This is a genomic window from Methylobacterium sp. WL1, from assembly GCF_008000895.1.
Taxonomy (GTDB): Bacteria; Pseudomonadota; Alphaproteobacteria; order Rhizobiales; family Beijerinckiaceae; genus Methylobacterium.
This window is the reverse complement of sequence record NZ_CP042823.1, coordinates 3940611-3998281: the sequence shown is the minus strand read 5'-3', so window position 1 is coordinate 3998281 and position 57671 is coordinate 3940611. Positions and strand designations below refer to the sequence as shown.

48 protein-coding genes and 5 pseudogenes (2 of these 53 cut by a window edge) are annotated in these 57671 nt (G+C 70.5%); 31 read left to right on the top strand and 22 right to left on the bottom strand.

All coding sequences use genetic code 11. The annotated features are described in order from the left end of the window. The 13 genes from FVA80_RS19375 to FVA80_RS19315 all read left to right on the top strand — a co-directional run. Positions 1-1301 carry the 3' portion of a sensor histidine kinase gene (locus tag FVA80_RS19375; protein ID WP_147908027.1) on the top strand. 118 nt of this gene lie to the left of the window's left edge, so the window shows 1301 of its 1419 coding nt (coding positions 119-1419); its start codon lies off the left edge, out of view; it ends in the stop codon at positions 1299-1301. A gap of 10 nt (positions 1302-1311) precedes the next feature. After that, complete coding sequence (locus FVA80_RS19370; protein ID WP_147908026.1) at positions 1312-1923, top strand: hypothetical protein; 612 nt, start codon at positions 1312-1314, stop codon at positions 1921-1923. Positions 1924-2325: 402 nt separating this feature from the next. Continuing rightward, the gene (gene ccmI / locus FVA80_RS19365; RefSeq protein ID WP_147908025.1) at positions 2326-3825 is read left to right on the top strand and encodes a c-type cytochrome biogenesis protein CcmI; all 1500 of its coding nucleotides are present in this window, start codon (positions 2326-2328) and stop codon (positions 3823-3825) included. A gap of 157 nt (positions 3826-3982) precedes the next feature. After that, on the top strand, positions 3983-4498 hold the full coding sequence (ccmE, locus tag FVA80_RS19360; protein ID WP_147908024.1) for a cytochrome c maturation protein CcmE: 516 nt from the start codon (positions 3983-3985) through the stop codon (positions 4496-4498). Positions 4499-4507: 9 nt separating this feature from the next. Then, positions 4508-6514 (top strand): heme lyase CcmF/NrfE family subunit, encoded by a 2007-nt coding sequence (locus tag FVA80_RS19355; protein ID WP_147908023.1) that lies wholly within the window; start codon positions 4508-4510, stop codon positions 6512-6514. A gap of 242 nt (positions 6515-6756) precedes the next feature. Then, positions 6757-7137, top strand: a complete 381-nt coding sequence (locus tag FVA80_RS19350; RefSeq protein ID WP_246692436.1) for a cytochrome c-type biogenesis protein — start codon at positions 6757-6759, stop codon at positions 7135-7137. Between the two features lie 115 nt (positions 7138-7252). Then, the gene (locus FVA80_RS19345) at positions 7253-7909 is read left to right on the top strand and encodes a glutathione S-transferase family protein (protein ID WP_147908046.1); all 657 of its coding nucleotides are present in this window, start codon (positions 7253-7255) and stop codon (positions 7907-7909) included. A 257-nt stretch (positions 7910-8166) separates the two neighbouring features. After that, on the top strand, positions 8167-8652 hold the full coding sequence (locus FVA80_RS19340; RefSeq protein ID WP_147908021.1) for a formate dehydrogenase subunit gamma: 486 nt from the start codon (positions 8167-8169) through the stop codon (positions 8650-8652). Then, positions 8649-10208 (top strand): formate dehydrogenase beta subunit, encoded by a 1560-nt coding sequence (locus FVA80_RS19335; protein WP_147908020.1) that lies wholly within the window; start codon positions 8649-8651, stop codon positions 10206-10208. Before FVA80_RS19340 ends, FVA80_RS19335 begins: the two co-directional genes overlap by 4 nt. An 11-nt stretch (positions 10209-10219) precedes the next feature. Next, the gene (fdhF, locus tag FVA80_RS19330) at positions 10220-13093 is read left to right on the top strand and encodes a formate dehydrogenase subunit alpha (RefSeq protein WP_147908019.1); all 2874 of its coding nucleotides are present in this window, start codon (positions 10220-10222) and stop codon (positions 13091-13093) included. A 4-nt stretch (positions 13094-13097) separates the two neighbouring features. Then, positions 13098-13391 carry a formate dehydrogenase subunit delta gene (locus FVA80_RS19325; protein ID WP_147908018.1) on the top strand — a complete coding sequence of 98 codons (294 nt, stop codon included), beginning with the start codon at positions 13098-13100 and terminating at the stop codon, positions 13389-13391. A gap of 298 nt (positions 13392-13689) precedes the next feature. After that, positions 13690-15351 (top strand): OFA family MFS transporter, encoded by a 1662-nt coding sequence (locus FVA80_RS19320; protein WP_147908017.1) that lies wholly within the window; start codon positions 13690-13692, stop codon positions 15349-15351. A 91-nt stretch (positions 15352-15442) separates the two neighbouring features. Beyond that, complete coding sequence (locus FVA80_RS19315) at positions 15443-16372, top strand: LysR family transcriptional regulator (protein ID WP_147908016.1); 930 nt, start codon at positions 15443-15445, stop codon at positions 16370-16372. A gap of 12 nt (positions 16373-16384) precedes the next feature. Here the strand turns inward: FVA80_RS19315 and FVA80_RS32010 are convergent, their stop codons facing one another. The 7 genes from FVA80_RS32010 to FVA80_RS19285 all read right to left on the bottom strand — a co-directional run bounded on the left by FVA80_RS32010 (position 16385) and on the right by FVA80_RS19285 (position 22194). Then, positions 16385-16513 (bottom strand): hypothetical protein, encoded by a 129-nt coding sequence (locus FVA80_RS32010; protein WP_281408660.1) that lies wholly within the window; start codon positions 16511-16513, stop codon positions 16385-16387. Positions 16514-16741: 228 nt separating this feature from the next. Next, the gene (gene rpmG / locus FVA80_RS19310; RefSeq protein WP_020092568.1) at positions 16742-16909 is read right to left on the bottom strand and encodes a 50S ribosomal protein L33; all 168 of its coding nucleotides are present in this window, start codon (positions 16907-16909) and stop codon (positions 16742-16744) included. Positions 16910-17015: 106 nt separating this feature from the next. Further along, the gene (locus FVA80_RS19305; protein ID WP_147908045.1) at positions 17016-18146 is read right to left on the bottom strand and encodes an MFS transporter; all 1131 of its coding nucleotides are present in this window, start codon (positions 18144-18146) and stop codon (positions 17016-17018) included. A gap of 56 nt (positions 18147-18202) precedes the next feature. After that, positions 18203-18952 (bottom strand): NUDIX domain-containing protein, encoded by a 750-nt coding sequence (locus FVA80_RS19300; protein WP_187193422.1) that lies wholly within the window; start codon positions 18950-18952, stop codon positions 18203-18205. Next, positions 18903-19373, bottom strand: coding sequence for a DUF983 domain-containing protein (locus FVA80_RS19295; RefSeq protein ID WP_147908015.1), 471 nt, complete (start codon positions 19371-19373; stop codon positions 18903-18905). The genes FVA80_RS19300 and FVA80_RS19295 overlap by 50 nt, the downstream gene beginning before the upstream one ends. A gap of 23 nt (positions 19374-19396) precedes the next feature. Beyond that, positions 19397-21637, bottom strand: coding sequence for a ribonuclease R (gene rnr / locus FVA80_RS19290; protein WP_348644582.1), 2241 nt, complete (start codon positions 21635-21637; stop codon positions 19397-19399). A gap of 218 nt (positions 21638-21855) precedes the next feature. Then, complete coding sequence (locus FVA80_RS19285) at positions 21856-22194, bottom strand: hypothetical protein (protein ID WP_147908013.1); 339 nt, start codon at positions 22192-22194, stop codon at positions 21856-21858. A gap of 114 nt (positions 22195-22308) precedes the next feature. Between FVA80_RS19285 and FVA80_RS19280 the strand changes: the two genes are divergently transcribed. The 3 genes and pseudogenes from FVA80_RS19280 to FVA80_RS19270 all read left to right on the top strand — a co-directional run bounded on the left by FVA80_RS19280 (position 22309) and on the right by FVA80_RS19270 (position 27568). Continuing rightward, a complete protein-coding gene (locus tag FVA80_RS19280) occupies positions 22309-25392 on the top strand; it encodes an FAD-binding and (Fe-S)-binding domain-containing protein (protein WP_147908012.1) in 3084 nt (1027 codons plus the stop codon). Then, positions 25389-26279, top strand: coding sequence for a ketopantoate reductase family protein (locus FVA80_RS19275; protein WP_147908011.1), 891 nt, complete (start codon positions 25389-25391; stop codon positions 26277-26279). Before FVA80_RS19280 ends, FVA80_RS19275 begins: the two co-directional genes overlap by 4 nt. A gap of 216 nt (positions 26280-26495) precedes the next feature. Further along, positions 26496-27568, top strand: a pseudogene (locus FVA80_RS19270) (alpha/beta fold hydrolase). 143 nt (positions 27569-27711) lie between these two features. On the opposite strand, the gene FVA80_RS19265 reads toward FVA80_RS19270, so the two are convergent. From FVA80_RS19265 to FVA80_RS19250, 4 genes and pseudogenes are all read right to left on the bottom strand, one after another. Continuing rightward, complete coding sequence (locus FVA80_RS19265) at positions 27712-28026, bottom strand: plasmid stabilization protein (protein ID WP_147908010.1); 315 nt, start codon at positions 28024-28026, stop codon at positions 27712-27714. A gap of 17 nt (positions 28027-28043) precedes the next feature. Then, complete coding sequence (locus FVA80_RS19260; RefSeq protein ID WP_147908009.1) at positions 28044-29660, bottom strand: hybrid sensor histidine kinase/response regulator; 1617 nt, start codon at positions 29658-29660, stop codon at positions 28044-28046. A gap of 136 nt (positions 29661-29796) precedes the next feature. Next, positions 29797-31769 (bottom strand): annotated as a pseudogene (locus FVA80_RS19255) (AI-2E family transporter). A 92-nt stretch (positions 31770-31861) separates the two neighbouring features. Beyond that, positions 31862-32242, bottom strand: coding sequence for a response regulator (locus FVA80_RS19250; RefSeq protein WP_058192055.1), 381 nt, complete (start codon positions 32240-32242; stop codon positions 31862-31864). 275 nt (positions 32243-32517) lie between these two features. Between FVA80_RS19250 and FVA80_RS19245 the strand changes: the two genes are divergently transcribed. Continuing rightward, entirely contained in the window at positions 32518-33168 is a 651-nt protein-coding gene (locus FVA80_RS19245) for a glutathione S-transferase family protein (protein ID WP_147908007.1), read from the top strand. A 7-nt stretch (positions 33169-33175) separates the two neighbouring features. On the opposite strand, the gene FVA80_RS19240 is transcribed toward FVA80_RS19245, so the two are convergent. Together FVA80_RS19240 and FVA80_RS19235 are read right to left on the bottom strand one after the other, a co-directional pair. Further along, positions 33176-34099 carry a pyridoxamine 5'-phosphate oxidase family protein gene (locus FVA80_RS19240; protein WP_147908006.1) on the bottom strand — a complete coding sequence of 308 codons (924 nt, stop codon included), beginning with the start codon at positions 34097-34099 and terminating at the stop codon, positions 33176-33178. Between the two features lie 8 nt (positions 34100-34107). Continuing rightward, positions 34108-34734: a glutathione S-transferase gene (locus FVA80_RS19235; RefSeq protein WP_147908005.1), complete on the bottom strand. Its 627-nt coding sequence runs from the start codon at positions 34732-34734 to the stop codon at positions 34108-34110. 98 nt (positions 34735-34832) lie between these two features. Here FVA80_RS19235 and FVA80_RS19230 point away from each other — a divergent pair, with 98 nt between their 5' ends. The 3 genes from FVA80_RS19230 to FVA80_RS19220 all read left to right on the top strand — a co-directional run bounded on the left by FVA80_RS19230 (position 34833) and on the right by FVA80_RS19220 (position 38138). Then, positions 34833-35732 carry a LysR family transcriptional regulator gene (locus FVA80_RS19230; RefSeq protein WP_147908004.1) on the top strand — a complete coding sequence of 300 codons (900 nt, stop codon included), beginning with the start codon at positions 34833-34835 and terminating at the stop codon, positions 35730-35732. 176 nt (positions 35733-35908) lie between these two features. Continuing rightward, on the top strand, positions 35909-36820 hold the full coding sequence (locus FVA80_RS19225) for an amino acid ABC transporter substrate-binding protein (RefSeq protein WP_147908003.1): 912 nt from the start codon (positions 35909-35911) through the stop codon (positions 36818-36820). A 73-nt stretch (positions 36821-36893) separates the two neighbouring features. Beyond that, entirely contained in the window at positions 36894-38138 is a 1245-nt protein-coding gene (locus FVA80_RS19220; RefSeq protein WP_246692028.1) for an MFS transporter, read from the top strand. Positions 38139-38147: 9 nt separating this feature from the next. Here FVA80_RS19220 and FVA80_RS19215 read toward each other — a convergent pair whose 3' ends face one another. Both FVA80_RS19215 and FVA80_RS19210 read right to left on the bottom strand, forming a co-directional pair. Further along, entirely contained in the window at positions 38148-39389 is a 1242-nt protein-coding gene (locus FVA80_RS19215) for an FAD-dependent oxidoreductase (protein ID WP_147908002.1), read from the bottom strand. After that, on the bottom strand, positions 39386-40327 hold the full coding sequence (locus FVA80_RS19210) for a LysR family transcriptional regulator (protein ID WP_147908001.1): 942 nt from the start codon (positions 40325-40327) through the stop codon (positions 39386-39388). The genes FVA80_RS19215 and FVA80_RS19210 overlap by 4 nt, the downstream gene beginning before the upstream one ends. A gap of 181 nt (positions 40328-40508) precedes the next feature. Here FVA80_RS19210 and FVA80_RS19205 point away from each other — a divergent pair, with 181 nt between their 5' ends. The 5 genes and pseudogenes from FVA80_RS19205 to FVA80_RS32005 all read left to right on the top strand — a co-directional run. After that, a complete protein-coding gene (locus tag FVA80_RS19205; RefSeq protein ID WP_147908000.1) occupies positions 40509-41564 on the top strand; it encodes a class 1 fructose-bisphosphatase in 1056 nt (351 codons plus the stop codon). A gap of 22 nt (positions 41565-41586) precedes the next feature. After that, positions 41587-42447 carry a phosphoribulokinase gene (locus tag FVA80_RS19200; RefSeq protein ID WP_147854414.1) on the top strand — a complete coding sequence of 287 codons (861 nt, stop codon included), beginning with the start codon at positions 41587-41589 and terminating at the stop codon, positions 42445-42447. A 234-nt stretch (positions 42448-42681) separates the two neighbouring features. Then, positions 42682-43368 (top strand): ribulose-phosphate 3-epimerase, encoded by a 687-nt coding sequence (gene rpe / locus FVA80_RS19190; RefSeq protein WP_147908042.1) that lies wholly within the window; start codon positions 42682-42684, stop codon positions 43366-43368. Then, positions 43362-44111 carry an HAD-IA family hydrolase gene (locus FVA80_RS19185; protein WP_147907999.1) on the top strand — a complete coding sequence of 250 codons (750 nt, stop codon included), beginning with the start codon at positions 43362-43364 and terminating at the stop codon, positions 44109-44111. The genes rpe and FVA80_RS19185 overlap by 7 nt, the downstream gene beginning before the upstream one ends. Positions 44112-44151: 40 nt before the next feature. Further along, positions 44152-45036 (top strand): annotated as a pseudogene (locus tag FVA80_RS32005) (methyl-accepting chemotaxis protein); the annotation flags it as partial. Positions 45037-45118: 82 nt separating this feature from the next. Here the strand turns inward: FVA80_RS32005 and FVA80_RS19175 are convergent. After that, positions 45119-45277, bottom strand: coding sequence for a hypothetical protein (locus FVA80_RS19175; RefSeq protein ID WP_187193420.1), 159 nt, complete (start codon positions 45275-45277; stop codon positions 45119-45121). Positions 45278-45457: 180 nt separating this feature from the next. Here FVA80_RS19175 and FVA80_RS19170 point away from each other — a divergent pair, with 180 nt between their 5' ends. Next, positions 45458-46204, top strand: a complete 747-nt coding sequence (locus tag FVA80_RS19170) for a YebC/PmpR family DNA-binding transcriptional regulator (RefSeq protein ID WP_147907998.1) — start codon at positions 45458-45460, stop codon at positions 46202-46204. Positions 46205-46238: 34 nt separating this feature from the next. Here FVA80_RS19170 and FVA80_RS19165 read toward each other — a convergent pair whose 3' ends face one another. After that, entirely contained in the window at positions 46239-47228 is a 990-nt protein-coding gene (locus tag FVA80_RS19165) for a hypothetical protein (RefSeq protein ID WP_147907997.1), read from the bottom strand. Positions 47229-47435: 207 nt separating this feature from the next. Between FVA80_RS19165 and ada the strand changes: the two are divergent. Further along, positions 47436-48468 (top strand): annotated as a pseudogene (gene ada, locus FVA80_RS19160) (bifunctional DNA-binding transcriptional regulator/O6-methylguanine-DNA methyltransferase Ada); the annotation flags it as partial. 45 nt (positions 48469-48513) lie between these two features. On the opposite strand, the gene FVA80_RS19155 reads toward ada, so the two are convergent. Together FVA80_RS19155 and FVA80_RS19150 are read right to left on the bottom strand one after the other, a co-directional pair. Further along, positions 48514-49791: a DUF5666 domain-containing protein gene (locus tag FVA80_RS19155; protein WP_147957854.1), complete on the bottom strand. Its 1278-nt coding sequence runs from the start codon at positions 49789-49791 to the stop codon at positions 48514-48516. A gap of 11 nt (positions 49792-49802) precedes the next feature. Continuing rightward, positions 49803-50648: a DUF6502 family protein gene (locus FVA80_RS19150; protein ID WP_147909331.1), complete on the bottom strand. Its 846-nt coding sequence runs from the start codon at positions 50646-50648 to the stop codon at positions 49803-49805. A gap of 163 nt (positions 50649-50811) precedes the next feature. Between FVA80_RS19150 and FVA80_RS19145 the strand changes: the two genes are divergently transcribed. The 3 genes from FVA80_RS19145 (at position 50812) to FVA80_RS19140 (ending at position 52071) form a co-directional block, all read left to right on the top strand. Continuing rightward, on the top strand, positions 50812-51114 hold the full coding sequence (locus tag FVA80_RS19145; protein WP_147909332.1) for a hypothetical protein: 303 nt from the start codon (positions 50812-50814) through the stop codon (positions 51112-51114). Next, the gene (locus FVA80_RS32000; RefSeq protein WP_281407092.1) at positions 51111-51245 is read left to right on the top strand and encodes a hypothetical protein; all 135 of its coding nucleotides are present in this window, start codon (positions 51111-51113) and stop codon (positions 51243-51245) included. The genes FVA80_RS19145 and FVA80_RS32000 overlap by 4 nt, the downstream gene beginning before the upstream one ends. Positions 51246-51678: 433 nt before the next feature. Then, a complete protein-coding gene (locus tag FVA80_RS19140) occupies positions 51679-52071 on the top strand; it encodes a hypothetical protein (protein WP_147909333.1) in 393 nt (130 codons plus the stop codon). On the opposite strand, the gene grpE is transcribed toward FVA80_RS19140, so the two are convergent. From grpE to FVA80_RS19125, 3 genes are all read right to left on the bottom strand, one after another. Then, on the bottom strand, positions 52072-52686 hold the full coding sequence (gene grpE / locus FVA80_RS19135) for a nucleotide exchange factor GrpE (RefSeq protein WP_147909334.1): 615 nt from the start codon (positions 52684-52686) through the stop codon (positions 52072-52074). It abuts the gene before it with no gap. 103 nt (positions 52687-52789) lie between these two features. Continuing rightward, complete coding sequence (locus tag FVA80_RS19130; RefSeq protein WP_147909335.1) at positions 52790-55582, bottom strand: [protein-PII] uridylyltransferase; 2793 nt, start codon at positions 55580-55582, stop codon at positions 52790-52792. Between the two features lie 121 nt (positions 55583-55703). Next, complete coding sequence (locus FVA80_RS19125) at positions 55704-57122, bottom strand: TAXI family TRAP transporter solute-binding subunit (RefSeq protein ID WP_147909348.1); 1419 nt, start codon at positions 57120-57122, stop codon at positions 55704-55706. Between the two features lie 257 nt (positions 57123-57379). On the opposite strand from FVA80_RS19125, the pseudogene FVA80_RS19120 reads away from it, so the two are divergent. Beyond that, positions 57380-57671 (top strand): annotated as a pseudogene (locus FVA80_RS19120) (RecX family transcriptional regulator) (it continues 222 nt past the right edge of the window).

The following is a 57671-nucleotide window of genomic DNA, read 5'->3' as shown; positions in this document are numbered from 1 at the left end:
CCCTCTACCGGGAGACCACCGAGCGTGCCTTCGACAGCCGGCTCCTGGTCTTCACCAACAACCTCGCCACCGACTTGGTCTCGCCCAACGATCCCGAGAGCCGGACCTTCTCGCTCGGCGATCCGCGCTTCGATCTGCCCCTGTCCGGCTGGTACTGGCAGGTTGGCAAGCCGGACGCGAAGCCCCGGGACCTGCGCACCTCGCGCTCGCTCGTCGGCGTGCCGCTGGGGCCCGCCACCGATGCCGACGGCAAGGTCGGGGTCGGGCAGATCCGCCAGGGCTACGGCAAGGGCCAGGACGGCCGCCTGCTGCGGATCATGGAGCGCGACGTCGATCTCGGCGAGGAGGGTCGCTACACGGTGCGTGTCGCCGGCCCGGCGGACGAGATCGTCAACGACGTCGACCGATTCCGCAATTCGCTGACGATCACGTTCGGGCTGCTCGGCCTGTCGCTGGCGATCACCACGCTGCTTCAGATCCGGTTCGGCCTGGCGCCCCTGAAGAAGATGCGTGCCGCGCTCGGCGCCGTCCGCCGCGGCGAGGCCGACCGCATCACCGGTACCTACCCGCGCGACATCGCCCCGCTCACCGGCGAGGTGAACCTCCTGATCGAGACCAACCGCGAGATCCTGGAGCGCGCCCGCACCCAGGTCGGCAACCTCGCCCACGCGCTGAAGACGCCGCTCTCGATCATCGTCAACGAGGTCGGCGCCTCGGACGCCCCCGAGGAGCTGTCGCAGAAGATCCGCGAGCAGGCCGCCGTGATGCGCGACCAGGTGAACTATCACCTCGACCGGGCCCGTGCCGCCGCTCTGGCCGGCACGCTCGGCACCTCCACGGAGGTCGAGCCCGCGCTGGCCGGCCTCGTGCGGACCTTCGGGAAGATCTACCGAGACAAGGACATCGCCTACGACGTCCACGTGCCCCCGGGCCTGCGCTTCCGGGGCGAGCGCCAGGATTTCGAGGAGATGGTCGGCAACCTCGTCGACAACGCCTCGAAATGGGCTCACGGCCGGGTCGCGATCCGCGCCGAGGCGGTGGCCCGGAACGATTATCCCCATCTCCTGATCGCCATCGAGGATGACGGCCCCGGGCTGCCCCCGGAGGCGCGCCAGGCCGTGCTCGGGCGGGGCCGGCGCCTCGACGAGTCGAAGCCCGGCTCGGGCCTCGGCCTGTCCATCGTGGCGGATCTGGCCGCCCTGTACCGGGGACGCTTCACCCTGGAGCAGGCGGCCCTCGGCGGCCTGCGGGCGGTGTTGGAGGTGCCGGGCGACGCGCCGGTCGGGCCGGCCAACCATTGATGGTGCGTGCGTGGCGGCGACGGGCGGTGTGTTGACGCTGCCGCTCATCCGCAGTGTCATCGCTGCAAAGGTTGCCTCGCCGGTCCCGCTGCGGAATCAGATCTTGGCGTTCGTGTCCGTGATCTCCGGGGTGCCGGCCTTATTGAGCGTCGAAGCTGAGGACGCCGCGTCCCACGTTGTTCTCGTGCCGGTGGCCTATTGCGCTGTGACTGACAGGCTGGTCCAGGTGGAGTCCCGTCTGACAGACACGCAAGCGGTCCTGTGGCGCCGCAAGCTCACACGGTTTCACGAATTCTCCTTCACGATCCTGGTCGTCAGCCTCGCCGACGACACGCCCACCTACGAGACGCAGGACAGGACGTACGCGCGACCGTACCTGCCGGACGCGTGCCGGCCCTTCGTCATGCCAATCGTCGCCGCGAGCTTGAGAGCGCTCGTTGCACATGTGCGGCCATGGCTGATCTACCGCGTCACAAAGTCCCGCAACCCGCCGGAGAAAGCGCTCCGGAAGGATCTCTTCCTGACGTGGACGCTGGAAGACGAAGGATATGCCGTCATCGAGACGGGATCTGATCCTTGGGACCGAAGGTTTTGGATTCTCAGCCGCGCGTTGACAGGCTGAAGCCGGTGTGGAGGATACTCGTCGTCCAGGAGAATGCCATGGCTATCGGCCTGCGGGATCCGCGCGGCGACGATCTCTACGTCAGCGATCGTGTCTTCGACGGCGTTCGTTCCCGAGACGCTGGGACGACGGCGCGTGACCGGGACCGGGCGCTGAAGCAGCTTGAGCGCCTTCGGACGGATCGGCGGCCAGGCACCGGCAAGCGCCCCTGATCGCGGCGATGTTCACGGACTTTGTGTTCGTCGACCCCGCACGAGCGGGGTTTTTTATTGCTTTTGCGGAACCGGCCCCGCAAGCGAAGGTCCGCGCCGACAGATGTCAGCGGCGAAGAGGTTCGTCCATCAAGCGGACTCTTGCGTTACGCATTCCCCGACTGGACCACGGCAGAGTTTCCGAGTTTTGATGACGGCGATCTGGTTCATCCTGGCGGGCATGACCGCTGCGGCCGTGCTCGGCCTGCTCTGGCCGATGTCGCGGCGCACGGCCGTTCCGGTGGGCGAGGGCGGCATTTCCAGCGTCGACACCGAGACCGCGTTCTACGAGGACCAGATCGCCGAGATCGACCGCGATCTGGACCGCGGCCTGATCGCCCCGGACGAGGCCGAGACCGCCCGCGCCGAGGCTGCCCGGCGGCTCCTGCGGGCCAGCCGCGATGCGCGGCGCGACGCCGAGGATGCCGGCGCGGACGAGGCCGCGCGTCCCGCCGAGCCGCGGCTGCGCCGGCGCCGGGCGGCCTCCGCCTTCGCGCTGTCCACGATTCCGCTGGTCGCGCTGATCGCCTACGGGCTCTACGGTTCGCCGGAACTGCCGGCGCAGACCGACGCCGACCGGCAGGCCGCCCGCGGCGGCACCGAGGACCTGTTGAAGGCGGTCGGCCAGATCGAGGCCCGTCTCGCCCGCGACCCGAACGACGCCCGGGGCTGGGCCGTGCTCGCCCCGGTCTACATGCGGACCGGCCGGTTCGACGACGCGGCCCGCGCCTTCGCCAACATCGCCCGGCTGAAGGGCGAGACCGCCGACGTCCTGTCCGATTGGGGCGAGGCCCTGGCGGCTGCCGGGGAGGGGACCGTCACCCCCGAGGCCAAGGCCCTGTTCGAGAAGGCCCAGGCCAGGGACCAGAACGCGCCGAAGCCCCGCTTCTACCTCGCGCGCGCGGCCGAGCAGGCCGGCGATACCGCCGAGGCGATCCGCCAGCTCTCCGCCCTGGAGGCCGCCAGCCCCGCCGATGCGCCCTGGCTCGGGCTGGTCCGGCAGAACCTGGCCCGGCTCAAGGGCGAGGCGGCGCCGGCGGCCGCGCCTGCGGCGACCCCGAAGATCCCGGCCGAGCAGCAGGCGGCGATCCGCGGCATGGTCGACGGGCTCGACGCCCGGCTGAAGGCGGGCGGCGGCACGCCGGACGAATGGCTGCGGCTCACCCGCTCCCGGGCGGTGCTCGGCGAGCGTGACCAGGCGATCGATGCCCTGGCCCGTGCCCGGGTGGCTCTGGCCGGCAATCCGCAGGGGCTCGCCCAGGTGGAGGAGGGCGCCCGCATCCTCGGCCTCGATCCCACCAAGCCGGCGGCTCCGGCGGCCTCCGGTTCCATGACCGGTTCCATGGCCGGACCCGCCCCGCGGTCCGATGCCGAATCGGCGGCTGCCGCCATGCAGGCGCTGTCGCCGGCCGAGCGCGACGCCGCGATCCGCGGCATGGTCGACGGGCTCGACCGGCGTCTCGCGGCCCGGGGCGGCACACCCGACGAGTGGCTGCGGCTCGTGCGCTCCTACAGCGCACTCGGCGACCGCGATCAGGCGATCAAGGCCCTCGACCGCGCCCGGATGGCGCTCGCCACCAACGCGGATGCGGTGAGCCGGCTCGACGGGCTCGCCCGGGAACTCGATCTGACCGCCAAATCCAATCCCTGACGGCGCCGAGGGGCGCCACGCGGCTGTTCGTACGACAATCGGTCCTGCCCGACGCCCTTGACCGGCGCGGCCGCCGGGCCGACACCCTCAAGTCTGGAATGAGAACGGTTTAGGTCTGCTCGGGCCAAAGCCCGTCGGATCCCGGGGTGGAAGAATCGTGACGCGCAAGAGCCGCCGCCTGATCCTGATCACTGCCTGCGGCAGCGTGCTCGCGCTCGCCGTGGGGCTGATCCTGTTCGCCATGAGCGGCTCGATCGTGTTCTTCCGCTCGCCCACCGACATCGCCCAGCAGGGCATCGCCCCCGGGACCCGGATGCGGCTCGGCGGCCTGGTGAAGGACGGCTCGCTCCGGCGCGGGCCCGACCAGACGGTGGATTTCGCCGTGACCGACACCAACGCCACCGTCGAGGTCCAGTACAAGGGCCTGCTGCCCGACCTGTTCCGCGAGGGGCAAGGCGTGGTGGCCGAGGGTATGCTGGAGCCGGGCGGCCGGTTCCGGGCCGACACGGTGCTGGCCAAGCACGACGAATCGTACATGCCCCGGGAGGTCGCCGACGCCCTTAAGGCACAGGGGCGCTGGCAGGAGGGGGGCGAGAAGGGCGGCGCCAAGGTCGCACCGAAGCCCATCACCGCCTCGAACGGCGGGACCCTCGGCCCCCGCAGTGAGCGGTAAGGAAACCGGATGATCGTCGAGACCGGCCATTTCGCGCTCGCGCTCGCGCTGGCGATCTCCCTTGTCCAGATGGTGATGCCGGTCTGGGCGGCGCGCTCGGGCGACCCGGCCCTGCGCCAGGCCGCCTCGCAGGCGGCCCTGGGCGCCTTCGCGTGCGTGCTGTTCGCCTTCGCGGCCCTGACCTGGGCGCACGTCACCTCGGACTTCTCGGTCCAGAACGTCGTCGAGAACTCGCACACGCAGAAGCCGCTGATCTACAAGTTCTCCGGCGTCTGGGGGAACCACGAGGGCTCGATGCTCCTCTGGGTCCTGATCCTGACCCTGTTCGGCGCCTGCGTGGCCGTGGCCAAGAATTCCGTGCCGCCGCGCTTGCGGGCCAACACGCTCGGCGTGCAGGGCCTGATCACCTTCGTGTTCGTGCTGTTCATCATCACGACCTCGAACCCGTTCAGCCGCGTGGTCCCGGCGCCGCTCGAGGGCAACGACCTCAATCCGCTGCTGCAGGATGTCGGGTTGGCGATCCACCCGCCGCTCCTCTACGTCGGCTATGTCGGTTTCTCGATCAGCTTCGCCTTCGCGGTCGCCGCCCTGATCGACGGGCGGATCGATGCGGTCTGGGCGCGGGCCGTGCGGCCCTGGACGCTCGCAGCCTGGTCGTTCCTGACGCTCGGCATCGCGATGGGCTCGTACTGGGCCTATTACGAGCTCGGCTGGGGCGGCTGGTGGTTCTGGGATCCGGTGGAGAACGCCTCCCTGATGCCCTGGATCGCCGGCACGGCGCTGCTGCACTCCACCGTGGTGATGGAGAAGCGCGACGCCCTGAAGGTCTGGACGGTGCTGCTCGCCATCCTGACCTTCTCGCTGTCGCTGATCGGCACCTTCCTGGTCCGCTCCGGGGTGATCACCTCGGTGCATTCCTTCGCCACCGACCCGACCCGCGGCGTCTTCATCCTGGCGATCCTGATCCTGTTCATCGGCGGCTCGCTGACGCTGTTTGCGTGGCGGGCGCCGCTGCTGCGACAGGGCGGCCTGTTCGCGCCGATCTCCCGGGAGGGGGCGCTCGTCCTCAACAACCTGTTCCTGGTGGCCGCCTGCGCCACGGTGCTGGTGGGGACGCTCTATCCGCTCCTGTTGGAGATGCTGACCGGGGAGAAGATCACGGTCGGGCCGCCCTTCTTCAACGCCACCTTCATCCCCCTGGCGATTCCGCTCCTGCTGATCGTGCCCTTCGGCCAGGCGCTCGCCTGGAAGCGCGGGGACGTGCTCGCAGCCTCGCAGCGCCTGTTCGCGGCGCTCGCCGTCGCCCTGGTGGTCGGCTTCGCGGTCCTGGCTTTCACCTGGGGCGGCCCCGTGATGGCGCCGGTCGGGATCGGGCTCGGCGCCTACCTGCTGATCGGCTCGGCGCTGGAGATCGTCTCCCGGGCCCGGGGCTTTGGCTCCAGCCGGACGCGCGACCTCGGCCAGATCGGGCGCCGGGCCATCGGCCTGCCGCGCTCGGCCTGGGGCACGGCGCTCGCCCATGCCGGCGTCGGCGTGGTTGTGATCGGCATCGCCGCGCAGGGGTGGGCCACCGAGGGGCTGGCGACGCTCAAGCCCGGCCAGACCCTGTCGGCCGGCCCCTACACGGCGACCCTCGACCGGCTCGCGCCCCGGGCCGGCCCGAACTACGAGGAGGCCGCGGCCTTCCTGACGATCCGGACCCGCTCGGGCGACGAGGTCGGCCGGGTCGAGACCGGCAAGCGCTTCTACCCGAGCCGCAAGATGTCGGTGACGGAATCCGGCCTGCTGACCATCGGGGCGAGTCAGGTCTACGCCAGCCTCGGCGAGATCGGCCAGGATGGCGGCGTCGGCCTGCGCCTCTACTACAAGCCGCTGGTGCTGATGATCTGGCTCGGCGCGGTCGTGATGGCCTTGGGCGGCGTGCTGTCCCTCACCGACCGCCGGATGCGCGTCGGCGTGCCGGCCAAGGCGCGGGCGCGGGCGATGCCCCACGTTGCCGCGGTCCCGGCGGAGTGATGGGTCGGGACATGAGGGCCAACGCGGTTCTTCCCGGTCCCTCTGTGGGGGACCGGGTCCACGCCTATCCGGTCGAGCCGCAGGCCCCCTCTCCTGTGCGGGAGAGGGGATCTGTCGCGGTCGATGGCCGTCGGTCTGTGGACGCCGCACCGGGGAGGGGGAAGGCGCGTGGCCGCCTCGCCTTCGCGCTCCTCGCGACCCTTTCGCTCGCCGTCCCGGCCCATGCGGTCCAGCCCGACGAGGTGCTGAAGGATCCGGTGCTGGAGCATCGAGCCCGGGAGATCTCGTCCGAGCTGCGCTGCCTGGTCTGCCAGAACCAGTCGATCGACGATTCCGACGCGCCGCTCGCCAAGGATCTGCGCGTGATCGTGCGCGAGCGCCTGCAGAAGGGCGACAGTGATCCGGCGGTGCTGCGCTACGTCGTGGACCGCTACGGCGAGTTCGTGCTGCTGCGGCCGGTCTTTGCCCTGCACACCCTGCTGCTGTGGCTGACCCCGATCCTGGCGGTTCTGCTCGGCGCTTTCGGGATTTGGCGCCTCGCCCGCCGGCGGCCGGCCGCGCCGGTCCGGACCCTGTCGGCAGCCGAGCAGGCGGAGGTCGCCGCGCTGCTTCGTCGGGAGTAGTCTTCGGCGCGTTGCGATTCGCCCGGATCGAGTCGGCAAGATTCGCTGCTCCGGCACGAGTTTTGGATCCGGCAATGCAGATCGCATGATCGGCGACGCGCCCGGGGTGAAGACGATGACCGCCACCACGCTCACCATCTCCAGTCGCAACTACTCCTCCTGGTCCCTGCGGGGCTGGCTGATCTGCCGGATGGCGGGTCTCGCGTTCGACACGGAAGTCCTGTCGGGCACGGACGTCACCAGCCGTGCGGAACTGCTGCACCTGTCCCCATCCTTCCTGGTGCCGCGCCTGCGGCATGGCGACGTGGTGGTCTGGGACATCCTCGCGATCGCCGAATACCTGAGCGAGACCTTTCCCGACGCTGGCCTTCTCCCGCGCGAGGTGGCCGAGCGTGCCCATTGTCGCTCCATCTCCGGGGAGATGCACTCGGGCTTCGTCAACCTGCGCTCGGCCCTGCCGATGAACCTGCGGGCGTTCCATCCGGGCTTTCGGGTGTTCAACGGCGCCAAGGCCGATATCGAGCGCATCGTCACGATCTTCGACGATTGCCTGGACCGGTACGACGGACCGTTCCTCTTCGGTGACCGGCCTGGCCTCGCCGATGCGCTTTACGCCCCGGTCTGCACCCGCTTCCGTACCTACGACGTCGCGCTGCCGCCCCGGGCCGCAGCCTACCGGGACGCCATTCTGCACTGGCCGTTGATGATCGAATGGGCCGAGGCCGCCGCCGACGAGCCGGATGAGATCGAAGAGCTCGACATGGAGTTCTGACCGTCCAGACCGCGCGGCAGATGAAATTTCTTGCAGGGCACAAGATGATGTTGCGTCGCACGCGGGTTGGTTCGACGGTTTTTAGGCGGTAGAAACCGATGCGTTGAGAAAGGCTTACCGTATGGATGGGCCGCCGGCCCGCGACGGGTGACAGTCTGACAGGGATCCTTTGTCAGGCGACCGGACTGCACGATTGATGGTGTTCGGCATTTCTGTTCCACTTCGCTTTAGAAAAGGAACAGACTGGGCTGGAAACCATGGCGCGTCACGAGCCCTGGAGCGCGGAACGCGCTACCGGGATCATTGCAGAGCATACCCATCTCGAAGGCGCGACGCTGCCGATCCTGCACGCGTTGCAGGCGACCTTCGGCTACGTCGATGGCGGCGCCGTGCCGCTCATCGCCGACGCGCTGAACCTGTCGCGTGCCGAGGTGCATGGCTGCATCACGTTCTACCACGACTTCCGCGCCCATCCGGCCGGCCGCCACGAGGTGAAGCTGTGTCGGGCCGAGGCCTGTCAGGCCATGGGCTCGGACAAGATCCACCGCGAGATCCTCGGCCGCCTCGGCTGTGACTGGCACGAGACCACCGCCGACGGCAGCGCCACGGTGGAGCCGGTCTACTGCCTCGGCCTCTGCGCCAACGGTCCCGCGGCCCTGATCGACGGCGAGCCGGTGGCCCACCTGACTGCCGACGGCCTCGACGAGGCGCTGGCCGAAACCAAGCGGGAGACCCGCCAGTGAGCGTCACCCTTTACGTCCCCCGGGACGCCGTGGCTCTGGGCCTCGGCGCCAACAAGGTCGCCCGGGCCCTGTTCGCGGGCGCCGAGCGCCGCGGCCTCGACGTGACCATCGTGCGCACCGGCTCGCGCGGCCTGTTCTGGCTGGAGCCGATGGTGGAAGTCGCCACGCCGGAAGGCCGGGTCGCCTACGGTCCCGTCAAGGTCTCGGATGTCGACGCCCTGCTGGATGCCGGGCTCGCCACCGGCGGCGAGCATGCCCTGCGCCTCGGCGACCCCGAAAAGATCCCGTTCCTCGCCCGTCAGCAGCGCCTGACCTTCCACCGCTGCGGCGTTGTCGATCCGGTCTCGGTGGCTGATTACCGGGCCCATGGCGGCTATCGCGGGCTCGAGGCGGCGCTGAAGCTCGACGCCGAGGGCATCGTCGCGGCGGTGCGCGATTCCGGCCTGCGCGGCCGCGGCGGCGCCGGCTTCCCGGCCGGCATCAAGTGGAACACCGTGATGCTCGCCAAGGGCGAGCAGAAATACGTCGTCTGCAACGCCGACGAGGGCGATTCCGGTACCTTCGCCGACCGGATGATGATGGAGGGCGACCCCTTCAACCTCATCGAGGGCATGACCATCGCGGCGATCGCGACGGGTGCGACCCGCGGCTACATCTACCTGCGCTCCGAATACCCGCAGGCCTTCGCCACCCTGAAGGAAGCCATCGCCAACGGCATCGAGGCCGGCGTGCTTGGCGCCGATATCCTGGGTTCGGGCAAGGCCTTCCACCTGGAGGTCCGACTGGGCGCGGGCGCCTATATCTGCGGCGAGGAGACCTCGCTGCTGGAGAGCCTGGAGGGCAAGCGCGGCATCGTGCGGGCCAAGCCTCCGATCCCGGCGCTCAAGGGCTTCCTCGGCAAGCCGACGCTGGTCAACAACGTCATGACCTTCACGGCCGTGCCGTGGATCCTCGAGAACGGCGCCGGGGCCTACGCCGATTACGGCATGGGCCGCTCGCTCGGCACGCTGCCGATCCAGCTCGCCGGCAACATCAAGCACGGTGGCCTGATCGAGCTCGCCTTCGGGGTGACCCTGCGCGAGGTGATCGAGGATTACGGCGGTGGCACCCGCTCCGGCCGGCCGGTGCGGGCGGTACAGGTCGGCGGGCCGCTCGGGGCCTACTTCCCCGACCGCCTGCTCGACACGCCCCTCGACTACGAGGCGATGGCCGCTGCGAAGGGCCTCGTCGGCCATGGCGGCATCGTGGTGTTCGACGACACCGTCGACATGGCCTCCCAAGCCCGCTTCGCCTTCGAGTTCTGCGCCACCGAATCCTGCGGCAAGTGCACTCCCTGCCGGATCGGCGCGACACGTGGCGTCGAGACCATGGACAAGGTCATCGCCGGCATCCGGCCGGAGACGAACCTGAAGCTGATCGAGGACCTCTGTGAGGTCATGACCGACGGGTCGCTCTGCGCCATGGGCGGGCTCACGCCGATGCCCGTGATGAGCGCGATCACCCACTTCCCTGAAGATTTCAGGCGCGCCGGCGATCTGCCGGTCGCGGCCGAGTGAAGGAGACGTCGATGGGCCTGATCAAGGAGATCGACTACGGCACGCCGATCCGCGTGGCGGAGCAGACCGTCACCCTGACGATCGACGGCATGGACGTGACGGTGCCGGCCGGCACCTCGGTGATGGCGGCGGCGATGCATGCCGGCACGCAGATCCCGAAGCTGTGCGCCACCGACAGCCTGGAGCCGTTCGGCTCCTGCCGGCTCTGCCTCGTCGAGATCGAGGGGCGGCGCGGGACGCCGGCCTCCTGCACCACGCCGGCCGAGAACGGCATGGTCGTGCGCACGCAGACCGACAAGCTGGCCAAGCTCCGCAAGGGCGTGATGGAGCTCTACATCTCCGATCACCCGCTGACCTGCCTGACCTGCGCGGCCAACGGCGATTGCGAGTTGCAGGACATGGCCGGCGTCGTCGGCCTGCGCGACGTCCGCTACGGCTACGAGGGCGACAACCACGTCGTGCCGAGTGCCGAGAAGTACCTGCCCAAGGACGAGTCGAACCCGTACTTCACGTACGATCCGTCGAAGTGCATCGTCTGCAACCGGTGCGTCCGCGCCTGCGAGGAGGTGCAGGGCACCTTCGCGCTGACCATCGCGGGCCGCGGCTTCGACAGCCGCGTGGCGGCGGGCCCGACCAACTTCATGGAATCGGAGTGCGTCTCCTGCGGCGCCTGCGTGCAGGCCTGTCCCACGGCCACGTTGCAGGAAAAATCGATCCACGAGTTCGGCCAGCCCGAGCACGCGGAGGTGACGACCTGTGCGTATTGCGGCGTCGGCTGCTCGTTCAAGGCCGAGATGCAGGGCACCCGCGTCGTCCGCATGGTGCCGTACAAGGCCGGCAAGGCCAACGAGGGCCATAGCTGCGTCAAGGGTCGCTTCGCCTACGGCTACGCCACCCACAAGGACCGCATCACCAAGCCGATGATCCGCGCGAAGATCACGGATCCGTGGCGCGAGGTCTCCTGGGACGAGGCCATCTCGCACGCGGCCAGCGAATTCAAGCGGATCCAGTCGACATACGGCAAGGATTCGGTCGGCGGCATCACCTCGTCGCGCTGCACCAACGAGGAGGCCTACCTCGTCCAGAAGCTCGTGCGCGCCGCCTTCGGCAACAACAACGTCGATACCTGCGCCCGCGTCTGCCACTCGCCCACCGGCTACGGGCTGATGTCGACGCTCGGTACCTCGGCCGGCACCCAGGACTTCAAGTCGGTCGAGCAGTCCGACGTGATCCTGGTGATTGGTGCCAACCCGACCGACGGGCACCCGGTCTTCGGTTCGCGCATGAAGAAGCGCCTGCGGGAGGGCGCCAAGCTGATCGTGGCCGATCCGCGCAAGATCGACTTGGTGAAGTCGCCCCACATCAAGGCCGACTATCACCTGCCCCTGAAGCCGGGCTCCAACGTCGCCTTCATCAATTCGCTGGCGCACGTCATCGTCACCGAGGGGCTGATCGACGAAGCGTATGTCCGCGAGCGCTGCGACCTCGCCGAGTTCGAGTCCTGGGCCCGGTTCATCGCCGAGGAGCGGCATTCGCCCGAGAACCAGCAATCGTTCACCGGCCTCGACCCGGCTGAGGTGCGTGCGGCGGCCCGGCTCTACGCCACGGGCGGCGCGGCCGGCATCTATTACGGCCTCGGCGTCACCGAGCACAGCCAGGGCTCGACCATGGTGATGGGCATGGCCAACATCGCCATGGCCACCGGCAACATCGGCAAGCTCGGTGCCGGCGTGAACCCGCTGCGCGGCCAGAACAACGTCCAGGGCTCCTGCGACATGGGCTCGTTCCCGCACGAGTTCACCGGCTACCGCCACGTCTCGGACGACGCCACCCGTGAGAGCTTCGAGGCGCTCTGGGGCGCCAAGCTCGACGGCGCGCCGGGCCTGCGCATCACCAACATGCTCGACGAGGCCGTCGATGGCAGCTTCAAGGGCCTCTACATCCAGGGCGAGGACATCGCGCAGTCGGATCCCGACACGCACCATGTCACGTCCGGCCTCAAGGCGATGGAATGCATCGTCATCCAGGACCTGTTCCTGAACGAGACCGCGAAGTACGCCCACGTCTTCCTGCCGGGCGCCTCGTTCCTCGAGAAGGACGGCACCTTCACCAACGCCGAGCGGCGCATCTCCCGCGTCCGCAAGGTGATGCCTCCGATGGGCGGCTTCGGTGACTGGGAGGGCACGGTGCTTCTCTCCAACGCACTGGGCTACAAGATGGAGTACAGCCACCCGTCCGAGATCATGGACGAGATCGCCGGCCTGACCCCGAGCTTCACCGGCGTGTCCTACGCCAAGCTCGACGAGCTGGGCTCGGTGCAGTGGCCCTGCAACGAGAAGGCGCCGCTCGGCACGCCGATGATGCACGTGGACCGCTTCGTCCGCGGCAAGGGCCGGTTCATGATCACCGAGTTCGTGGCCACCGAGGAGCGGACGGGGGCGAAGTTCCCGCTGATCCTGACCACGGGCCGGATCCTGTCCCAGTACAATGTCGGCGCGCAGACCCGGCGCACCGAGAACTCGCGCTGGCACGAGGAGGACGTGCTGGAGATCCACCCGTTCGACGCGGAACTGCGCGGCATCGTCGACGGCGACCTGGTCTCCCTGGAGAGCCGGTCCGGCGACATCGCCCTGAAGGCCAAGGTCTCGGAGCGGATGCAGCCCGGCGTGGTCTACACCACGTTCCACCACGCCAAGACCGGCGCCAACGTGATCACCACCGACTACTCGGATTGGGCGACCAACTGTCCCGAGTACAAGGTCACGGCGGTGCAGATCCGGCGGACCAACCGGCCCTCGGATTGGCAGGCGAAGTTCTACGAGGAGGACTTCTCCCTGACGCGCATTGCCAATTCCCTAGATACTGCGCTCGACGCGGCGGAGTGAACCGATGAGTGCGCTGACCCAGGAGGACAAGCTCCTCCGGATGGCGAACCAGATCGCCACCTTTTTCCGGTCCTACCCGGAGGACGAGGCGGTGGCCGGGGTGCACAAGCACATCACGGCCTTCTGGACGCCCAAGATGGTCTCGAAGCTCGAGGCCGCCCTTCCGGGGATGGGGGACCGGGCCGACAGCCTGGTGCAGCAGGCCCTGCGCGGGGCCGAGCCCCAGGCCGAGAGCCCGGTGCGCTCCGCCACCCGCGACCCGCAGAAGCTCGGCGAGGGGGCCAGCGACGCCGGCTGATCGGCCTTCGTCGCGTTCGATCGGTCCATCGCGGCGCCGGTCGAACGTGGCCGCCCTGAGCAGGGCGGCGACGGCCCAAGGCGTGCCTGGAGGTTTACGCGCTGCGCGCCGACCCTCCGAATGAATGCAGGATGCGCCGATTTCGGTATCCGCGTATACGTCGCCCCTGAATTGTAGGCTAAACCGGTACCGATGACGGGTCGAACCCCGTCCGCGCGCTGGCACCCGCCAAGCTCAACGACTAAGCTTCCTCGGCAGCACGGCTCACGCAACGAAGTCGTGCCTGGAGGAAGCCTCTATGCGTTCAGACCTGGCGGGCGCAGTCGCGCCCGGGAGCGATCACGGCTGGTTGTCACGTGAGCGCATCGTCGCCAAACCGGGCTTCAACCGCTGGCTGGTTCCGCCGGCGGCCCTGGCGATCCATCTCTGCATCGGCATGGCCTACGGGCTGTCGGTGTTCTGGCTGCCGTTGAGCCGGGCCCTCTCGGTTGGCCAGCCCGCCCCCGCCGCCTGCCCCGACATGGGCGTGATGACGGCGCTGTTCACCACCACGTGCGATTGGCGCGTCAGCGACCTGGTTACGGTCTTCTCCATCGGCATCGTCATGCTCGGCCTGTCGGCCGCCCTGTTCGGCGGCTGGCTGGAGCGGGCGGGCCCGCGCAAGGCCGGCATCGTGGCCGCCCTGTGCTGGGGCGGCGGCTTCCTGATCGGCGCGCTGGGCGTCTACCTCCACCAGCTCTGGCTGGTCTGGCTCGGCATGGGCCTGATCGGCGGCATCGGGCTGGGCCTCGGCTACATCTCCCCGGTCTCGACCCTGATCAAGTGGTTTCCGGACCGGCGCGGCATGGCCACCGGCATGGCCATCATGGGCTTCGGCGGCGGCGCGATGATCGGCTCTCCCCTGGCCGACGGCCTGATCAAGACCTTCCGCAGCCCCGATTCCGTCGGCGTCTGGCAGACGCTCGCCCTGATGGGGCTGGGCTATTGCGTGTTCATGCTGGGCGGAGCCTTCGGCTACCGGGTCCCGCCGGCCGGCTGGCAGCCGGATGGGTGGACGCCGCCTGCCGCCAAGAACGCGATGATCGCCTCGGGCCACGTCCACCTGCGGGACGCGCACAAGACCTTTCAGTTCTGGATGATCTGGCTGGTGCTCTGCCTCAACGTCTCGGCCGGGATCGGCGTGCTGGCGCTCGCCTCGCCGATGCTCCAGGAGATCTTCGGCGGCTCCCTGATCGGGCTGCCCGGCACCGGCTTCGCTGCGCTCGACGCCGGCCAGAAGGCCCAGATCGCCGCGATCGCGGCCGGCTTCGTCGGATTGCTGTCGCTGTTCAACATCCTGGGCCGGTTCTTCTGGGCCTCGATGTCGGACCGGATCGGCCGCAAGCTCACCTACGCGATCTTCTTCGCCCTGGGCGGCGTGCTCTACGCCGCCGCTCCCTGGGCCGCCGGGATCGGCTCGCAGGCTCTGTTCGTCGCGTTCTTCTGCGTGATCCTGTCCATGTATGGCGGCGGCTTCGCGACGATCCCGGCTTACCTCGCCGACGTGTTCGGCACGCAGTTCGTCGGCGCGATCCACGGCCGCCTGCTCACCGCGTGGTCGACCGCCGGCATCGTCGGTCCGTTCGTGGTCACCAAGATCCGGGAGGCGCAGGCCGCCGCCGGTGTCCAGGGCGCGGACCTCTATGGGCGGACCATGTACGTGCTGGCCGCGTTCCTGGCCGCCGGGTTCGTCTGCAACCTGTTGATCCGGCCGCTCGCCGGGCGGTGGTTCATGTCCGATTCCGAGCGCGCCGCCCTCGACGTCCGCGGCGCCGCCGCTGCCGTCCGGTCGTCGGGCTCGTTCGGCATCGGCCGGGGCGGGTTCAGCGCCGCGGCGGCACTGGCCTGGGCGGTCGTGGGCATCCCGATCCTCTGGGGGATCGGCATCACCCTGTCGAAGGCGTTCATCCTGTTCCGCTGAGCGTGCGCCCGCCGCCGGTTGTGGCCGGACGGGCGGGCCACTAGGTTTCGGCATCCCAACCTGCGGGGTGCGCGCCGCTCGGAATGCCTCCGTGATCGACAAGCTCGACTTCCTGCTCGCGCTCGCCCGCGAGCAGCATTTCGGCCATGCGGCCGAGACCTGCGGGGTGACGCAGCAGACCCTCTCGGCCGGCGTGAAGCAGCTGGAGAACCGCTTCGGCGTGCAGCTGGTACTGCGCGGTTCGCGCTTCCAGGGCTTCACCCCGGAGGGCGAGCGGGTGCTCGAATGGGCACGCCGCATCGTGGCCGACGCGCGGGCGATGCACGAGGAGGTCACGGGCCTGCGCCGCGGCCTGACCGGGCACCTGCGCATCGCCGCGATCCCCACAGCCCTGCCGATGATCGTGAGCCTGACCACCCCCTATGGCGAGCGCCACCCGGGCGTCCGGCTCACGGTCGAATCCGCGGCCTCCGCCGACATCTTCTCGCTGATCGAGAACCTGGAGGCCGATGCCGGGCTGACCTACCTCGACAACGAGCCGCTCGGCCGGGTCGTGTCGGTGCCGCTCTACCGGGAGCGCTACCGCCTGGTCACGGCCGACGGCGGCCCGTTCGACGGCCGCGCCAGCGTCACCTGGGCGGAGACCGGCCGCCTGCCGCTCTGCCTGCTGACCCCGAACATGCAGAATCGCCGGATCATCGATCAGCAGATCCGGGACGCCGGCGCCGATCCGGCCGCGACGCTGGAATCGAACTCGATGATCGTGCTGATGACCCACGTGCGCACCCTGCGCTGGGCCTCGATCATGCCGGAGATCCTGGTCGATGCCCTCGGGCCCATGGCGGGCGTGCGGGCGATCCCGATCACCGCCCCGGACCTGGAGCACACGATCGGCCTCGTCGCCCCGCGCCGCGAGCCCTCGACCCCGATGGTGACAGCCCTGGTCGCCATCGCCCGGACCCTGGCGCGGACGCTCGATCCGGAGCTGTACGGCTTTTCCAGCGCCGTGACGGATGCGTGAGAGGGTGCGCGTTCAGGCCGGCGCGAACAGGCCTCGCACCAACCCGCGGACGGCCCGATAGGGAATCAGCGGCAGCTTGAGGACGAGGCGGGCCGTGAGCACCGCCAGGACCGTCAGGATCGTCAGCAGAACTCTGAACACCGTGCGCGCTCCCTTGGCCGGTCCGGCCAGTGCGGAGGGAGACGGATCCCGGAGCCGGGTCAGGCAGCGCCCGGAACGCGGCGAGACTATGGTCGGGCGTCGCCCCGGCCCCGTCCGCGGCGCCGGGCAGGATCGTTCGTCACCCTGTCCCGGCAGGGCACGAAAAAAGCCGCCCCGTCTCCGGAGCGGCCTCGAGGTCGCGGCTGGACCGGGATGGGTCCCGCGAGCTTACTTGATCTTGGTTTCCTTGAAGTCGACGTGCTTGCGCGCGACCGGATCGTACTTGCGCATCGTCAGCTTCTCGGTCTGCGTGCGGGAGTTCTTCTTGGTGACGTAGAAATAGCCCGTGTCGGCGGTGGAGACGAGCTTGATCTTGACGGTGACGGCCTTAGCCATGGCGCGGCGCTCCTGCAGGGTGCGGCATTCCGCGTGAGCGAAACGCAAATGGCCGGGAAGGCCCGGCCGAATACGGGCCGGTCAATGCCCGATCGGACCCCGCAGGTCAAGACCGCGCGGCGGATCGCTCCATCATGGCGAGGCTCGACAAGAAGACCAGGAACAGTGCCAGCAGCGCCCACGCGAAGCCGTGCGGCGGCACGAGGTCGAGCCCCCCGCCGATCAGCGGCGGCCCGAGCATCAGGCCGACATTGTACAGCACCACGAAGGCCGCGTTGGCGCCCGCGAGGTCGGAGGCCGGGACCCGGTCGCCCAGCGTGGTCAGGCCGACCGTGTAGAGCGTCCCGGCGATGCCGCCCCAGGCGAACAGGACCAGGCCGAGCGCCAGCGGCGACCCGGAGGCCAGCGGGATCAGGGCCGAGCCCGCCGCCCCGGCCAGGCCCGCGCCGAGGAGCACCGCGCCCCGGTCGACGCGGTCGGCAAGCCAGCCGAACGGGATCTGGAACAGCACGTTGCCGAGCGCGATCAGGCTGACGAGGCCGGCCGCGCCCTGTGCGTCGTAGCCCAGGCGCAGGCCGTAGAGCGGCAGGATCGCGAAGATCCCGGTCTCCACCGCCCCGTACGCGAGGGCGGCGAGCAGCGCCCCGGGGGCGAAGCGCAGATAGGCGAGGAGGCTGCGGCCGGAACCGTGCTCGATGGTCGGCGAAAGGCCTCGGGCGAGGACGATCGGCAGGCCGCCGGCCAGCATCAGGGCGGCACCGGTCAGGTAGGGGGGCAAGCCCTCGGTCCCGACGAGGACCAGGAGCGCCGGCCCGACCGCGAAGCCCGCTGCCAGCACGGTGGCGTAGATGCCCATCACCAGGCCCCGGCGCTCCGGCGGGGCGGCGGCGTTGATCCAGTACTCGGACAGCACGAACAGTGCGCCGAGCGTCGCCGAGAACACGAAGCGCAGCGGGAACCACAGGGCGATGCCCGGCACCATCGGAAAGGCGGCGAGGCTCACCGCCCCCACGACCAGGGCGAGACACAGGAGCGGCGCGACGCCGATCCGCGCGGCCAGTCGCGGGACGAACGGGACCGTGCAGATGCTGGCGATGCCGGCGACCGCGGTGTTGAGCCCGATCAGCGTGCTCGACGCGCCGCGCCGCTCCAGCTCGATCGACAGGAGCGGGATCGACAGGCTGAGGCCGATGCCGACCACGGTGACGCAGGCGATGGCGGCGGTGATCGCCGCCACGGTGTCCGGTCCGATCCCGCGTCCCGCGACGATCCGGTCCGGCCTGTCCGAAACATTCACAACGCGACTCGTTCCCGGCGCCCGTAGCGCTCGTAGTGGAAGGGGATCATCCGGTGCGGCGCGAAATCGGCTGCGATCTGCGCCTCCAGATCGTCCAGGATGGCGCGGGTGATGAACGGCAGGTCGAGCTTGCGCGCCGCGTCCAGGCGGACCCAGGCGAGCTCGGTGAACTCGGCCTCGGGGCTCACCCGGCCGGCCTCCTCGGCCACGACCATGCGGCGATCGACGGCGAAGAACCGCGTGTCGAACCGGCGGACGCGCTTGGGCGGGGTGATCGCCCGGGCCACGAGGTGCAGCGCCTCCAGGTCCGGCAGGATCCCGTGCCGGGCGAAGGCCTCCCAGCCCGCGGGGGCGGTCTCGGGGGCGCCGTGCTCGTTCGTGCCGAGCAGCAGGCCGGTCTCCTCGTAGGTCTCCCGGATGGCGGCCAGCGCCAGCGCCCGGCCGAGATGGTGCGGCGGCCGGGAGACCTGACGGGTCAGCGCGGCCTCGGCGTAGTCGGGCAGTGCGCCGGCCACCGGCATGTGGCGGTCGCCGAGTTCGATACGGCCCCCGGGGAACACGAACTGCCCGGGCATGAAGGCGAGGCGCGGGTTGCGGCGGCCCATCAGGACCTTCGGGCCGCCCTTCCCGCGCCGGTCCAGCACGATCAGGGTGGCGGCGTCCCGCGGGCGCAGGCGCGCCGGGGACGGCGTCCGCTCAGGGCTGGTCGCGATCTCGGATTCCTGCTGCGGCTCCGGCTGCGGCAAGGCGTGTCTCCTTCAACCCCGAAACGGGGCGGCCCCGCGGTAACGTGGCGAAGCCGTGCATGCCAAGGGCGTATTGCAACCCGACGACGGCACCCTTGACCGGCTGGAGCAACGCGAGGGCGAACAGGAGCGTGAAGACCGGCCAGACGCCCATCTCGACCCACAACGGGACATCGTAGGCGGTCTCGGTCTCCAGGATCAGGTAGCCGACGATGTGGGCGACGATGAAGATCACCACGTAGGGCGGCAGATCGTCCGCGCGGTGATGGTGCAGTTCCAGCCCGCAGGCGTCGCATTCCGGGCGCACCTTCAGGAAGCGTCCGAAGATCCGGCCCTGCCCACAATGGGGACAGCGGCCGATAAAGCCCCGCGCCATCGCGGGGATCAGGCGGGTGCGCACGGGAATCGCGTCGGTGGCCATGACCAAAGCCTACACCGGCCGGGTCACCGGCGCGAGCCGCGATGGCGCGTGCCGGAGTTGCGGATGCCGGGCGGGCGGCCGGAGGGGGCGGCCTTGAACGGCCGCCCGCCGGGCTTCCGGCCGGCGCCGTCCTTGCTGGACCCGGAGCGGGTCTGGCCCGCGCTCAGCAGCTCGAAGCGGAGCGCCCCCGCCACCGGCGCGGCCTCGACCAGGCGGACCTCGACGCGGTCGCCGAGCCGGAAAGTCTCGCCGCTGCGCTCACCCACGAGGGCGTGACGGGCCTCCTCGTGGCGGAAATAGTCGGCGCCGAGCTGCGAGATCGGCACGAACCCGTCCGCGCCGGTCTCGTCGAGCTTGATGAACAGGCCCGACCGCGTGACGCCCGCGATCTGTCCCGCGAAGGTCGCCCCGATCCGGTCGACGAGATGGTGCGCGATCAGCCGGTCGATGGTCTCGCGCTCCGCCGCCATGGCGCGGCGTTCGGCCGCCGAGATCTGCTCGCCGATCTGCGCGAGCTCGCCCACCGACACCTCCGCGGGCAGGCCGTCGGCGCCGAGCCGGCAGGCGGCGATCAGCGCTCGGTGGACGATCAGGTCGGCGTAGCGGCGGATCGGCGAGGTGAAATGCGCGTAGCGGCGCAGGTTCAGCCCGAAATGGCCCAGGTTCTCGGAGGCGTAGACGGCCTGGGCCTGGGAGCGCAGCACCACCTCGTTGATGAAGGTCGCGTGCTCGCTGCCGGCCACCGATCCGAGGATGCGGTTGAACAAGGCGGGGCGCAGCGCCCCCTCCTTGGGCAGCTTGATCCCGACCGAGGCCAGGACCTCGCCGAGCGCCTGCATCTTCTCCTGCGCCGGCTCGTCGTGCACCCGGTAGATCAGCGCCTGCTTGGCCGCCTCCAGGGTCTCGGCGGCGGCGACGTTGGCCTGGATCATGAACTCCTCGATCAGCCGGTGCGCGTCGAGGCGCTCCGGCACGATCACCCGGTCGACCGCGCCCTCGGGCGAGAGCAGCACCTTGCGCTCGGGCAGGTCGAGCGCGAGCGGCCCGCGGCTGTCCCGGGCCTCGCGCAGGGCCGCGTAGGCCGCCCAGAGCGGGCGCAGCACCGTCTCCAACAGTGGCTCCGTTGCGGCATCCGCCTGCCCGTCGATGGCGGCTTGCGCCTGCGCGTAGGCGAGCTTGGCCCGGGAGCGCATCATCACCCGGTGGAACGTGTGGCGGCGCTTCACCCCATCGGCGGCGATCACCATCCGGACCGCGATGGCCGGGCGGTCCTCGCCCTCGCGCAGGGAGCACAGATCGTTGGAGATCCGCTCCGGCAGCATCGGCACGACGCGGTCGGGGAAATAGACCGAGTTGCCCCGCTCCAGCGCCTCGCGGTCGAGGCTCGAGCCGGGGCGGACATAGGCCGCGACATCCGCGATCGCCACCGTGACGAGGAAGCCGCCCGGATTGGCCGGGTCGTGATCAGGCTCCGCCATCACGGCGTCGTCGTGGTCCTTGGCGTCCGGCGGATCGATGGTCAGCAGCGGGCGGTCGCGCCAATCCTCGCGACCTTTGAGCGGGGCGGGGGCCGCTGCATCGGCCTCGGCCAGGGTCGCGTCCGAGAATACGTGCGGGATGTTGTGCAGGTGGATCGCGATCAGACTCACGGCCTTCTCGGAGCCGAGCGAGCCGAGCCGTTCCCGGACCCGGCCCCGCGGCAGGCCGAAGCGCGTCTCCCGCTCCAGCGATACGCTGACGAGGTCGCCGTCCCGGGCCTGACCCTCCTCGCCGGGCGGGATCAGGATCTCGCGGCCCTGCGAGCGCTTCTCGACCGGCACGATCCGGCCGCCCTGCGCCCCGGCGCGGTAGACGCCGATGATCTCGGCCTTGTTCTTTCCGATGACCTTGATGACCCGGCCGGTATAGCCGCCCTCGGCGTCGCGCTCGACCCGGACGAGGGCGCGGTCGCCGATCCCGGCGGCCGGGCGGTTGCCCTTGCGCGGTCCGCGGCTTTGCGTGAGCACGATGGATGGCGGCTTGCCGGTGCCGGTCCACTCGACCGGAACCGCCAGGAAGTCGCCGTGCCGGTCGCGCGAGCGGATGTCGCTCAGAACCACCGGCGGCAGGCGACCGGCAGCTGCGAGGCCGCCGCGCCCGCGATCGAGGCCGCCATCCTCCTCGATCTCCTTGAGGATGCGCTTCAGGTCGATCTTGGCGGCGCCCTTGATGCCGAACGCCTTGGCGATCTCCCGCTTGCCGACGGGTTCGGTCGCCTCCGCCACGAAGGCGAGGATCTGCTCGCGGGTGGGGAAGGGCGGGGAGCGGCGGGTTCTGCCGCCTCTGCGCTGATGCGTGGTGCCAAAAGGTGGTGCCGGACGGTTCTCGAAAAAGGCGTGCGCCCGCGATCGGGCGCCGGACCGCTAATTCGGTCGCGTCACCGCAAGATGGGGTTCCGGCCGGTCCGCGGCAACGGTGGCCGTCGCGTCCTCAACAGGCGCGATCAGCCCGTGGAGGCCGATTTGCGGATGCGGTCGACCGCGAGATCGACGTCGAAGCCCGGTCCCAGGATCTCGTCCAGGCCGAACGGGCAGGCGCGCGGCAGGGTCAGGTTCACCTGGCCTTCTCCGGGCGCCAGCTCCGGCGTCTCCGCCTGCTGGATCGCCAGCGTCCAGGCCCCGTCCATGCGCAGGCTCCCGGCCTGCGGCGGGTCGGCGCCCAGGGCGGCGAGCTTGGTCCGGCCGGCCTCGCGGCAGGCGAGGCTCGTGGCGTCGTCGGAGATGAGGGCCGCCTTGATCAGCTCGGCCAGGGCATCCCTGACCCGTTCGACGCTCGCGTTCATGGGCATCCGCTCCGCACCGTCGCCACCGTGGCAAGCGGGGTGCCAGACCGGTTCGCGGCGACGTGACATAATCGCCGATCTTCCCTCGCGAGGGGCCGGGTGTAGAACGCGTTCATGATCCCGGTCCTGACCCGCCACACCGAGGCCGTGCCGCTCTATGAGGCGGTGGTCGCCGAACTGCGCCTGCGCGGCTTTGCGGGCGACCTGAGCGTATCGGCCGCGGACCGCGCGGTCTTTTCCACCGACAACTCGATCTATCAGGTCGAGCCGGGGGCCGTGGCCTTCCCGCGCTCGCGCGACGACCTCGTGCGCATCGCCAAGCTGCTGGACGACCCGCGCTTCACCGAGATCGTGATCCGCCCCCGCGGCGGGGCCACCGGCACCAACGGCCAGTCGCTCGGCCACGGCCTCGTGGTCGACACCTCGCGGCACATGAACCGCATCCTGGAGATCGACGTCGCGCGCCGCATCGTCCGGGTCGAGCCCGGGGTGGTGAAGGACCAGCTCAACCGGGCGCTGGCCGAGCACGGCCTGTTCTTCGCGCCCGAACTCTCGACCTCGAACCGCGCGACCATCGGGGGCATGATCTCCACCGATGCCTGCGGTCAGGGCTCCTGCCTCTACGGCAAGACCCGCGACCACGTCCTCGCGCTGACCTGCGTGCTCGCCGAAGGCACGGTCTGGACGGCCGAGCCGCTGGACGCGGCCGGCCTCGAAGCCGCCCAGGCCCGCAACGACCGGGTCGGCGAGATCCACCGCACCGTCGATACGGTCGTCACCGAGAATGCAGCGCTGATCGCCGAGCGCTTCCCCAAGCTCAACCGCTGCCTCACCGGCTACGACCTCGCCCATCTGCGCGATGCGGACGGCCGGTTCGACCTCAAGAGCGTGATCTGCGGCTCGGAGGGCACCCTGGCGCTGATCGCCGAGGCGCGGCTCAACGTTCTGCCGATCCCCAAGGCGTCGGTGCTGGTGGCGCTCTCCTACGTGGATTTCGACGCCGCCCTGCGGGACGCCCAGGCGCTGCTGCCGTTCGGCGCGGCCTCGGTGGAGACCATCGATTCCACCGTCCTGGGCCTCGCCCGCAAGGACCCGATCTGGGCCGAGGTCCGCGCCTTCTTCCCGGACGATCCCGCCGGCCGGCCGGTCCACGGCATCAACCTGGTGGAATTCGTCGGCGACGACGCGGACGGCGTGGATGCCGCCCTGGCGCGGCTCACCACGGTGCTGGAGGCCGAGCGCGGGACCGACACCAAGCGCCTCGGCTTCACCATCGCCCGCGGCGACGCGATCGAAAAACTCTGGACCATGCGCAAGAAGGCGGTGGGCCTGCTCGGGGCCGCCAAGGGCGATGCGCGCCCGATCCCGTTCGTCGAGGATACCGCGGTGCCGCCGGAGCGGCTCGCCGACTTCATCGCCGAGTTCCGGGCGCTGCTCGACGCCAAGGGGCTGCGCTACGGCATGTTCGGCCATGTCGATGCCGGCGTCCTTCACGTCCGTCCGGCCATCGACCTGAAGGATCCGAACCAGAACGCCCTGATCCGCGAGGTGACCGAGGGCGTGGTCGCGCTCACCGCAAAGTATGGCGGGCTGCTCTGGGGCGAGCACGGCAAGGGATTCCGCTCCGAGTTCGTGCCCGCGACCTTCGGGCCGCTGATGCCGGCGCTCGAAGCGGTCAAGCGCGCCTTCGACCCGGGCGACCGGATGAATCCGGGCAAGATCGCCACGGCCCGGGGCGGCGCGCTCACCCGGATCGACGGCGTGCCCCGCCGGGGCGAGCAGGACCGGACGATCCCGCCGCCGGTCCGGCAGGATTTCGACGAGGCCCTGCACTGCAACGGCAACGGCGCCTGCTTCACCTTCGATCCGGACGACGCGATGTGCCCGTCCTGGAAGGCGACCCGGGAGCGCCGGCATTCGCCCAAGGGCCGCGCCTCGCTGATGCGCGAGTGGCTGCGCCTGGCGTCACAGGCGGGCATGGACCCCTCCGCGGAGCTGAAGCGCCAGCGCCCCGGCTGGTGGGCCGATGTTTTCGCGACCATGCGCAGCGGTTTCCGGCGCCGCTCCGAGGCCGATGACTTCTCCCACGCCGTGAAGGAGGCGATGGACGGCTGCCTCGCCTGCAAGTCCTGCACGGGATCGTGCCCGATCAAGGTGGACGTCCCGACCTTCCGGGCGAAGTTCCTGGCACTCTACCATGCCCGCTACGCCAGGCCCCTGAAAGACCACCTCGTGGCCGCGCTGGAGCCGCTCCTGCCGCTGGCCGCCCGGATGCCGCGCCTGAGCAACGCGGCCCTGGCCAACCCGCTCGCCCGGATGCTGCTGGCCAAGGCCGGCCTGGTCGGGATCCCGGCCCTGTCGCCGATCGACCTGACGGCGCGGCTCGCCGAACTCGGCGTCGCCACCGCGACCCCGGAGGCGCTGGCCCGTCTCCCCTCGGCGGAGCGCGCGCGCGCAGTGCTGCTGGTGCAGGATGCGTTCACCAGCCATTTCGAGGCGGCCTTGGTCGTCGATGCCTGCGCGCTCCTGGTCGCGCTCGGCTTCAAGCCGTGGCTCGTGCCCTACCGGCCGAACGGTAAGCCGCTGCACGTGCACGGCTTCCTGGCCCGGTTCGCCGCGGTGGCGCGGTCCAACGCCGCGATGCTGCGGGCGCTCGCGCGCTCGGGCGTGCCGCTCGTCGGCCTCGATCCGTCGATGACGCTGACCTACCGGTCCGAATACGCCCAGGCGCTCGGCGGCGACGACCTGCCCAAGGTCCAGATCCTGCAGGAATGGCTTGCCACGCAGCTCGACCGGATCGCGCCCCGGCCGGGCAACGCGACCCTGCAGCTGCTGCCCCACTGCACCGAGCGCACCAACGCCCCCGGCGCGGTCCGCGACTGGCAGGCGGTGTTCACCCATCTCGGGCTGCGGCTCGACGTGCTGCCCGCGGGCTGCTGCGGCATGGCCGGGACCTACGGCCACGAGGCGCGCAACCGCGCCACCTCGGAGGCGATCTACGGCTTGAGCTGGGGGCGCCACGTGGCCGAGGCCCCCGGCGGCAACCTTCTGGCGGACGGCTATTCCTGCCGGTCGCAGGCCAGGCTGATCGACGGCGTGAGGCTCCGCCACCCGGTCCAGGCCCTCCTCGACCATGTGCGGACGGGGGCCGCCGCCGCGCCGTTCCATCCCGAGCACGCCGCGGCGGCGGCGCGATGAAGGTCGCAATCCTCGGGGCCGGCGCGGTCGGCTGCTATTACGGGTTCCTGCTCGCGCGGGCCGGCCATGCGGTCACGCTGATCGGCCGCCCGGCCCTGGTCGAGGCGGTCGCGGCAAACGGGCTGGTGCTGGAGAGCGCGGCCGGGCGTGCCGCCGTGGCGGTTCCTGCGACGACGGCGAGCGATGGTGTCGCCGGGGCGGATCTGGTGCTCGTCTGCGTCAAGTCGGGCGACACGGAAGCGGCCGGGGCGACCATCGCGCCCCATCTCGGCCCCTCGGCGACGATCCTCAGCCTCCAGAACGGCGTCGACAACGCCGAGCGCCTGGGCGTCGTGCTCGGGCGGCCGGTGGTGCCGGTGGCGGTCTACGTCGCCACCGCGATGGTCGGGCCGGGGCAGGTGCGGCACAACGGCCGGGGCGACCTCGTGCTCGGCGCCTCGGCAGCCAGCGAAACCATCGCCGCCGCGCTCATCGCCGCCGGGATCCCGACCACCGTCTCGGAACGCGCCCTGGACGCGCTCTGGGGCAAGCTAATCCTGAACTGCGCCTACAACGCCCTGTCGGCCCTGACCCAGTTGCCCTACGGCCGCCTGGTGCAGGGTGAGGGCGTCGTCGCGGCGATGACCGATGTGGTGCAGGAATGCGTCGCGGTGGCGAACGCCGCGGGCGTGTCGGTACCCGACGACATCCTCGACACGGTGCTCGCCCTCAGCACCAGCATGGCCGACCAGCGCTCCTCCACCGCCCAGGACCTCGCCCGGGGCCGGCCGAGCGAGATCGACCACCTCAACGGTTATGTCGTTCGGAAGGGGGCTGCGCTCGGCATCCCGACGCCGGCGAACCGGATGCTCCACACGTTGGTCAAGCTGGCGGAAGCGCAAAGGTAAGATTTGGCGGATCGTGCTGCCCACGTTCCGCTTGCCTCAGATCTTGGCGGTCGCCGCACTCTCCGCCCGCATGAGACGGTCGGTTCCTTGCAACTCGCCAAACAGAGTGAGGGCTACTGTTCGAGCGGAGAGCTACAGCTATTGTCAGGCGAAATCGACACGGCAATACTCATTTAAGCGCGGTGGAAAACCATTGACGCTTCGAGGGGGGATCGCATGAAAGTCGTGAGCCTGTTGTGCGGTTCAGCCGTCGGCGCGGCCGTGCTCTCGCTGGCGCTCACGGCGCGTGCTGCCGAATATCCGACGCCCAAAGAGGGCGACGCGACGATCAAGGACTTCACATTTCACACCGGCGAAGTCCTGCCGGAGATGCGCCTGCACTACACGACCGTTGGCGATCCGAACGGCGAACCCGTCGTCGTCGTGCATGGGACCACCGGTTCGGCATCCAGCATGCTGACGCCTGGCTTCGCGGGAGAGCTATTCGGGCCCGGCCAACCACTGGACGCGGCAAAGTACTATATCATCATCCCGGACGTGCTCGGCCATGGAAAGTCATCCAAGCCTTCCGATGGTCTGAGGACGAAGTTTCCACGGTATAACTATGACGATATGGTCGAGGCTCAGTACCGGCTTCTCAAAGAACACCTCGGACTCAACCACGTCCGCGTGATCATCGGCAACTCGATGGGGGGATGCACGCCTGGATCTGGGGCGTGAAGCACCCGGCGTACATGGACGCTCTCGTTCCCATGGCGTCACAGCCGAGCGAAATGGCGAGCCGCAACTGGATGATGCGCCGGCTTCTAGTAGAGACCATCCGGCGCGACCCGGCCTATGCCAACGGGGAGTACTTGGTCCAGCCGCCCTCGGTGCGGGTTGCAAACGTGTTCTTCGCCCTCGGCACCAGTGGCGGCACGTTGGCTCTACAAAGACACGCACCGACGGGTGACTTGGCCGACAAACTCGTGGACGCACGCTTGGCGGCACCGTTCGCCGCCGATGCAAACGATTATGTCTATCAGTGGGAATCGTCTCGCGCCTACAATTGCTCTCCTGGCCTGGAGAAGATCGAAGCCGCGGTGCTGGCGATCAATGCTGCCGACGACGAGCGCAACCCGCCCGAGACGGGGATCATGGAGCGCGAGATAAAGCGCGTGAAGAACGCGCGCCTCTACGTGATCCCGGCCAGCGACGAGACCATGGGCCACGGCACCACGGGTTACGCCAAGTTCTACAAGCGGCAACTTCAGGATTTCCTGCAGGCCGCGCCGAAGAAGGCCATGTAGGCCCTCCGCAGGCAGGATCCGACTGGGACCTACGATGCTTTCGGTGTGACGCCGGCCCGGGCTGTGGCGACCTCGAAAGGTCGAAGCCAAGCGATTCCAGGCCGCGGAAGGCGTACAACACGTCCGGTCCCGCCCCTGCCGGATCACGCACTGGCCGCAGCATTCGCCTTGCGCGTCGCCGCCGCCTTCTTGGCCGAGGCCGAGCGTTGCTCAGGTGTCCGGCTTGCGGAGGCCTTGCCGCCCGTGTCGCCGCCCGTGTGGGCCGCTGGATGGCCGGTGTCCTTGCCGCGGCCGGAGCCGCCCGGCTTCTTGCCGCCGCCGTCGTCCTTGTTGACCGTGGCCCAGGCGCGGGATTCCGCTTCCTGCTCCGGCACGCCGCGCGCCTCGTAGGAGTCGGCGATGTGATCGGCCTTGCGCTTCTGCTTGTCGGTGTATTTCGCCTTGTCGCCCTGCGCCACCGCGCGTCTCCTCAAGCTCAGCCTACGCCGGTGGGACCGTCGAGGATGGCCCGCACGCGGCGGACCAGCTCCGTGCGCCGGTAAGGCTTGTTGAGAAGGTCAAACTCGGAACCGCCGATATCGGTTCGCTCCAGGCTCGCCTCCGCATAGCCCGTGGCCAGCAGGACCTTGAGCTTGGGCTGGCGGCGGCGCGCCTCGCGGGCGAGCAGCACGCCGTTCATGCCGCCCGGCATGATCAGGTCGGTGAACAGCAGATCGATCCGCTCGCTGGATTCCAGGATCTCCAGGGCCTCGCGGGCATTGCTGGCCATCAGCGTCGTGTAGCCGAAGTCCCGCAGGATGGTGCGGGCGAGCTCGGCCACATCCTCGCGGTCGTCCACGATCAGGATCGTCTCGGTACCCTGCCGGTCCACCGCCCGGTGCGAGACCTTGGACGGGGCGTGCGCGTCGCCGTCGGTCGCCGGGAAGGACAGGCGCACCGTCGTGCCGGCGCCGACCACGGACTCGATCTGGGCGGCGCCGCCGGACTGCTTGGCGAAGCCGTAGACCATCGACAGGCCGAGCCCGGTGCCCTTGCCCTCCTCCTTGGTGGTGAAGAACGGATCCATCACCCGGGCCAGAACCGCGGGCGGGATGCCGGTGCCGTTATCCCGGATCGCGATGCTGACGTAGCGGCCCGCGCGCAGCGGCCCGATCTCGCCGCTGGCCGTGACCGCGTTGTTCTCCGTGGTGATCCGGACGGTGCCGCCATCCGGCATGGCGTCCCGGGCGTTGATCAGCACGTTGAGGATCGCGACCTCGGCCTGCGTCGGGTCCACGCGGCAGTTCCAGAGGTCCCGGTCGAGATCCAGCTCGATCGTCACCGCCTCGCCCACCGAGCGGGCGACCATCTCGCGCATCCCCTCGATCAGCGTGTTGAGGTTGACGGCGCGCCCGTCCAGCCGCTGCTTGCGGGCGAAGGCCAGGAGCTGCTGCGTCAGGGTCGTCGCACGTTCGGCCGCCTGCCGGATGTTGTCGGTGGCGCGCCCGAGCCGGGCGCGGTCCGCATCGGGCTTCTCGAGCCCGGAGGCCAGGATGTCGACGTAGCCGACGATGACTTGCAGCAGGTTGTTGAAGTCGTGCGCGATGCCGCCGGTAAGCTGGCCCAACGCCTCCATCTTCTGCGCCTGGCCCAACGCCTCCTCGGCGTCGCGCCGGCGTGAGACGTCGAGCTGCGAGCCGAAGAAATACACGAGCTCCCCGGCCGAATTGTACACCGGCGAGACGAACAGGGCGTTCCAGAAGCTCGAGCCGTTCTTGCGGTAGTTCAGGATCTCGGTGGCGAATTCGCGGCTCTCGGCGATCGCCGAGCGGATCTGATCGACGGTCTCGCGGTCGGTCTCCGGGCCCTGCAGGAACCGGCAATTGCGCCCAACCAGTTCCTCGGGCGTGTAGCCGGTCATCGCCAGGAAGGCGCGGTTGGCGAAGATGATTGGATTGTCCGGCTGGCGCGGATCGGTGACGATCATCGGCATCCGGGTGGTTTCCACCGCGGCGAAGAAGATGTCGCTCTTGGGGTCGGCGACATCGCTCGCCGCGCCGTCCCTGACGACTGCGCTCGGTCCGATCGGAGGTTTTTCAGGGGAATCGGACATGGCGCGCAGTCTTATTCGTTCCAATCGTGGACAGATGGGGATGCCGGCCCGGTGCCGGCAGCGGGCTGCGACTTTAGGAAGGCACGCGGCGTTGTCGACCGTCACGCCACGTCGGCGTTGTTGCGCTTGGCGTGGGTCAGGCCGCCACCGGCCGGGCCGGGCCGGGGAGGGCCCGGGTGGGTGCGGACGCGACCTGTGCGGGCGCCGGCTCACGGCAGGCACTCGTGACCGCCGAGAGCGCCTCGTTCAACGAGGTGACCAGGAAGTCCGCCGAGGTCGCCCGGCGCAGGCGATCCAATGTCGCCGGATCGCGCTCGCGCCAGAAACCCACCAGGATACGCACGCCCGGCACCGCGGCACGGGCCTGCCGCACCGTGAACCGGATCTGCGACAGGCTGACCGGCTCCAGATAGGAGAAGCAGATCAGCGCGAGGCCGCCCGGGTTGTCGGGGCGTTCCCCAGCGCGGATCGCGGCCATCGACAGGGTCTGCGAGGCGAGCCCGTGCCGGGCCAGGATCTGGCTGAGCATGAGGGTGGCCGCCTCGTCGAACGGGCCACGGCTCGACACGCAGAGGACCGGCGCCTCGCTGCGCCAGGCCGGCGCGAGATCCTCGCGGGCCAGCACGATGCCGGCGATCTGACGGTCCGGCCCTGCGGCGGCCAGCGCGGCCGCGGTCTCGGTGTCGGACGCGCGCGGCGCGCCCGCCAGGTGCGCCGTGCCACCGGGGCGGTGCCGAGCCGCGCCACGACGGTTCGGATCGCGGCACCGACCGCATCCTGTCGGGTGCGGTCCAGGGTGCCGCGTGAGAGGTCTTCCTGCGCGAGCAGCAGCCCGGCCAGCGCGACCTCGTCATAATAGGTGACCAGCGCACGCTCCTTGAGGAACTGCCAGCCCTGGTCGATCGCCTCGGCCGGGTCGTTCGCCAGCATGCGCTGGTAGAAGATCTCCGGCGGCGCGAGCGCCGGCCGGTCGCCGAGCAGCACATCGAGATACCAGAGGCGCTCCACGTGCCGGCCGAGCACCACCAGGCAGACGGTGAGCGGGGTGGCCAGCACCAGACCGATCGGTCCCCACAGGAAGGTCCAGATCGTCGCCGCCAGGATCACGGCGATCGGCGACAGGCCGGTGGAGTGGCCGTAGAGCAGCGGCTCGATCACGTGGCCGGCAATCGGCTCCACCACCAGGAACAGGGCCGCGGTGGCGATCACCATGCTCCAGCCGGGATCGACCGCCGCGGCGAGGATCAGCGGCAGCAGGGCGCTGATCGCGGCGCCGATATACGGCACGAACCGCAGGATCGCCGCGAGCACGCCGAACAGCGTCGGGCTCGGCACGCCGATCAGCCACAGGCCGACGCCGATCACCACCCCGAAGGCGATGTTGAGGGCGAGCTGAGCCAGGAAGAACCGGCTGAGCCGGCTGGTCGCGTCGTCGATCGCCGCCGTCACCCGGCGCAGGTCTCCGGAGCCGCCCGCCAGCCGGATCGCCCGGTTCCGAAGGTCCTCGCGCTGGAGCAGGATGAAGATCGTGAAGATCAGGATCAGCCCGGTGGTGGCCAGCGGGTGCAGGATCGGGCCCGCGAAGGTCTGGAACGTCTCGACGACGCTCGCCCGGGCGGGGCTGATCTCCACGGTGAGCGGGTGCGTGCGCGTCCCCGGCTCGCCCTTGACCTCGATGGCGCCGGGCGGCTGGAGCGTGGCGCTCAGGTCCTGGACCATGTCGACCATGCGCGACAGCGTCCCGGCCCCGTCGGTCGCGCCGCGCAGGTCCTTGATCTTGTCGCGCATCACCAGCGTGTAGCGCGGCAGGTCCGACGCCAGCTGCGAGGCCTCGCTGGCGATCAGGCTGCCGATCCCGAACAGGCCGCCGAACACGATCACCACCACCAGGAGCACCGCCGCCGCCCGCGGCACGCGGATCCGGCGGAGGATGCGGACCGCCGGCACCAGGACGAAGCTCAGGAGGATCGCCAGCGTCACCGGCACCAGGATCTCGCGCCCGAGATACAGGGCCGCCATGATCGCCACGACGAGGAGGGTGGAGGCCAGCGCGACGATGACCGGCAAGCCCTGCTTGAGGCGCTGGGCGGTGACGGGATCCTCGCTCACAAAGACGCTCCACTCTTATCGAATTCAGGGACGATGCCGCCCCGCGACGGCGGAGCGGTTCGGGTCAGGGAGCCTGCCGTGGCGGGCGGCCTTCAGCCGGCTTGTGCGGTCTCGCCCAGCGCGGCGCTGATCTGGCTGAGCAGCTTGGAGAAATCCACGGGCTTGGGATGGTAGTCGTCGCACCCCGCCTGGATGGCCTTGTCCCGGTCCCCGGACATCGCGTGCGCGGTGAGCGCGATGATCGGGATCGCCCGCGTGTCGGATCCGGATTTCAGGGCGCGCGCCGCCGACCAGCCGTCGAGGACCGGCAGGTTCATGTCGAGCAGGATCACGTCGGGCTGGCCCGACCGGGCCTGCTGCACGCCGGCCTCGCCGTCATGCGCCAGGATCACCTCGTAGCCGCGGCGCTTGAGGCGGCGGGACAGGAAGTCCCAGATCTCTTCATGGTCCTCGACTAACAGTATCTTCGCCATCAGAACTCGAATCCCCGGGTCGCGTCGCGCCGGCTGGCACCCCAACGCGCGGCAACGCACAAACGCCCAACGTCCCTGCCGCGATTCCGGTCCCTCCGGAAGTGGGCACCCGCGCAGAGGGCGCAACTCGGATCCGGATGTCTCATTGGGGCCACCCGTCCCGGGCTCGGGGCGATCCCGCAACCGCCACCGTCGCGGCGCTGCACGATTGACCCGGACCTCAGGCAGGACGAAGCGTATCGCCGCGCAAATCACGGATCCTGGGAGGGTGCGGCATGGCCGACACGCCGGACATCGAGTTCTACCACGCCCCCAATACCCGCTCGACCGGCGTGCGCGTGCTGCTGGAGGAACTCGGCGCCCCGCATCGCCTGCACGTGCTCAACATGCGGGCCGGCGAACATCTCGGGGATGCCTATCGCGCCATCAACCCGATGGCCAAGGTGCCGGCGATCCGCACCCGCGACGCGCTCGTGACCGAGCAGGCGGCGGTTTACCTGTATCTGGCCGACCTGTTTCCCGAGGCCGGCCTCGCCCCGTCACTCACCGATCCCACCCGGGGGACGTATCTGCGCTGGATGGTGTTCTACGGCTCGTGCTTCGAGCCCGCGGTGATCGACCGCCATCTCAAGCGCGAGCCCGGGCCGCGCGCCATGTCGGCCTATGCCGACTACGACAGCGTGATCGCCCGCGTCGCCGAAGCGCTGAAGCCGGGGCCGTACCTGCTCGGCGACCGCTTCAGCGCCGCCGATATCCTTTGGGGCAGCGCACTCGGCTGGACGATGGGCTTCGGTCTGGTCGCGCCCGATCCGGTGCTGTCGGCCTATGTCGACCGGATCCGGGCCCGCCCGGCCTTCCGGAACGTGGCCGCCGCGGATGCGCGGCTCGCACAGGAGCACGAGGCGGCCGCGGCGGGCACGTCCTGAGCCACGATCAGGCATCCTCGCTCGCGTCCCAGATGCCGGTGCGCGTGAGTTGCGGTGCCGGCTCGGGGGCGCTCCACCGGAGCGGAACCGCCGTCCGGCGCCGCCAGCCGGCCGTCATCGTGAACGCCCAGGATCGCTGCGCGCCCAGGAGACCCGCGGCGTCGGTGCCGGTCCAGTCGATCGCGGTGCGGCCCTGGAGGACCAGAAGGTCGCCACTGGTGAAGTCGAGGAACAGCAGCGCCGCACGCGGCTCGCCGACCAGGTTGCCCAGCGTGTTGAAGTAGCGGTTCCCGGAGAAGTCCGGGACCGTCAGCACGTCGCCGCAGCGCCGGACGAAGCCCGGCCGCCCGCCCCGATGCGAGATGTCGGCGCCGCCGTCCCGGAGCCCGTCCCGCGCCCGGGTCGCCACGAACAGCGTGTCCGCGGCGTCGATCAGCGCGCCGGCTTCCGCGTCCAGGGCCGACAGGATCTCGGTCGGCCCCGGCTGGCGCGGCACCGGCTCGACGTCCCGCCGCTGGATGTATTGCGGGCAATTGCCGAAGCTCTGGTCGATCGCCACGGTCAGGCCGTCCCGGTCGCGGCGCACGATGCGGCCGTTGGCACGGTTGCGCCGCCGGGTCGCCAGATCGATGCCCAGGATGCCGGCTTCCGCGCCCGGTATCAGGAACCGGGCCGCAGGGTCGGCCGGGTCGAGCGCCGCTGAGATGGCGAGATGGGTCGCGTCCGGGCTGTGCACGAAGCCGGGCGGACCCGTCAGCAGGGTCGCCACCGGCGCGCCGCTCGCATCCGCGGTCGCGACCAGGAGATAGGGCAGCCCCGCGAAGAAGCCGCGGTGCTGGTCCGGCATGAACGACCGGATCGCCGGGGTCTCGCCGAGGACGTGGCCGGCCCGCGCCTGGGCGATCGCCTCATCCGCATGGAAAGTCGCCATGGCATGCCTCACGCTTGTTCCGGGATGGGAGAGGCCGGCATCGGGACGAAGCCCGGCAGGGCCTCGATCCGGGCGATCCAGGCTCGTACGGCCGGATAGGGCGCGAGCGAGACGCCGCCTTCGGGGGCATGGGCGACGTAGGAGTAGCAGGCGATGTCGGCCAGCGTCGCCCGGTCGGCGGCGAGGTGCCGGCGATCGGCCAGGTGCCCGTCCATGAAGCCGAGGATCCGCGCGGCGGTCGCGTGCACGGTCGCGCGGTCGGCCAGGGCACCGAACACCACCATCAGCCGGGCCAGGGCCGGCCCGGTGCGTACCTCCCCGGACGCGATCGAGAGCCAGCGCTGGACCTCGGCCGCGCCGAGCGGATCGGCCGGCATCCAGCCGCCATCCGGCGCGTAGCGCGCGGCCAGGTAGACCAGGATCGCGTTGCTGTCCGGGATCGCGGCCGCGCCGTCGGTCAGGACCGGGATCTGGCCGAGCGGGTTGAGGCGCCGGAAATCGGCCGCTGCGCGCTGCTCGGCGCTCGCCACCGCGACGAACCGATAGGGCAGCCCCAGCAGCGACAGGAACAGTTCCGCGCGGTGCGAATGGCCCGAGAGTCGCAGGCCGTAGAGGGTCAGGTCAGGTTCGGACATCGTCGGGGTCTCCAGCAACGACCCGACTATCGCTCTTGCATCCGCCGTCGAAAATCCGGAGTGTTTGACACTCAGAATTTCAGGATCTGAAACAATCGATGGACCGGCTGGACGAACTCGCCCTCTTCGTCGCGATCATCGATGCCGGCAGCCTCGCCGGGGCGGCCCGGCGGTCGCGTCGTTCGGCGGCTGCCGCGACCCGGGCGCTCTCGAGCCTGGAGGCCCGGGCCGGCGCCCGTCTGGTGGAGCGCACCACCCGCCGCCTCGCACCGACTCCGGCGGGCCTCGATCTGGCCGAACGGGCACGCGGCCTGCTGGCGGGTTACGAGGCCGCCGTCTCGGGGGCGGCCGGCGATGCGGTGCGCGGTCTCGTGCGAGTCACGGCGCCGGTGCTGTTCGGGCGCAAGCACGTGGCGCCGGTCGTGTCGGGCTTCCTGGACGTCTACCCGGAGGCGCAGGTCGAACTGGTTCTGGCCGACCGCAACCTCGACCTCGTGGAAGAGGGGATCGATGTCGCCCTCCGGATCGGGCAGCTTGCGGAATCGCGCCTCGTCGCGCGCCGGCTCGGGCAGGTGCGCCAGGTCGTCGTCGCCAGCCCGGCCTATCTCGCCGTCCGGGGCACGCCCCGGACGCCCGCCGACCTGAGCGCGCACGACACCATCGTGGGCCTGATCCACGCGGGCGTTCGCGAATGGCGCTTCGGTGCCAACCGGGTGCGCCTCGCCCCGCGGCTCATCGTTAACGAGGTTGAGGCGGCGCTGATCGCGGCCCGGGGCGGACGCGGTATCGCGCGGGTGTTGTCCTACCAGGCCGCCGAAGAGATCGCGGACGGTCGGCTCGTGCGCCTGCTCGCGGCCCATGAGCCGGCACCGGTGCCGGTGCAACTCGTGACCCTCAGCCAGGGCCTCCGGCCCGCCCGGGTGAACGCCTTCCTCGACTACGCTGCGGAGTCCCTGAGGACATTGCCGGTCCTCCAATGCCTGAAAACGGGGACATGATCGAACTTCCGTCACCGGATTTGGTCGTAGACTGGTTTCCAAGTCGCCGCTGGCTATAGCCACGGCCGGACTCTTGCTGAGGGTTGTCCGGAAGCCCGATCCGCGTGCAGTCGGGCTCCCGCCGCCGGGTCAGCCGGGCCGGCGCCCCGTTGCGCGACCAGGGAACCGGCCAGCCCATGCGTCTGCTCACTCCGCTCCTCGCCGTGCTGCTCGCGGTCCTCCCCCCGGCGGCCCAGGCCGAACCGCTGACCGGCACCCTCAAGAAGATCAAGGACAACAACCGGCTGGTGCTCGGCGTGCGCGATAGCTCGCCGCCGTTCAGCTACCTGGACCAGAACCAGAAAGTGGTCGGCTTCGCGGTCGATATCTGCCGCAAGATCGCCGACGCCGTGAAGCGCGAGTTGAAGATGCCGGGGCTCGAGGTCGCGATGGAGTTCGTGAACTCATCCTCCCGCATTCCGCTGATGACCAACAACACCACCGATCTCGAATGCGGCACCACCACCAACAATTCCGAGCGCAAGAAGCAGGTCGACTTCACCAACACCCACTTCCTCACCGCGACCCGGTTCATCGCCCGGAAGGACCAGAAGATCGGGAGCCTGGAGGATCTGCGCGGCAAGGTGGTCTCGTCGGTGGCCGGCTCGACCAACATCCTGATGCTGATCAAGGCGAACAACGAACGTAAGCTCGGCATCACGGTGATCGCCGCCAAGGATGTGCCGGAGGCCTTCCTGATGCTCGAGACCGGGCGGGCGGCGGCCTTCGTGATGGACGACGTGCAGCTCAGCGTCGTGGGAGCCCAGTCGAAGGATCCGTCCGCCTACGCGATCAGCCAGGAGACCCTGTCCAACCCGGAACCCTACGGCATCATGCTCCGCCGGGACGATCCGGCCTTCAAGGCGGTGGTCGACCGGGCGACCGCGGATCTCTACCGCAGCCCCGAGATCATGACGATCTACGAGACGTGGTTCCTCAAGCCGGTGCCGCCGCGGGGCCTGAACTACAACGTGCCGTTGTCGTCGGCTCTGCGCTGGGCGTTTGAGCATCCGAGCGACAATTCGGATCCGGCCTTCTACGCGCACTGATCCGGGTGGGTTTCGCTCCGGCCGCGGAGATGCGATGCCGCGTTCAGATCCGCCTTCCCCGCGAAGCCCCCCAATGCTCGACCGCCAAGAGCCGGCCCTCACGCCGTCCGCGACCCGCGCGCCGGAGCCTGCAGCCGCCTCGATCCCGCGCCTGATCGTCGTCCTGGCCTGCGCGGGCTTCGGCAGCACCTTCGCGCTGCGCTCGGTCGAGCCCCTGGTCGGCGTGCTGGCGCGGGATCTCGGCAGCGACACCCACACGGTGGCGCTGCTCTCCACCGCCTTCGCGCTGCCCTACGCCTTCATCCAGCCGGTGCTCGGCCCGGTGGGCGATGCGTTGGGCAAGGAGCGGGTGATGAGCGTCTGCCTGGCGGTGCTCGCCGGCGCCCTCGTCCTGTGCAGCCTCGCCCCCGATATCGGCAGCCTGTTCGGCCTGCGGATGCTGGCGGGGGCAGCCGCCGGCGGCTGCATCCCGTTGTCGCTCGCGCTGCTCGGGGACCGGGTTCCCATGGACCGGCGCCAGGTGGCGATCGGGCGCTTCCTCGTGGCGGCGATCCTCGGGCAGCTCACCGGCTCGACCTTCGCGGGCCTGATCGAGGCGGTGATCGGCTGGCGCGGCGTGTTCGCCATCACGGCTCTGGTCGCCGCCGTCGCGTGCGCCGCGACGGTGTTCGGCTTCGACCGCACCGGCAGCCTCCCGGCCCGCCGCCCCGCCTTCCGGCAGGCGGTGCGGCGCTACCGCACCATCCTGGCCAATCCGCGGGCCCGGATCCTGTTCTCGGCGGTGTTCGTCGAGGCTATCGCGATCTTCGGGGTGTTCCCCCATCTCGCCCCGCTGATCGAGGCCCGCGGCGAGGGCGGCCCGCGCGAGGCCGGCCTGGTGCTCGCGGGCTTCGCCATCGGCGGCCTGCTCTATTCGGCCCTGGTCGGTCTGCTGGTGCGGCTGCTCGGCATGCCCCGGATGCTGATCGGCGGCGGCCTAATCTGCAGCGCCTCGCTCACCGTGGTTGGGCTGGCCGGAAGCTGGCAGGTGGACTGTGCCGCCCTGACCGCAATGGGCCTCGGCTTCTACATGCTGCACAACACCTTCCAGACGCAGGTGACCGAGGTGGCGCCCACGGCCCGCGCCTCCGCGGTAGCCCTGCACGCGTTCTCGTTCTTCTGCGGGCAGGCGCTCGGCGTCGCGGTGCTGGGTCAGGCCCTGATGCAGCTCGGGCAGTTCGGGGCGCTCGCGGCCTGCGCGGTCACGATCCTGGGGCTTGGGATCGCCACGGCCGTGGCCCTGCAGCGGCCTGGCCCCAAGATCGCCTTCTCGGATTGACCGGTCCGGTCAGGGGCGGGCCATCGCCAGCGCCTTGAGATCGAAGCCGGGATCGGCCGCCTGCTCCGGGGTGAGCGGCGTCCCCGCCGCCAGCAGGCGCCGGGCGATCATGTGGTCGGCCGCCCGGTCGACGGATTCGACCGCGCTCAGCGAACCGTCCCGGAAGCGGAACACCGAGAACGCCGCACCGGAGCCCCGCACCACGCTGGAATCGCCGGGCCCGGACAGGCCGGCGATCTGCAGCTTGTGCGGACCCTGGTCGCTCCAGAACCACGGCAGCGCCCCGTAGGCGGCCGGCTTGCCGTTGAGCCGCGCGGCGAGGCAGCGGCCCTGGTCGATCGCGTTCTGCACCGACTCGATCCGCACCGTGCCGTCGGGGCTGAGCCCGCGCGCGAACGGGCTCGGGAAGCGGGCGCAGTCGCCGATCGCCGAGATCGCGGGATCGGGCGTCGCCAGGAACGCGTCGACCCGCACGCCGTCCTCGGCCGGGAGGCCGGCCTCCGCCGCCAGCTCCCGGTTCGGCAGCACGCCGATGCCGATCAGGACGACGTCGGCGGGAAGCTCCCGCCCGTCCGCCAGCACGATGCCGGTGGCGCGGCCCTCTCGCCCGGTGATCGCGGTCACGCCGGCCCCGAACGCGAAGCGCACGCCCCACGCCTCGTGCGCGGTGCGGAAAAACTGCCCGATCTCCGGCGAGACCGCCCGGGCCATCGGCCGGTCGGCCGCCTCGACCACGGTCACCGACAGGCCCCGGGCGGCGGCCACGGCGGCGAATTCCAGGCCGATGAAGCCGGCGCCGATCACGACGATCGACCGGGCGGAATCGAGCGATGCCCGGAGCGCGTCGGCGTCGTCGAGGCCGCGCAGCTGGCGGACGTTCGGGAAGTCGGCCCCCGGCACCGGCAGCGGCCGGTTGCGGGCGCCGGTGGCCAGCACGAGGTGGTCGTAGGCGAGGCTCTGGCCGTCCGAGAGCTGAAGGCGCCGTCCGGCCCGGTCGATCGCGACGGCGCGGAGGCCGGGGCGGTGGGCGATGGCATGCTCGGCGAAGAAGCCGGGCTGGCGCAGGAACAGGCCCTCGGCGTCGGTCTTGCCGGCGAGGTACGCCTTCGACAGGGGCGGGCGCTGGTAGGGCAGGGCGGTCTCGTCGCCCACGAGGGTGATCGGATCCCGGAATCCGCCCTTGCGCAGGGAGGCGGCCAGCTGGAACCCGGCTTGGCCTGAGCCGGCGACGACGATGCCGGCCGCGCTCACGCCTTGGCCCCGGTCACTTCGGGCAGCGTCACGCCCGGCAGCATGCGCGCACCGTCGCTCATCAGGTACGACCAGACCGCGGAGGCCGCCGGGCCCAGCACCTTGTCGGCCCGGCGCACCGCGTACCAGTCCCGACGGATCGGCAGGCCCTTGACGTCGAGGAGCGCGAGCCGGCCGCTCTCGACCTCGGCCGCCACGGAATGGACCGACAGGAGCGCGATCCCGAGCCCCGCCATCACGGATTGCTTGATGGTCTCGTTGGAGCCGGTGTCGATGTCGAGCAAGGCGCGCTTGACCAGGATGCCGCTCATGAACTCCTCGAAGACCGTACGCGTGCCGGAGCCCTCTTCGCGGAAGAAGAACGGCTGGTCGGCCAGGTCTTCGCGCGACAGCCCGGTCCGGCCGGCCAACGGGTGGCTGGGAGGCGCCACCAGGACCAGCGGGTGCGGACCGAACGTCGCCGCCTCGATCGGGAAGTCCCGGGGCGGGCGGCCCATCACGGCGAAGTCGATCTCGTAGCCGCGCAGGGCCTCGACGGTCTGGCCCCGGTTGCGGACCGAGAGGCTGATCTCGACCCCGGGGTGCTGCTTGACGAAGCCCGCGATCACCTGGGGGGCGAAATATTTGGCCGTCGAGACGACACCCAGCGCGACGCGCCCGCCCTCCGCGCCGCGCAGGGTCCGCAGGCGGTCGGTGCAGGTCTCCAGCACGGTGTTGATGCTGTCGATCGCCCAGAGCATCTCGCGCCCGGCATCGGTGGGCTTGAGCCCCCCCGGCGTCCGGTCGAACAGCAGCAGCCCGGCCTCCTCCTCCAGCTGGCGGATGCGCGCGTAGAGGGCGGCCGAGGTGACGTTCAGCTCCTGGGCCGCCCGGGTCATGGTCCCCAGGCGGGCCACCGCCGCCACCGCCTGGAGCTGCTTAAGAGAGAGGTTGCGCATGGCGGAGGTCTCGTTTTTTTTGTCCTATGACACAAGATCCCCCAGAAATCTTGAGCGTGGCGTCCTCGGTTCTTGTCGATCGGGGCGCGCCGCCCGCTATCATGGTGGTAGAGGGGTCGCTACAGACCGGCGCGGAACGCGCGATCCCGGCGGGCGGGATTTCAGCAGGAGAGACAGGCCGATGGCAATTTCAGCAGCGATCGGGACGCCTCTCGAAACCTGCCTGGCGCAGGCGGTCGAGGCCAACCCGGCCTTGAAGGATGCCGCCGCGGTGATCCGTGCGATCGCGGGCTCGGCGGTGGAGATCAGCGCGCTGATCGGGCGCGGCGCACTTGGCGGCGACCTCGCGGCGGCGGGCGAGCACAACAGCGACGGCGACGTGCAGAAGGCGCTCGACGTGATCGCGCACGAAAGCGTGACCGCCGCCCTGCAGGGCGCTCCTGTTGCCGAAGTCGCCTCCGAGGAGGCCGAGGAGGTGATGCGGTTGAACCCGGACGCGCCGCTGGCCGTGGCGATCGACCCGCTCGACGGCTCGTCCAACATCGGCGTCAACATGGCGGTGGGGATGATCTTCGGCATCCGCCCGTCGATCAAGGACCCGGCCAACCCGCTGGCCTCGTTCACCACCCCGGGCACCGCCCAGATCGCTGCCGGCTTCGTGACCTACGGCCCGGCCACCGCGCTGATCCTGACGCTCGGCGACGGCACCCAATCCTACGTGCTCGACCGGGAAGAGGGCGCGTTCCGCCTGACCAGCCCGGCCATGTCGGTTCCGGCCTCGGCCAAGGAATTCGCCATCAACGCCTCCAACGTCCGGCACTGGGACGCCCCCGTGAAGGCCTATATCGAGGATTGCCAGCGTGGCACCGAGGGACCGCGCGACAAGGACTACAACATGCGCTGGCTCGCCTCCCTGGTGGCCGACATCCAGCGCGTGCTGACCCGCGGCGGCGTATTCCTGTATCCGGGCGACGCCCGCAAGAACTACGCCCGCGGCCGCCTGCGGCTGCTCTACGAGGTCGCCCCGGTGGCGATGCTGGTCGAGCAGGCCGGGGGCGCCGCCTCGGACGGACAGACCCGCATCCTCGACCTGGTGGCCACCGGGATCCACGAGCGCGCGCCCCTGGTCTGCGGCTCCACCGAAGAGGTCGCGTGCGTGGCCGCCTATTATGCGGGCGGCAAGCCCGATGCCGGCCGCTCGCCGCTCTTCGGCCAGCGCGGATTGATGCGGTCGTAATCGCAACGCGAAGTACAAGAGCATGTCGGCGCGGCACCCCATCATCTCGGTGACCGGCTCCTCAGGAGCCGGCACGACCTCGGTGCGCAACACCTTCGAGCAGATCTTCCGCCGGGAGGACGTGCGCGCCGTGTTCATCGAGGGCGACGGGTTCCACGCCTACGACCGGGACACGATGCGGGCCATGATGGCGCGCGAGCCGACGCTGTCGCATTTCGCGCCCCGGGCGAACCTGCTGCCGGAGCTGGAGGCGGTGTTCCGCAGCTACGCCGAGAACGGCACCGGCCAGACCCGGCACTACGCCCACGACCAGCACGACGCCCGGGCCTACGGCATCCCGGAGGGCAGCTTCTCGGACTGGGAGGCGTTCCCGCCGGATTCCGACCTGCTGTTCTACGAGGGCCTGCACGGCTGCGTGGCCGACCCGGACGTCGACATCGCCCGCTACGCCGACCTGAAGATCGGCGTGGTGCCGGTGATCAACCTCGAATGGATCCAGAAGCTGCACCGGGACCGCTCGTTCCGCGGCTATTCCACGGATGCCGTCACCGACGTGATCCTGCGGCGGATGCCCGACTACGTGCAGACCATCTGCCCGCAATTCTCGTTCACGGACATCAACTTCCAGCGGGTCCCGACCGTCGACACCTCGAACCCGTTCATCGCCCGCTGGATCCCCACCGCCGACGAGTCGCTGGTGGTGATCCGGTTCAAGGATCCGAAGGGGATCGACTTCTCGTATCTCGTGTCGATGATCCACGACAGCTTCATGAGCCGGGCCAATTCCATCGTGATCCCGGGCGGCAAGCTCGACCTCGCCATGCAGCTGATCCTGACGCCGATGATCATGCAGCTCGTGGAACGCCGCCGCCGCCTGGCGTGATTCCATAGGGATCGGAAGAAGCCTTTGAACCAAGCAAGACCATCGATCCCATACGGCCCCTCATCCTGAGGTGCTGCGCAGCAGCCGCGAAGGTGCCCTCCAGCCGGCCACGGGATTTCTTGAGGGCTCCTTCGAGGCCTCCGCTCTGCTCCGGCACCTCAGGATGAGGGACAGTGTAGGATCGGCCCGTGGGCCGAAGATTGTCTGAGCCAAACCGCAGTCGAAAGATCCATGATGCTGCCTCCCGTCATCGCCCCGTCGATCCTCTCGGCCGACTTCGCCCGCCTCGCCGAGGAGACCCGTGCCGTGGACGCGGCCGGGGCCGACTGGATCCATCTCGACGTGATGGACGGCCATTTCGTGCCCAACATCACCTTCGGCCCTCCAGTGGTGAAGGCGCTGCGCCCGCACACGCAAAAGTTCTTCGACGTGCACCTGATGATCGCGCCGGCCGACCCGTATCTCGCGGCCTTCGCCGACGCCGGCGCCGACGGGATCACGGTCCATGCCGAGGCCGGGCCGCACATCCACCGCTCGCTCCAGACCATCCGCGACCTCGGCAAGCGCGCTGGCGTGGCGATCAACCCCGGCACCCCCGCCGCGCTGGTCGAGCCGGTGCTCGACATCGTGGATCTCGTGCTGGTGATGACGGTCAATCCCGGCTTCGGCGGCCAGACGTTCCTGCGGAGCAGCATGGAGAGCGTGGCGCGGGTGCGGGCCATGGTGGCCGGCCGCGACATCCGCATCCAGGTCGACGGCGGCATCGACGCCGAGACCGTGAAGGCGGCAAGCCGCGCCGGCGCCGACACGTTCGTGGCCGGCAATGCGGTCTTCAGCGGAGGTCCAGACGCCTACGCGGAGCGCATCGCGGCGATCCGGGCCGGCGCGGAGGGCGCCTCCGGTCGCGACCTCTCGTGCTGAGGGCGCTGATCTTCGACGTCGACGGCACGCTCGCCGAGACCGAGGACCTGCACCGGCAGGCGTTCAACCGCGCCTTCTCGGACCTGGATCTGCCCTGGCGCTGGGACCCGGCGCTCTACGCCGACCTGCTCACCGTGATGGGCGGCAAGGAACGGCTCACCCACTACATCGACACGCACCACCCGGGCGAGGCGGCTTCGCTGCACGCCCGGGCGCCCGAGATCCACGCCCGCAAGACGATCGCGTATGGCGGCCTCGTCACCGGGGACGGCCTGCCCCTGCGCCCGGGGATCGCCCGGCTGGTCGGCGAGGCCCGGAACGCCGGCCTGCGCCTGGCTATCGCCACCACCACCAGCCGGCCCAACGTCGATCGGCTGCTGGCGGCGAACTTCGGGCTGGACGACACGCCCTTCGACGTGATCGCGGCCGGCGACGAGGCCGCGCGCAAGAAGCCCGCCCCGGACGTGTTCCAACTGGCTCTGGACCGCCTCGGCGTCCCGGCCGTGCAGGCCGTGGCGTTCGAGGATTCCGCCCCCGGCATCGCCTCGGCCCGCGCCGCCGGCCTGCCGGTCCTGGCGACACGCAGCCGCTACACGGACAGCCACAGCCTCGACGGCGCCTTCTCGGCGGTCTCCGATCTCGGCGAGCCCGGCCGCCCGCACCGGCACATCGCCGGGCTCGAATGGCCGGGCGACGTGGTGACGTTGGGCGCTTTGCAGGATTGGCACGCGGGCGTGCGCTGAGGCGGCTGCGTCCCAAGCCGGCTGACGCGATCGATAAATTACCTCCGGGGCCCGGCGCATCGCCGAGGAACAGCGCCGGGCGGCGATGCACCAGATGGCCGACGCGTTCGAGCGGGCGACCAGCGGGATCGTCGGCACGGTCTCGGCGTCGGCCGGCGCCTTGCAGGCCACGGCGCAGACCCTGGCGACGACGGCGGCCAAGACGGCGGAACGGTCTACCACGGTCGCGGCCGCCTCCGAGCAGGCGGCATCCAATGTCGGCACCGTGGCGGCCGCCGCCGAGGAGCTGGGCGCCTCGGTGCAGAAGATCGGACGGCGGGTCGCCGGCTCGGCGGATCTGGCACGGACCGCGGTGGGCGAAGCGGACCAGACCGCCGCGCTCGTGACCGCCCTGACCGCGAGCGTGGCCAAGATCGGCGAAGTGGTCGGGCTGATCTCGGGCATCACGGCACAGACCAACCTGCTGGCGCTCAACGCCACCATCGAGGCGGCCCGCGCCGGCGAGGCGGGGCGCGGCTTCGCGGTGGTGGCCTCGGAGGGCAAGGCGCTGGCCGACCAGACCGCAAAGGCCACCGGTGAGATCGGCCAGCAGATCGGTGAGGTCCAGGGTGTTACGGGCGAGGGCGCCACGGCGATCGGGCCAGATCGGCGGCCGCATCCGGGAATTCAGCACCGTGTCCGCCTCGATCGCGGCGGCGGTGGAGCAGCAGGATGCGGCGACCCGGGAGATCCGTCCGCAATGTCGGTCCGGCGGCCTCCGGCACCGGGGCGGTAACCTGCACCATCACGGGGTGTGGCCGGGGCGGCGGAGAAGACCGGCGCGGCGGCGGCCGAGGTTCTGACCTCGGCCTTCGAGCTGTCGCACCAGTCGGAGCGGCTGACCGCCGCGGTCGGGCGGTTCCTGGCCACGGTCCGGGCGGCGTGAGGCGGGATCGCTCGACGCTCGCGATCCGTAATTCAACTTGCTCGCCGATGCCGACTAGGGATCCACTCCGGCGGCGAGCGCTCTAGCGCCGCCGCCCCTCAGGCCGTCCCTTGGCCTCGGTCGCGAACAGCATCGAACCGGCCACCGCGCCGAGCAGCGTGGCGATCCCGAGCTTGAGCCAGCGGCGGTCGTCGGTCGGGGGCGTCGTCGCTGTCCTGCTGTGTTCGGTCCGGCGCGGCATCGGGTTTCCAGCTGACATGTCCCGCGCCAACGCCCGGCGCGGGCGATCTTTCCGCGGTCGCGACGATCGGGTGGCGCGTTGCTTCGTCGGAAGCCGGCGGCCTATAACGCGGCGACCTCACAGCCGCGACGGCGGGGTCCCGGACGCCCGCCCTCGCCAACGAACAAAGTCTCACGCAACATGGCAGGCCATTCGCAGTTCAAGAACATCATGCACCGGAAGGGCCGGGTGGACGCGGTCCGCTCGAAGGTGTTCGGCAAGCTCGCCCGCGAGATCACCGTGGCGGCCAAGCTCGGCACGCCGGACCCGGCCATGAACCCGCGCCTGCGCGCGGCGATCATCGCGGCCCGCGCCGAGAACATGCCGAAGGACAACATCGAGCGCGCCGTCAAGAAGGCGGCCGGAGCGGATGGCGAGAACTACGAGGACATCCGCTACGAAGGCTACGGCCCCGGCGGCGCCGCGCTGATCGTGGAGGCGCAGACCGACAACCGCAACCGCACCGCCTCCGACGTGCGCTCGGCCTTCACCAAGTCCGGCGGCAGCCTCGCCGAGACCGGCGCCGTGGCGTTCATGTTCGACCGGGTCGGCGTGATCGGCTTCCCGGCGAGCGTCGCCGATGCCGACACGATGCTGGAGGCGGCCATCGAGGCGGGGGCCGACGACGTCAGCTCCAGTGAGGACGGCCACGAGGTCGTCTGCGCGCAGGAATCCTACGGCGAGGTCGCCAAGGCCCTGGAGGCCCGGTTCGGCGAGCCTAGCCGCACCGGCCTGGTCTGGAAGGCCCAGAACACGATCGACGTCGATGACGAGACCGGCGAGAAGCTGATCCGCCTGGTCGAGGTGATCGAGGACCAGGACGACGTGCAGCACGTCTACGTCAACTTCGCATTGTCCGATGCACTGATGGCCAAGCTCGAGGGCTGAGCGTCGGCCGCCGCGCGGCTCGGCCCGGCGCCGTTCAGGCCTGGGCCGCCAGCTCGGCGCCGAACCGCTCCTGCACGTAGGCGTCCAGGGAGAAGCTGTCGTCCGGCAGCTGGGCCATGAACCGCTCGGCCACCTCGGTCAGGACGAGGTCCGGCTTCGTCCGCGCGATGTAGGACCAGTCGAGCGACGTGCTCCAGACGAAGTGCACCTCGCGGAACGTCTCGGCCAGCAGGATGGTCAGCATGTAGGGCATCACGTGCGAGAACGAGTCGCCGAACAGCGCCAGCCGGCGCGGATCGACCGCCGTCTCGTTGCGGTAGATCACGTTGGCGCCGCCGTGCAGCGTGTGCAGCAGCCCGGCCTTCTCCCGCGCCGCGACGATCGGGCTGGCAAAGGTCCGCACGGAATCTCGCTGGATCCGGTAGGCCCGGGACGGCGCCCGGCGCGGCGGGTCGAAGGCACTGCCCAGGTCGCCGTCATGATCGACCGGGGTGAACGGCCGGTCCCGCAGATCCGCCCGTGGCTCCGTCCCGAAGGCCCGGCAGATCTCGGCGTAGGCCAGGTAGCAGCCGTCGAAGCTCCAGTGGGTATCGGTCCGGCAATAGAGGTCTGCGGTGTCCCGGGCGGCCCGCATCGGAGCGACCAGGTCGATGCAGGTCTGTCGCCAGCGCTTCCGGCGCCGCCAATCCGCGTAGAGGCCCCGCGGCCCCCGCCGCCAGGCGGGACCCATGTCCGGCTCCGTGTGGATCAGCCGATAGGCCGGCGAGACCGCGGGCGCGATGGTGATCCCGTCCAGCTGGTTGTCGTAGATCACCAGCTTGTCCGGCGCGACCACGTGGCGATACCGGATGCCGAACGCCCGCAGCCGCCGCTCCCGGTTGGACACGAGGCTCCGCCACGCCCAGATCAGGTCGGCCATCGCCTCCGGCCGCTCCATCTGCCCCAGGATGTCGTTCGTCCCGGTCTTCAGGAACAGCCACGTGTCCCGCCCGACATGGATGTGATCGGTTTTGCTCGACGCCATGACGCACTCAGGAGAGGGATCGGGAATTCGGCAGCAAGGGGCGGGATGCAGGCCCGGCCGCGGGACGGCAGGGTGACGGGCGTTCGATATACCCGTCCGGCAGGTGCCGTCATGTCCGTTCCCCGCCTGCCCCTCCCCGCCTGCCCTCCCCAATGCGCCTGCGCCGCCGCATAGTCCCGCGAGCGTTCCCCGACAGCCGATCCCGAGGAGGCCGCCCGCCGGGCGGCGCTCGCCGCCCGCGACGGGCGGGCGGACGGCACCTTCGTGTACGCGGTCCGCACGACGGGGTGTATTGCCGCCTGAGCTGCCCGTCGCGGGCGGCCCGGCCCGAGAACGTCACCTTCCACCGCACCTGCGCGGAGGCGGAAGAAGCCGGCTTCCGGCCGTGCCGCCGCTGCCGGCCGGACGAGCCTGGTCCGTCCGTGCGCCGGGCGGAGGCCGTGGCCCGGCCTGCCGGCTGATCGAATCCGCCGAGACGGTGCCGCCGCTGTCCGAGCTCGCCCGCGCTGCCGGCCTGAGCGCGTACCATTTCCACCGGGTGTTCAAAGCCGCCACCGGGGTGACCCCCAAAGCCTACGCGGAGGCCCGACGGGCCGGGGCCCTGGCGGCCGCGCTGCCAAGAGCGTCAACCGTCACCGAGGCGCTCTATGATGCCGGCTATGCGACAGCGAGCCGGTTCTACGCCGGCGCCGCACAGCGGCTCGGCATGGCGCCTGCCGCCTACCGCAAGGGCGGGCTCGGCATCCGTATGCGCTTCGGCGTCGGCGCCTGCACCCTGGGAGCGATCCTGGTCGCCGCCACGGAGGCCGGCCTCTGCGCGATCCTGCTCGGCGACGAGCCCGAACTTCTCGTCCGCGACCTGCAGGACCGGTTTCCGGGGGCCGAGATCGAGGGTGGCGACCCCGCGTTCGAGGCCTGGATGGCGCGGGTCATCGGGCTCGTGGAGGCGCCGGGCACCGGCCTCGACCTGCCCCTCGACATCCGCGGCACCGCCTTCCAGCAGCGCGTCTGGGCGGCCTTGCGGGCGATCCCGGTTGGATCGACCGCTACCTACGCGGACATCGCCCGCGCCATCGGGGCGCCTACATCCATGCGGGCCGTTGCCCAGGCCTGCGGGGCGAACCACCTCGCGGTGGCGATCCCGTGCCACCGGGTGGTCCGCTCGGACGGATCCCTGTCAGGCTACCGCTGGGGCGTGGACCGCAAGCGCGACCTGCTCGCGCGCGAGGCGGAAGGCTAGAGAGAAACTGACGCCGCGGAGGTGGGATTGCATGGGCGGCAAGCCTCAGCGCCGGCCGCCGCCGCCGGGTGGGCCACCGAAACCGCCCGGTCCTGCGCCCGGGCCACCGAATCCCGCCGGGACCTCCGGGACCGCGCCGAAGCCGCGCGGCCCACCGAACCCGCCGGGCCCGTCCGCGCCGGGATGCGGCTGGCCCGGGCCGGTGTCGATCGCCGGGCCGTGGGAATCGCCGAGCCCCCCGAACGGGCTCTGCCGGGGGCCCGGCTCGGTGCCGAAGCGCCCGGGGACATCGCGGGGCAATTCGGGCAGGTCGGGCAGCTTCTGCAGGTCGAGGCGGTCGCGCTCCCGCTCGAAGCGTGGCGCGTCCGGCGATTGCAGGCGATCGGGCGCGATCCGGTCGTCGATCCGCAGTCGCTCCATCGTGAGCCTGCCATCCGGGGCGATGTCGGCGGTGAGGACGCCGCGCACGCTGCCCTGGCGCGGGACGCGCAGGCCTGCGCGTCCCGACACGGCGAGGCCCGAACCGAGGTCCAGACCACCGCCGGCGCGACCGATATAGGCTTCGACCGACACCGTCCTCAGGCCGGGCGGGAACGGCAGCCCGACCTGGGCGGCGTTGGTCACGGCGAAGGCGCCGGCCTCGGTGGCGCCGGTCACCAGGGCGCGCTGGCCCGGGGGGAGGACGTCGGCTCCCTTCAGGCGCAGGCCGCCGATGGAAAGGCCGCCGCCCGCGTCGCGGCGCACCGGCCCGGCGACGCGGTCGGGCCCGAAGCTGCGCGGCTCGATCAGGCTCGCCACGATCACGCCGTCCGGCCGGCGCAGGCCGCTCACGGCGACGCGGGTGCCGGGCTTCCAGTCCCCCGCCAGGTCACCGGTGGAGACCCGCTGGCCGAGCACGATCATCCGCCCGGGCGCGAGCGATTCCACCGGCCCGACCACCTCGCTGACCACGTCGATGCGGCTTGTGCCCAGGCCGCCACGCTCCGGCCGGGCGACCACGTGCACGACCTGGCCGATCTTCAGGTCGGCCGCCTTGGCGGGCTCCCCGTCGATCTCCACCGCGACCTCGGGCGGGTAGGCGATGCGCAGGTCGTTGACGACTATCGAGCCGAAGCGACGGATCGTGCCGATCACTCCGGTGCCGCCGATGCCGCGGTCGCCCTCGCCGAGGGCACCGTCCTTCGGCTCGTCGGTCATCTTCATGCCGGTGCCGCCGATGCCCTGGTCGCGCGGGTTTTCCTGGGGCAGGGCGGCGCCCGGCAGCAGGCTGGCGGTGCCCGCGAGCAGGCGGAGGACGAATCGGCGGTTTGGCGAGGATTGCACCGGCCTGCCTCTCAGCGCCCGTCCGTCGACCGGGCCGGCGGGGCGGCCTCGGCGTAGACGTAGAGGCCGAAGTTCCACCGGTGATCGCCGCCGGAATCGGTCTGGCAGGCGGCATGCGCCTCGCGGTTGGCCTGCTGCAGGGCCTCCATGGCGATCTCGCGGGCCCGCGCCTCGAGCTTGACCGCAAGCGCCTCGGACAGCCCGTCGTAATGCACGGCCCGCTCGAGGAAGCGCGGTTTGTCGCCGACGATGTTGGCGACACTGGCCGCGATATGGTCGTGCAGGTTGCGGCCGAAATAGTAGAGCTGCGGCTCGGCCGAACCATCCCCGCGCGGCACGTAGGCCGCCTCGGCCAGAACGATCCGGTCCTGCGGGTCCAGGGAGGCGAGCCCGCGGTCGAGCCACTCGTCGAGCACCGCGCGGGGGCGCAGGTCGCGGGTGATGCCGGAGACCAGGACCTCGAAGGACGGCGCGCCCGCATCCGCTGTCCGTGGCAGCGGCAGCGGCTGGCCCTGCGGATCGGTGAAGGCCGGGTCGGCGATCCAGCGTGCGATGATCCGGCTCGTGCGCGAGACCACGGCCGGCACGGCGCTCACCGGCGCCCCGGCCCCGCGCAGGCGCCGCACTTCCTTCCGGTGGATGCCGGTCAACAACGAGACCCGGCTGTCGGTCTGCTCCTTGCCGGGCAGAGCGAAATCGTACTCGGCGACGTTCACGTAGAGTTCGCGCAACAGGTCGGTAAGCGCCGGGAATGTGATCCCGCGCGCTACGAGCAGGCGCACCAGCGGGCGCAGCAGCCGGGCCAGCGGCGCATGCAGGCTGGCGCCCTCCGGTTTCGTGGCGGGGGTCTCGGACATGCTCGTAGGGTTAGACGATGTGTCGTGGGAGACAATCCCACGACGTGTGCAACCACACCCTGGACCGTCGATTTTTCGTTGACGTGGGAATTTTACACACATAACTGGTGTGCGTGGTCAAATTTCCCACGTTCTTGACGGGGCTAGGACGATGAGTGCCAAGATGCGCAGACTGACCGCCGAGGCGCTGCCGCCGCTCACGCTGCCCACGAAGGCGCCCTGTCGGCCCCGCCAATCCGATCCCGTGCCGCGGCTGCGGCGGATCGCCTGCCTCCTCACAGCGCTCGCACTGCCCGCCCTGGGGACCGCCGTCGCCGACACGGCTCACCTGGCCGGCGAGACGACGGGGTCGCAGGCCGCCGCACCCGTCATCCTACGGAACGCGGCGGCTCTCCACGCCTATGGGCACCCGCACCTGCAAACGGACGCCGCGCTGAGCCGCCCACGCGTGGGTTCCCGGTCGTGATCGCCGTGTCCCGGGTCATGACCGACCGTGATCGTCAGGTGCCGAACTGCGGCGGTGCGCCGATCCTCGATCTCGCCCTCTGCCTCATCCTCTCCGTGACCGTCATCGGGCTGCTGCTGCTCGCCCTCTGAAGCCTCGCGCGACCGCCGCCCGGGCGCGGCACGCGCTCGGCTGGTGCGACGGGCAGGGGCCTCGAATACGCGGTCTGGCCCACGCAGCTAAGGGAGAACGCTTCGCCAGGATGGAGGGGCTGGGCATCTCCGGTTCAGCCACCGGGTCAGCCGGCTGGATACTACAACGTCAGAGATCCGACGTATTGCGGTGCCGGCAAACAGGATTTGGGATCCGCGTCGACGCGTGCCGGTGTGAAGTACCGATTTTAGTCAACATTCGCGGCGAGCGATCTTGACGATATCGTTCCGCTCGGCCGCAATGCACGGTGTTCGGCTCCGCGAACCCATCGGCCGGCCGGGATCGTCCGCGCCAGTCGGGTCACACGGATGCTGAATGCCGCGCCGGTCCCGCCGCGTGGCGTCAGGAGGCATCACCGATGCAGGATCGGCCGTGAACGCTCCCAGCCTGACCCCCATTGCGACGGCCCTGCTGACCCTCGGTCTCACCGTCGGTGCCGCGGCTGCGCAGGAGATCGTGCCGCCCGGGCCCTCAAGCCGGGGCGCGCTCCTGATCCACGGCAATTTCTGTGGTCCGGGGAACCGCGGCCCCGGCTACGCGCCGATCGACGCGCTCGATCTCGCTTGCGCGCATCACGATGCCTGCTGGCCGGATCCAGCTTTAGGGCTGCTGCCGGCCTGCGCCTGCAATCGACGTCTCGAAGTCGAGGCGGGTCTGGTCGCCCGCGATCCGTGGTCGCCGGTCGAGACGCGGCAGACGGCGCGGTTCATCGCGGACTTCGCGACCGCGCTGCCTTGCGCGGACGCGTCGGGGCAGATCCGCTGATCAGGCGGCGTCGGCGGGGTTCGCGGCCGCCTTGGGGCCGCCCTTGGCGACGCCGACCAGCGCCGGGCGGAGTACCCGCTCGCCGATCACGTAGCCGGTCTGCACGACCTGCACGACGGTGCCGGCCGGGACATCGGGGTTCGGCACCTCGAACATGGCCTGGTGCCGGTTCGGGTCGAACTTCTGGCCCTCCGGCTCGACGGGCTTCACCCCGTGCCGCTCCAGGGTCTTGGCCAGGTCGCGCTCGGTCAGCTCGATGCCGTCGATCAGCCCCTTGAAGGCGCCGTCCGCGGCGGCCTTCGCGTCCCCCGGGACGCTGTCGAGGGCCCGGTGGATGTTGTCGGCGACATTCAGAACGTCGCGGGCGAAGTTCGTGACCGCGTAGGCGCGCGCATCCGCGATCTCCCGCTCGGTCCGGCGGCGCAGGTTCTCCATCTCGGCCAGCGTGCGCAGCATCCGGTCCTTCAGCTCGTCGCGCTCGGCGGTGAGGAGGGCCAGGGCCTCGGCCACCGGATCGACGGACGCCGCGGCGGCGCCCGTGCCCGGCGACGTGGTCTCCTGGGCCGCGCTGGCACCGGCCTCGACCGTGGTCTGGCGCTGGTCGTCCTGGGACATGTCGTTGCTCGTCATCGCGGTTCAGTCGTCGGCAAGGAGGGGGGAGGAGAATCGAATTCGGCGCTGATATCTGGCCCGGGGCGGCCGAAATCAACCCGCACGCTCACGCCTCGCGCGGCGGCGGCGCGGCGACCAGGGCTTCCAGGCCCTCGGCCCGGAGGACGGCGACGTCGCCCGCGAACACCTCGAGCATCGCCTTGCGGATCGCCGCCTGCCGGTCGGGCTGCGTCACCCGCGTGCCGGTGAGGTCGGTGACGTAGAAGACGTCCACCGCGCGCTCGCCGAAGGTGGCCACGTGCGCCGAGGTGATGTTGAGCGACAGCCGGCCGAACGCCGTGGTCAGCTCGTAGAGCAGGCCCGGCCGGTCGAGGCCGGTCACCTCCACCACGGTCTCGCGGCTCGACAGGGCGTTGTCGATCCCGACATCCGGCGGCACCAGGAAGGTCTTGGCCTGGGCGCTGGTCGGCGGGTGCTTGTCGGCCACGAGGTCGGCGATGCGGATCTCGCCCTTCAGGGAGCGCTCGATCGCGGCCGTGATGCGCCTGCTCCGGCGCAACTCGTCCTCGTCGCGCTCGAAGGCCCGGGAGATGAAGATCGTGTCGAGGGCGAAGCCGTCGGTGGTGGTGAAGATCTGCGCATCGACGATGTTGCTGCCGGCCGCCGCGCAGGCCCCCGTGACGATCGCGAGCAGGCGCGGGTGGTCCGGCGAGTAGATCGTGACCTCGGTCACGCCCCGCACCGGATCCAGGGCCACGTCGGTGGCGCTGGTGCGGCCCTCGCTCAGCACGTCGCGGAGGAAGACCGCGTTCTTGATCTGGCGCGGGCTGTCGACCTTCAGCCAGTAGGCCTGGCCGTGGCGCGCCGCGTAGGCGTCGAACTCCTCCGAGGCCCAGCCGGGCAGCTGTTCGCGCAGGCTCATCTGGACCAGGCGCACCCGGTCGGTGCGGGCGATCTCGGAATGGCCGCCCGAGAGGAACACCTCGGTCTCGTCGTAGAGGGTGCGGACCAGGGTGCCCTTCCAGGCGGTCCAGACCCCGGGGCCGACCGCGCTGATGTCGGCCACCGTCAGGATGGTCAGGAGCTTCAGCCGCTCCAGGCTCTGCACCACCGAGGCGAATCGCTCGATCGTCTTGCCGTCCGACAGGTCGCGGCTCTGCGCGGTCATCGACATCAGCAGGTGATGCTCGACCAGCCAGGCCACGGTCTCGGTCTCGGCCTCGGTCAGCCCGAAGCGCGGGCAGAGCCGCGCGGCGATGGCCGCCCCGGCGATCGAGTGGTCCTCGGGTCGGCCCTTGGCGATGTCGTGCAGCAGGATCGCGGCGTAGAGCGCCGTGCGGTTGTGGATCGTGTGGATCAGGCGCGAGACCAGTGGGTAGGCCTCCTCGGCGCGGCCCGACTCGATGGCAGCCAGGATGCCGACGGTGCGCAGCAGGTGCTCGTCCACCGTGAAGTGGTGGTACATGTTGAACTGCATCATCGCGACGATGCGGCCGAAATCCGGGATGAAGCGACCCAGCACGCCGGCCTCGTTCATCTCGCGCAGGGCCTCCTCGGGGGCGTTGCGCGAGGTCAGGATGTCGATGAACAGCCGGTTGGCTTCCGGATCCGCCCGCAGGGTCGGGGTGATGAGCCGGCGCGACCGGTTCGCCAGGCGCTTGGCGTCCGGGTGGATCGCGAGGTTGTGGCGGTCGGCCAGCCAGAACAGGCGGATCAGGTTGACCGGGTCGCGCTCGAACGCGTCCTCGGCGCGCAGGTTCACCCGGCCGTGGTCGATCCAGAAATCCTCGGCCTCGATCGCGGTGGCGCGGAAGCGGTCGCGGAACCGGCCGATCCAGCGGTCGAGCACCGGCGTGCGCTTGGCGTGGCGCGCCTCCAGCTCGGCGCAGACGATGGCGGTGAGGTCGCCCACGTCCTTGGCGACGCGGAAATACGCCTTCATGAAGCGCTCGACCCCGGACAGGCCGCCCCGCGCCTCGTAGCCGAAGCGCTCGGCGATCCGCGGCTGCAGCCCGAAGGACAGCCGCTCCTCCGCCCGCTTGGTGACGAAGTGCATGTGGCAGCGGACCCGCCACAGGAACTCGTCGCAGCGCTCGAACAGCGCGTATTCCTCCTGGGTGAACAGGCCGGCGCCGACGAGCTCGATCTGGTCGCGCACCCGGTAGGTGTACTTGGCGATCCAGAACAGCGTGTTCAGGTCGCGCAGGCCGCCCTTGCCGTCCTTGACGTTGGGCTCGACCAGGTAACGCGAGGTGCCCGCCTTCGAGACCCGGGCGTCGCGCTCGCGCAGCTTGGCGTCGACGAACTCGGCGGCCGAGCCGATCACCAGCTCGGCGTCGAAGCGCGTCACCAGCTCCTCGAACAGGATCCGGGTGCCGAACAGGTAGCGCGCCTCGAGGAGCGCGGTGCGGATCGTCATGTCGGCCTTTGCCTCGCGGAGGCATTCCTCCACGGAGCGGGTGGCGTGGCCGACCTTCAGCTTCAGGTCCCACAGGACGTAGAGCATCGCCTCGACGACGCTCTCCGACCACGCGGTCTGCTTGTACGGCAGCAGGAACAGCAGATCGATGTCGGAGCCCGGCGCCATCGTGCCCCGGCCGTAGCCGCCGGTGGCGACCACGGCGAGCTGCTCGCCGGTCGAGGGGTTGTCGTTGGGGTAGAGCTGCCGCACCACCGCGTCGTGGATCGTCTGCACCACGGCGTCGGTCAGGTTCGACAAGGCCTGTGCGCAGCCAAGGCCGTTGCGGTCCTGCAGAAGCTGCGCCTCCGCGGCGCGGTGGCCGTCCTCGATGACCCGGCGCAACTCGGGCACGAGTGCGGCGCGCAGCTTGGTCGGCTCGCGGGCTTCGCGGTCGAGGTTGGCAAGGACCGTTTCGAGGGCGGCGGCGGGATCGAACATGCCCCCCGTTAGCATGATATGCCTACGCCGCCAGCCGGGCGGTGATGCACGGGACACAGTGGTCCCTCCCGACCCGCATACCATTCCGCGTCGACGCGGGCGCCGGCGCGGACGGCCACCGTTATTCCGCGGCCGGCAGGTTGAGGGCCAGCAGCCGCGCGGTGCGCCGCTTGGCCGTCGCCCCTGGCGCCGAATCGTCGGCCCGCCGCCGCGCGTCCGAGATCGCCGCGTGGACGCCGTCCACCGCCAGGATCAGCGCGCTCACGGTCCGGGCGTCGATGCTGCGCTCCCGGGCGTAGCAGACGACGTCGGCCACGAGCCCGTCCGTCTCGATCGCGATCGTGTCGAGTTCGGCCGCGCTGGTGGCGGCCCGAACCTCGCGCATGATGTCGAGCAGGCGGTCGAGCACGATGTCGATCCGCTCCCGGCGCTTGCGGGCCAGCCGCTGCCCGATCCAGGCGATGCCGGAGCCGATCGTGCCGCCGAAGAAGGCCAGCAGGTAGATGTAATCCTCGTAGCGATCCAGGAAGGTCTGCTGCTCGCGCTCGAAATAGTCGACGGCGCCGGGATGGTTCGGCAGGCGTGCCGACGTCGCCGCGACCGTGGTGTCGAAATCCGGCGCCTTCATCAGCTTGGCGGCCGGGGCCGCGGCGGCGAGCCGCGAGCGCCACTCGAACAGGTGCTGCGTCGCCGAGGCGATCGCGACCCGGCTGACCGAGCCCCGCGCCATCAGGCGGTAGGAGGCGCCGACGGTGCGGACCTCCTCGTCCGGTCGCTTCGGACGGCCGCCGAAGGTTCCGGCCGGGATCGACAGCGATTGCAATTCGGGGAAGCGCTGCAGGATCGCGTCCCCGTCCGGGATCGACACGAACCCGATCTTCCGATCGGGGGAACCCTGCTCAATGGCTCGCACCACCGCGCCCGCGATCTTCGAGGCGGGGCTGGCGATCACCGCCACCGCGTCGACGCGCTTCTCGGACAGCGCCGTCGCGACCTCGCCGAGCTTCAGCGGCACCACCTGCACGTGGCCGGATGCGATCTCGGCCGCCGGCTCGGCCTCCGGCGCATCCGCACCGGGGTTGTCGGGCAGAAGGTCGTAGAAGGAGAGAAGGTTGGTGAGGAACGGCAGGTCGGCGCTGTGGCGCACGACGATCCCGAGACGCTTGCGCGCCAGCGCCGGCACGTCCTCGATCTCGGAGGCCTCCGGCGCGGCGATCACCAGGGCTTCGTCGTGCAGGATCGCCAGCGTCAGGCCGTTCTCGGGCAGGAACACGTCCGGCCGCACCACCGCGAGGTCGGCCCGGTTGCGCTGGAGCGCCAGGGCGCTGTCGCGCACGTCCGAGAAGCGGACGACCTTGAGGCGCACGTCCTCGCGGCTCCGGTCGAGGGCGTTCGCGTAGGCCTCGATCAGCGCGGCCTCGGCTCCGTCCTGGGGGCCGACCGCCACCGTCAGCGTGGTCGGCCGGGATAGATAGACGATGCCGGCCGCGACCGCGGCCAGCCCGAAGGCTACCAGAACCAGGAGCCACTCGCGGCGCATCAGGATCGTCGCCGCGGCGCGCAGGCGTCGCCGCCACGGGCCGTGGGTGAGATCGGGCGAAGGACTTTGCTGCGGACCATGGCCGAGCCTGTCGCGTTGCGCGCGTTCCATCCCCAAGTCATGGAACGCAAACCTGTCGAGATCGTGAAGAACCGGTGAAACCACCAAACGTTGCAGAGACCGGGCCACGCGGACGCCCTGCGGGAAAAGACCGCAACGCGGAGCGCCGGCCGCCCGGACCGGTCAGCGCCGCCTGGCTGCAGCGGGTCGCGCTCTACTACCTCGAACGCTACAGCGCCTCGACCGAGATGCTGCGCCGGACCCTGGCGCGGCGGGTCGACAAGCGTGCGCGGCTGCGCGGCGAGGATCCGGCCCCCTTCGCCGAGATGGTCGACGCCACCGTGGCGCGGGCGGTCTCCGCCGGCCTTGTCGACGACGTCCGCTTCGCCGACGCCCGGCTCGCCACCCTGCGCCGGCGCGGCACAGTCCAGCCGGGGCGCGGCGGCGAAGCTCGCCGCCAAGGGGGTGCCCCGCGACGTGGTCGAGGCA

Excerpts from the sequence above, each read along its gene's own strand:
- FVA80_RS19175 (WP_187193420.1), bottom strand. The coding sequence starts at position 45,277 with ATGCCGCGCCGGACCGAACACAGCAGGACAGCGACGACGCCCCCGACC.
- FVA80_RS19235 (WP_147908005.1), bottom strand. The coding sequence starts at position 34,734 with ATGTCCGAACCTGACCTGACCCTCTACGGCCTGCGACTCTCGGGCCAT.
- rpmG (WP_020092568.1), bottom strand. The coding sequence starts at position 16,909 with ATGGCTAAGGCCGTCACCGTCAAGATCAAGCTCGTCTCCACCGCCGAC.
- FVA80_RS19260 (WP_147908009.1), bottom strand. The coding sequence starts at position 29,660 with ATGTCCGATTCCCCTGAAAAACCTCCGATCGGACCGAGCGCAGTCGTC.
- FVA80_RS19240 (WP_147908006.1), bottom strand. The coding sequence starts at position 34,099 with ATGGCGACTTTCCATGCGGATGAGGCGATCGCCCAGGCGCGGGCCGGC.
- fdhF (WP_147908019.1), top strand. The coding sequence starts at position 10,220 with ATGGGCCTGATCAAGGAGATCGACTACGGCACGCCGATCCGCGTGGCG.
- FVA80_RS19225 (WP_147908003.1), top strand. The coding sequence starts at position 35,909 with ATGCGTCTGCTCACTCCGCTCCTCGCCGTGCTGCTCGCGGTCCTCCCC.
- FVA80_RS19295 (WP_147908015.1), bottom strand. The coding sequence starts at position 19,373 with ATGGCCACCGACGCGATTCCCGTGCGCACCCGCCTGATCCCCGCGATG.
- FVA80_RS19210 (WP_147908001.1), bottom strand. The coding sequence starts at position 40,327 with ATGCGCAACCTCTCTCTTAAGCAGCTCCAGGCGGTGGCGGCGGTGGCC.
- FVA80_RS19285 (WP_147908013.1), bottom strand. The coding sequence starts at position 22,194 with ATGAACGCGAGCGTCGAACGGGTCAGGGATGCCCTGGCCGAGCTGATC.
- rpe (WP_147908042.1), top strand. The coding sequence starts at position 42,682 with ATGCTGCCTCCCGTCATCGCCCCGTCGATCCTCTCGGCCGACTTCGCC.
- FVA80_RS19165 (WP_147907997.1), bottom strand. The coding sequence starts at position 47,228 with ATGGCGTCGAGCAAAACCGATCACATCCATGTCGGGCGGGACACGTGG.
- grpE (WP_147909334.1), bottom strand. The coding sequence starts at position 52,686 with ATGTCCCAGGACGACCAGCGCCAGACCACGGTCGAGGCCGGTGCCAGC.
- FVA80_RS19320 (WP_147908017.1), top strand. The coding sequence starts at position 13,690 with ATGCGTTCAGACCTGGCGGGCGCAGTCGCGCCCGGGAGCGATCACGGC.
- FVA80_RS19250 (WP_058192055.1), bottom strand. The coding sequence starts at position 32,242 with ATGGCGAAGATACTGTTAGTCGAGGACCATGAAGAGATCTGGGACTTC.
- FVA80_RS19220 (WP_246692028.1), top strand. The coding sequence starts at position 36,894 with ATGCTCGACCGCCAAGAGCCGGCCCTCACGCCGTCCGCGACCCGCGCG.
- FVA80_RS19355 (WP_147908023.1), top strand. The coding sequence starts at position 4,508 with ATGATCGTCGAGACCGGCCATTTCGCGCTCGCGCTCGCGCTGGCGATC.
- FVA80_RS19145 (WP_147909332.1), top strand. The coding sequence starts at position 50,812 with ATGCGCAGACTGACCGCCGAGGCGCTGCCGCCGCTCACGCTGCCCACG.
- FVA80_RS19170 (WP_147907998.1), top strand. The coding sequence starts at position 45,458 with ATGGCAGGCCATTCGCAGTTCAAGAACATCATGCACCGGAAGGGCCGG.
- ccmI (WP_147908025.1), top strand. The coding sequence starts at position 2,326 with ATGACGGCGATCTGGTTCATCCTGGCGGGCATGACCGCTGCGGCCGTG.
- FVA80_RS19345 (WP_147908046.1), top strand. The coding sequence starts at position 7,253 with ATGACCGCCACCACGCTCACCATCTCCAGTCGCAACTACTCCTCCTGG.
- FVA80_RS19205 (WP_147908000.1), top strand. The coding sequence starts at position 40,509 with ATGGCAATTTCAGCAGCGATCGGGACGCCTCTCGAAACCTGCCTGGCG.
- FVA80_RS19200 (WP_147854414.1), top strand. The coding sequence starts at position 41,587 with ATGTCGGCGCGGCACCCCATCATCTCGGTGACCGGCTCCTCAGGAGCC.
- FVA80_RS19325 (WP_147908018.1), top strand. The coding sequence starts at position 13,098 with ATGAGTGCGCTGACCCAGGAGGACAAGCTCCTCCGGATGGCGAACCAG.
- FVA80_RS19280 (WP_147908012.1), top strand. The coding sequence starts at position 22,309 with ATGATCCCGGTCCTGACCCGCCACACCGAGGCCGTGCCGCTCTATGAG.
- FVA80_RS19125 (WP_147909348.1), bottom strand. The coding sequence starts at position 57,122 with ATGCGCCGCGAGTGGCTCCTGGTTCTGGTAGCCTTCGGGCTGGCCGCG.
- FVA80_RS19275 (WP_147908011.1), top strand. The coding sequence starts at position 25,389 with ATGAAGGTCGCAATCCTCGGGGCCGGCGCGGTCGGCTGCTATTACGGG.
- FVA80_RS19230 (WP_147908004.1), top strand. The coding sequence starts at position 34,833 with ATGGACCGGCTGGACGAACTCGCCCTCTTCGTCGCGATCATCGATGCC.
- FVA80_RS19245 (WP_147908007.1), top strand. The coding sequence starts at position 32,518 with ATGGCCGACACGCCGGACATCGAGTTCTACCACGCCCCCAATACCCGC.
- FVA80_RS19340 (WP_147908021.1), top strand. The coding sequence starts at position 8,167 with ATGGCGCGTCACGAGCCCTGGAGCGCGGAACGCGCTACCGGGATCATT.
- FVA80_RS19130 (WP_147909335.1), bottom strand. The coding sequence starts at position 55,582 with ATGTTCGATCCCGCCGCCGCCCTCGAAACGGTCCTTGCCAACCTCGAC.
- FVA80_RS19150 (WP_147909331.1), bottom strand. The coding sequence starts at position 50,648 with ATGTCCGAGACCCCCGCCACGAAACCGGAGGGCGCCAGCCTGCATGCG.